General features: G+C 61.9%; 39 protein-coding genes (1 of these 39 running past the window's edge). 34 read left to right on the top strand and 5 right to left on the bottom strand.

Translation table 11 applies throughout. The features are described 5' to 3' along the window. From rpsM to eccB, 7 genes are all read left to right on the top strand, one after another. Positions 1-77 carry the end of a 30S ribosomal protein S13 gene (gene rpsM, locus MHK09_RS06965; protein ID WP_005322765.1) on the top strand. 292 nt of this gene lie to the left of the window's left edge, so only the last 77 of its 369 coding nucleotides appear in the window; the start codon falls outside the window, past its left edge; its stop codon occupies positions 75-77. Positions 78-80: 3 nt separating this feature from the next. Then, positions 81-485 (top strand): 30S ribosomal protein S11, encoded by a 405-nt coding sequence (rpsK, locus tag MHK09_RS06970; protein ID WP_005322764.1) that lies wholly within the window; start codon positions 81-83, stop codon positions 483-485. Positions 486-506: 21 nt separating this feature from the next. Next, complete coding sequence (gene rpsD / locus MHK09_RS06975) at positions 507-1,112, top strand: 30S ribosomal protein S4 (RefSeq protein ID WP_005322762.1); 606 nt, start codon at positions 507-509, stop codon at positions 1,110-1,112. A 114-nt stretch (positions 1,113-1,226) separates the two neighbouring features. Next, complete coding sequence (locus MHK09_RS06980; RefSeq protein ID WP_005322760.1) at positions 1,227-2,237, top strand: DNA-directed RNA polymerase subunit alpha; 1,011 nt, start codon at positions 1,227-1,229, stop codon at positions 2,235-2,237. A gap of 72 nt (positions 2,238-2,309) precedes the next feature. After that, positions 2,310-2,807: a 50S ribosomal protein L17 gene (rplQ, locus tag MHK09_RS06985; protein WP_005322759.1), complete on the top strand. Its 498-nt coding sequence runs from the start codon at positions 2,310-2,312 to the stop codon at positions 2,805-2,807. Positions 2,808-2,943: 136 nt separating this feature from the next. Continuing rightward, on the top strand, positions 2,944-3,837 hold the full coding sequence (gene truA, locus MHK09_RS06990; RefSeq protein ID WP_436232105.1) for a tRNA pseudouridine(38-40) synthase TruA: 894 nt from the start codon (positions 2,944-2,946) through the stop codon (positions 3,835-3,837). Between the two features lie 74 nt (positions 3,838-3,911). Continuing rightward, positions 3,912-5,198, top strand: a complete 1,287-nt coding sequence (gene eccB / locus MHK09_RS06995; protein ID WP_150851298.1) for a type VII secretion protein EccB — start codon at positions 3,912-3,914, stop codon at positions 5,196-5,198. On the opposite strand, the gene MHK09_RS07000 is transcribed toward eccB, so the two are convergent. Continuing rightward, entirely contained in the window at positions 5,188-6,336 is a 1,149-nt protein-coding gene (locus MHK09_RS07000) for a S8 family serine peptidase (RefSeq protein ID WP_250413076.1), read from the bottom strand. The two genes, eccB and MHK09_RS07000, sit on opposite strands and share 11 nt — an antisense overlap. After that, on the bottom strand, positions 6,336-7,763 hold the full coding sequence (gene eccD / locus MHK09_RS07005; protein ID WP_250413077.1) for a type VII secretion integral membrane protein EccD: 1,428 nt from the start codon (positions 7,761-7,763) through the stop codon (positions 6,336-6,338). The genes MHK09_RS07000 and eccD overlap by 1 nt, the downstream gene beginning before the upstream one ends. 154 nt (positions 7,764-7,917) lie before the next feature. Here eccD and eccCa point away from each other — a divergent pair, with 154 nt between their 5' ends. From eccCa to MHK09_RS07060, 11 genes are all read left to right on the top strand, one after another. Then, positions 7,918-11,637: a type VII secretion protein EccCa gene (gene eccCa / locus MHK09_RS07010; protein WP_250413078.1), complete on the top strand. Its 3,720-nt coding sequence runs from the start codon at positions 7,918-7,920 to the stop codon at positions 11,635-11,637. Further along, positions 11,638-12,762, top strand: a complete 1,125-nt coding sequence (locus MHK09_RS07015; protein WP_179387395.1) for a type VII secretion-associated protein — start codon at positions 11,638-11,640, stop codon at positions 12,760-12,762. It abuts the gene before it with no gap. 142 nt (positions 12,763-12,904) lie between these two features. Then, positions 12,905-13,219, top strand: coding sequence for a WXG100 family type VII secretion target (locus MHK09_RS07020; RefSeq protein ID WP_250413079.1), 315 nt, complete (start codon positions 12,905-12,907; stop codon positions 13,217-13,219). A gap of 69 nt (positions 13,220-13,288) precedes the next feature. Then, on the top strand, positions 13,289-13,576 hold the full coding sequence (locus MHK09_RS07025; protein WP_005322746.1) for a WXG100 family type VII secretion target: 288 nt from the start codon (positions 13,289-13,291) through the stop codon (positions 13,574-13,576). A 405-nt stretch (positions 13,577-13,981) separates the two neighbouring features. Then, positions 13,982-14,425 (top strand): 50S ribosomal protein L13, encoded by a 444-nt coding sequence (gene rplM, locus MHK09_RS07030; protein ID WP_034668278.1) that lies wholly within the window; start codon positions 13,982-13,984, stop codon positions 14,423-14,425. Continuing rightward, positions 14,425-14,958, top strand: coding sequence for a 30S ribosomal protein S9 (gene rpsI, locus MHK09_RS07035; RefSeq protein ID WP_250413080.1), 534 nt, complete (start codon positions 14,425-14,427; stop codon positions 14,956-14,958). The genes rplM and rpsI overlap by 1 nt, the downstream gene beginning before the upstream one ends. Positions 14,959-15,039: 81 nt before the next feature. After that, a complete protein-coding gene (locus MHK09_RS07040) occupies positions 15,040-15,330 on the top strand; it encodes a type II toxin-antitoxin system HicB family antitoxin (protein ID WP_250413081.1) in 291 nt (96 codons plus the stop codon). A 48-nt stretch (positions 15,331-15,378) separates the two neighbouring features. After that, complete coding sequence (gene glmM, locus MHK09_RS07045; protein ID WP_005328038.1) at positions 15,379-16,722, top strand: phosphoglucosamine mutase; 1,344 nt, start codon at positions 15,379-15,381, stop codon at positions 16,720-16,722. 145 nt (positions 16,723-16,867) lie between these two features. Further along, positions 16,868-17,149 (top strand): hypothetical protein, encoded by a 282-nt coding sequence (locus MHK09_RS07050; protein WP_239193036.1) that lies wholly within the window; start codon positions 16,868-16,870, stop codon positions 17,147-17,149. Continuing rightward, positions 17,146-18,927, top strand: coding sequence for a hypothetical protein (locus MHK09_RS07055; protein ID WP_250413082.1), 1,782 nt, complete (start codon positions 17,146-17,148; stop codon positions 18,925-18,927). The genes MHK09_RS07050 and MHK09_RS07055 overlap by 4 nt, the downstream gene beginning before the upstream one ends. Beyond that, a complete protein-coding gene (locus MHK09_RS07060; protein WP_250408740.1) occupies positions 18,927-19,187 on the top strand; it encodes a hypothetical protein in 261 nt (86 codons plus the stop codon). The genes MHK09_RS07055 and MHK09_RS07060 overlap by 1 nt, the downstream gene beginning before the upstream one ends. A gap of 4 nt (positions 19,188-19,191) precedes the next feature. Here MHK09_RS07060 and MHK09_RS07065 read toward each other — a convergent pair whose 3' ends face one another. Further along, positions 19,192-20,025, bottom strand: a complete 834-nt coding sequence (locus MHK09_RS07065; RefSeq protein WP_250413083.1) for a dienelactone hydrolase family protein — start codon at positions 20,023-20,025, stop codon at positions 19,192-19,194. Between the two features lie 204 nt (positions 20,026-20,229). Here MHK09_RS07065 and MHK09_RS07070 point away from each other — a divergent pair, with 204 nt between their 5' ends. From MHK09_RS07070 to MHK09_RS07125, 12 genes are all read left to right on the top strand, one after another. Then, entirely contained in the window at positions 20,230-23,034 is a 2,805-nt protein-coding gene (locus tag MHK09_RS07070; protein ID WP_250413084.1) for an FAD-binding and (Fe-S)-binding domain-containing protein, read from the top strand. A 96-nt stretch (positions 23,035-23,130) separates the two neighbouring features. After that, positions 23,131-25,002 carry a glutamine--fructose-6-phosphate transaminase (isomerizing) gene (gene glmS / locus MHK09_RS07075; RefSeq protein WP_005322735.1) on the top strand — a complete coding sequence of 624 codons (1,872 nt, stop codon included), beginning with the start codon at positions 23,131-23,133 and terminating at the stop codon, positions 25,000-25,002. A 192-nt stretch (positions 25,003-25,194) separates the two neighbouring features. Continuing rightward, positions 25,195-26,718, top strand: a complete 1,524-nt coding sequence (locus tag MHK09_RS07080; protein WP_250413085.1) for an ABC-F family ATP-binding cassette domain-containing protein — start codon at positions 25,195-25,197, stop codon at positions 26,716-26,718. 82 nt (positions 26,719-26,800) lie between these two features. Then, complete coding sequence (gene alr / locus MHK09_RS07085; RefSeq protein WP_200435869.1) at positions 26,801-27,904, top strand: alanine racemase; 1,104 nt, start codon at positions 26,801-26,803, stop codon at positions 27,902-27,904. After that, positions 27,894-28,394, top strand: a complete 501-nt coding sequence (tsaE, locus tag MHK09_RS07090) for a tRNA (adenosine(37)-N6)-threonylcarbamoyltransferase complex ATPase subunit type 1 TsaE (protein WP_200435863.1) — start codon at positions 27,894-27,896, stop codon at positions 28,392-28,394. The genes alr and tsaE overlap by 11 nt, the downstream gene beginning before the upstream one ends. An 89-nt stretch (positions 28,395-28,483) precedes the next feature. Beyond that, positions 28,484-30,073, top strand: coding sequence for an aspartate:alanine exchanger family transporter (locus MHK09_RS07095; RefSeq protein ID WP_250408746.1), 1,590 nt, complete (start codon positions 28,484-28,486; stop codon positions 30,071-30,073). Positions 30,074-30,236: 163 nt separating this feature from the next. Beyond that, positions 30,237-30,746 (top strand): hypothetical protein, encoded by a 510-nt coding sequence (locus MHK09_RS07100; RefSeq protein ID WP_005326856.1) that lies wholly within the window; start codon positions 30,237-30,239, stop codon positions 30,744-30,746. Next, positions 30,746-31,453: a tRNA (adenosine(37)-N6)-threonylcarbamoyltransferase complex dimerization subunit type 1 TsaB gene (gene tsaB / locus MHK09_RS07105; protein WP_250413086.1), complete on the top strand. Its 708-nt coding sequence runs from the start codon at positions 30,746-30,748 to the stop codon at positions 31,451-31,453. Before MHK09_RS07100 ends, tsaB begins: the two co-directional genes overlap by 1 nt. Next, the gene (gene rimI / locus MHK09_RS07110) at positions 31,450-31,938 is read left to right on the top strand and encodes a ribosomal protein S18-alanine N-acetyltransferase (protein ID WP_005326852.1); all 489 of its coding nucleotides are present in this window, start codon (positions 31,450-31,452) and stop codon (positions 31,936-31,938) included. Before tsaB ends, rimI begins: the two co-directional genes overlap by 4 nt. Before the next feature lie 9 nt (positions 31,939-31,947). Next, a complete protein-coding gene (tsaD, locus tag MHK09_RS07115; protein ID WP_005326850.1) occupies positions 31,948-32,991 on the top strand; it encodes a tRNA (adenosine(37)-N6)-threonylcarbamoyltransferase complex transferase subunit TsaD in 1,044 nt (347 codons plus the stop codon). A gap of 91 nt (positions 32,992-33,082) precedes the next feature. After that, a complete protein-coding gene (locus tag MHK09_RS07120) occupies positions 33,083-33,511 on the top strand; it encodes a hypothetical protein (protein ID WP_005322709.1) in 429 nt (142 codons plus the stop codon). 122 nt (positions 33,512-33,633) lie between these two features. Beyond that, positions 33,634-35,097 (top strand): purple acid phosphatase family protein, encoded by a 1,464-nt coding sequence (locus MHK09_RS07125; RefSeq protein WP_250413087.1) that lies wholly within the window; start codon positions 33,634-33,636, stop codon positions 35,095-35,097. Positions 35,098-35,128: 31 nt separating this feature from the next. On the opposite strand, the gene MHK09_RS07130 is transcribed toward MHK09_RS07125, so the two are convergent. Together MHK09_RS07130 and MHK09_RS07135 are read right to left on the bottom strand one after the other, a co-directional pair. Next, positions 35,129-35,764 carry a response regulator gene (locus MHK09_RS07130; RefSeq protein ID WP_250413088.1) on the bottom strand — a complete coding sequence of 212 codons (636 nt, stop codon included), beginning with the start codon at positions 35,762-35,764 and terminating at the stop codon, positions 35,129-35,131. Beyond that, positions 35,761-36,903, bottom strand: a complete 1,143-nt coding sequence (locus tag MHK09_RS07135) for a sensor histidine kinase (protein ID WP_250413089.1) — start codon at positions 36,901-36,903, stop codon at positions 35,761-35,763. The genes MHK09_RS07130 and MHK09_RS07135 overlap by 4 nt, the downstream gene beginning before the upstream one ends. Before the next feature lie 112 nt (positions 36,904-37,015). Here MHK09_RS07135 and MHK09_RS07140 point away from each other — a divergent pair, with 112 nt between their 5' ends. From MHK09_RS07140 to groL, 4 genes are all read left to right on the top strand, one after another. Beyond that, entirely contained in the window at positions 37,016-37,621 is a 606-nt protein-coding gene (locus MHK09_RS07140) for an ABC transporter ATP-binding protein (RefSeq protein ID WP_005326841.1), read from the top strand. Continuing rightward, on the top strand, positions 37,605-38,846 hold the full coding sequence (locus MHK09_RS07145) for an FtsX-like permease family protein (protein WP_250413090.1): 1,242 nt from the start codon (positions 37,605-37,607) through the stop codon (positions 38,844-38,846). Before MHK09_RS07140 ends, MHK09_RS07145 begins: the two co-directional genes overlap by 17 nt. 186 nt (positions 38,847-39,032) lie before the next feature. Beyond that, a complete protein-coding gene (gene groES / locus MHK09_RS07150) occupies positions 39,033-39,326 on the top strand; it encodes a co-chaperone GroES (protein WP_005322702.1) in 294 nt (97 codons plus the stop codon). An 8-nt stretch (positions 39,327-39,334) separates the two neighbouring features. Continuing rightward, positions 39,335-40,951, top strand: coding sequence for a chaperonin GroEL (groL, locus tag MHK09_RS07155; RefSeq protein ID WP_250411586.1), 1,617 nt, complete (start codon positions 39,335-39,337; stop codon positions 40,949-40,951). Positions 40,952-41,135: the final 184 nt, after the last annotated feature.

A 41,135-nucleotide genomic window follows, 5' to 3' on the forward strand; every position in this document is an offset into this window, starting at 1 on the left:
TACGTGGCCAGCGCACCAAGACCAATGCGCGCACTCGTAAGGGTCCGAAGAAGACGATCGCAGGAAAGAAGAAGTAATTCATGCCTCCAAAGACTCGTTCCGGCGCGCGCCGTTCCGGCCGTCGCGTCGTAAAGAAGAATGTGGCCCTCGGCCACGCATACATCAAGTCCACCTTCAATAACACCATCGTCTCGATCACCGATCAGACCGGTGCTGTTATCTCTTGGGCATCCTCCGGCCACGTTGGCTTCAAGGGTTCCCGTAAGTCCACTCCGTTCGCCGCTCAGATGGCAGCCGAGAACGCTGCACGCAAGGCAATGGATCACGGCATGAAGAAGGTTGACGTATTCGTCAAGGGTCCGGGCTCCGGCCGCGAGACCGCCATCCGTTCCCTGCAGGCTGCAGGCCTCGAGGTTTCCTCGATCACGGATGCAACCCCACAGCCGCACAACGGCTGCCGTCCGACCAAGCGCCGCAAGGTTTAAGGGAAAGGAAGAGGTAAGAAAATGGCTCGTTACACTGGCCCCGCTACCCGCGTATCCCGCCGTCTTCGCGTCGACTTGGTCGGCGGCGATATGGCATTCGAGCGCCGCCCGTACCCACCGGGACAGGCTGGCCGCAACCGCATCAAGGAATCTGAGTACCTGCTGCAGCTCCAGGAGAAGCAGAAGGCAAAGTACACCTACGGTGTGCTGGAGCGTCAGTTCCGTCGCTACTACGCAGAGGCTAACCGCCTCCCGGGCAAGACCGGCGATAACCTGGTTATCCTGCTCGAGTCCCGCCTGGACAACGTAGTTTACCGTGCAGGTCTGGCACGCACCCGCCGCCAGGCTCGCCAGCTTGTCTCCCACGGTCACTTCACCGTGAACGGCAAGAACATCAACGTTCCTTCCTACAAGGTCACCCAGTACGACATCATCGATGTCCGTGACCGCTCCAAGAAGATGGAATGGTTCGAAGATGCTCAGGACGCCCTCATCGATGCCAACGTACCGGCATGGCTGCAGGTTGTTCCTGATACCCTGCGCATCCTCGTGCACCAGCTGCCCGAGCGCGCTCAGATCGACATTCCGCTGCAGGAGCAGCTCATCGTCGAGCTTTACTCGAAGTAAACTGTTATACCGCACGGCCTGTATTGGCCTGGCGGATAACCAGGAATCTTCAATCCCGAAGATTTTTACCCCTCTACCGGCGTCAAATAGCGGTCGCCGAAAAGGAGAATTTCAATGCTCATTTCCCAGCGTCCTCAGCTCACCGAGGAATTCATCGACTCGTCTCGTTCCAAGTTCGTCATCGAACCGCTCGAGCCGGGCTTTGGCTACACCCTCGGTAACTCGCTGCGTCGTACCCTGCTGTCCTCCATTCCGGGTGCAGCGGTAACCTCCATCAAGATTGATGGTGTTCTCCACGAGTTCACCACCATCAACGGTGTGAAGGAAGACGTTTCCGAGATCATCTTGAACATCAAGAGCATGGTGCTTTCTTCCGACTCCGATGAGCCGGTTGTTATGTACCTGAGCAAGGAAGGCCCGGGCGATGTCACCGCGGGCGATATCCAGCCTCCGGCTGGTGTGGAGATCCACAACCCGGATCTGCACATCGCTTCCCTGAATGACACCGCCAAGCTGGACATTGAGCTCGTCGTCGAGCGCGGCCGTGGCTATGTCCCAGCCGCTCCTACCTCCGGTGAGATCGGCCGTATCCCGGTCGACCAGATTTACTCCCCGGTTCTCAAGGTCTCCTACAAGGTCGAGGCAACTCGTGTTGAGCAGCGCACCGACTTTGACAAGCTGACCATCGACGTCGAAACCAAGAACTCGATTTCTGCACGCGACGCCCTGGCTTCCGCCGGCGGCACCCTGGTCGAGCTTTTCGGCTTGGCTCGCGAGCTGAACAACGCTGCCGAAGGCATCGAGATCGGACCCTCCCCGCAGGAGACCGAGTACATCGCTGCTTATGGCATGCCGATCGAGGACCTGAACTTCTCCGTCCGCTCTTATAACTGCCTGAAGCGTCAGGAGATCCACACCGTGGGCGAGCTCGCTGAATGCACCGAGTCCGACCTGCTGGATATCCGCAACTTCGGCCAGAAGTCGATCAATGAGGTAAAGATCAAGCTGGCTAACCTGGGCCTGGCTCTCAAGGACACCCCTGAGGACTTCGACCCGACCCAGCTCGAGGGCTACGACGCAGAAACCGGTGACTTCAAGGATCCGGCTGCCGAGGATTCCGAGTAAAGAACCCCGCTGACTTGCGGCAATAACCTAATTGCCGCGCGCTCAACTTTTACCGCATACGAGGAGTACACAATGCCAACCCCTAAGAAGGGTGCCCGTCTCGGCGGCTCCGCCAAGCAGCAGGCTCACATGCTGAGCAACTTGGCAGCCAGCCTGATCGAGCACGGCGCTATCAAGACCACCGATGCCAAGGCGAAGGTTCTTCGCCCGTACATCGAAAAGATCATCACCAAGGCTAAGTCCGGCACGATTGCTGACCGCCGCGCAGTCCTGAAGCTCATCCCGCGCAAGGATGTTGTTTCTTACCTGTTCGACGAGGTTGCCCCGAAGTTTGAGAACCGTGAGGGTGGCTACACCCGCACCATCAAGCTGGACAACCGCGCCGGTGACAACGCCCCGATGTCCCAGATCTCCCTCGTTCTCGAGGAGACCGTGACCTCCGAGGCTAACCGCGCTACCCGCGCTGCTGCATCCAAGGCCGCTGAGGCCGAGGAAGCTAAGGCAGACGAGGCTGCTGAGACCGAGGCACCTGCCGAGGAGACCGCAGCTGAGGAGTCCGAGGAGAAGTAATTTCCCTTCGGCCCTAGCGCTTCGCCGCCGCCTTTCCCCATCTGTGGGAGGGCGGCGGCTTTTTCATGTCCGCATCCCAGCAAGGGGGCGTTGCACGGCCGACCCAGCGCCGGTGGGGAGAAGATGCTCCGGTAGCATGAAGCCCACTATGACAGATGCAGCATCGACTTCCCCCGAAGGGCCGGCGGACGGGTTCGTTCGCCTGCGCTTGGACTTGGCTTATGACGGCACGGACTTTCATGGCTGGGCCAAGCAGAAGGGCGGTCTGCGCACGGTGCAAGGCGTATTGGAAGAGAAGCTGGCGATGATTGCGCGCACGGAGGTGCCGCTCACGGTCGCTGGCCGCACAGATGCCGGCGTCCATGCCCGTGGCCAGGTGGCGCACGTGGACGTTCCCACTGAGATGCTGGCGCAGCGCTCGGTGGCGGGGGAGCCGGGGAAGCTGGTGCGTCGGCTAGCAAAGCTTCTGCCAGAAGACGTTCGGGTACACGGGTGCGAGTTTGCCCCCGCGGGCTTTGACGCGCGATTTTCGGCGCTGCGGCGACACTACGTCTACCGGATTACCACCAACCCGCGCGGCGCTCTGCCGACGCGTGCGCGGGATACGGCCGAGTGGATTAAACCGGTGGATATCGATGCCATGCAAGAAGCCGCGACCGCCCTGGTGGGCCTGCATGATTTTGCGGCCTTTTGTAAGGCCAAGCCGAACGCCACGACCATCCGTGAATTGCAGGAATTTTCTTGGCTCGACGTTTCTACGCCCGAAGAACCAGAGCTTTTTGAGGCCCGCGTGAGTGCCGATGCTTTTTGCTGGTCGATGGTGCGCTCGTTGGTGGGTTGTTGCCTGCGCGTGGGCGAGGGGCGGCGCGATACCGACTTCGCCGCGGCACTGCTGCAGGAGACGAAGCGCTCTTCCAGCATCCCCGTGGCCCCGGCAAAGGGACTCTCGCTCGTCGCCGTTGATTACCCAGCGGCGGACAAGCTAGCCGCGCGCGCCGAGGTCACCCGCGAAAGGCGCAGCGCTGACTAACGCCCAAGTGGCAGCGGTCGCCTACCTGGGATAGCCTGTGTGCTGGGTGTACACAGACTTTTCGGGGGAAAATCATGGCACGTCCGCTGCCTACTACCAAGGCCCAGGTATCGGGTCATAAATTCTTGCGCCGCCGCGTCGAGCATGGGCTCGTCTTAGGCGATATCCGCATGATTCACGATCCTTTGGCTAGGCGCCGCAAAGCGCTCCTTTTCGGCGGGGTCGGCGTCGCCTTCCTTGCGGTGGGCTCTGGCATGTTGGCCTGGCTGCAGCCGAGCCCGCAGCCGGGTGATGCGCCGATTGTGCGCTCGGAGCAGGGCCAGCTCTTTGTGGATGTCAATGACACCTACCACCCGGTTTTCAACCTGGCTTCGGCGCGCATTATCGCCGGGCAGGCGGCCGAGGCGCAGACCATTGGGGATGAGCACCTGCAAGAAGCGCTACTGGGCTCACCGGTGGGTATCTCGGATGCCCCTGGGTACCTCGCGGCGGCAGGCGAGAATCCCCAAGAGCGATGGGCAGCGTGTTTGGCCGGCAAGGATGAGGCGCCGTCTACAGATAACCCGACCAGCATTGGCGGTCACCAGGTAGCGTCGCAGGAGGTTATTGTCCTTGCCGAGCCCGAGCAGAAAAGCCTCGGTGAGGAGCGCGCCGCACTGGTGGAATCCGAGGGCACGCAGTGGCTTGTCACCCAGGAAGGCCGCGTGGCGCTGCCAGATCCCTCCAGCACCGAAGGGCGTGTCGTGCGTCGGGCGGTGGGCGTGGACGATAGTACCCACACTTGGCCCGTGCCACCCGAGCTGCTCAATGCCTTTGCGGAGCTGCCACCGCTGAACTTTCCGGCCGAACCACCCGAGGTCGTCGATACCGGCCAAGGTTTGTGGGCGCGTACGTCCGAGGGCGTAGCTGAGCTCACGCCTACGCAGGCGGAGATACTCACAGGCGTGGGTGCCAAGGAGACAACAGCCACGCCGCAGGAGATTGCTGCGCTTGCCGACGCCCCCTTAAACCTCAACCTTCCCTCCACGTCCTTCCGCTTCCTAAGCCCGGACGATGGCTGGATGTGTGCTGCTAACGAGGGCGGCGGGGTAGTGGTACCTGCCCAAGCGGGCACTGTCGCCTTGGCAGGTGAGTCGGTGGCCCATCGCTTTGGTGGGCTCAACGCTGGTGGCGTAGGCGTAGACAGCGGCCATGGCTATCACGTGGTCTCACCCACGGGGCAGCGGCACGAGGTCAAGGACAAAGAGACTTTGGAAGCCCTTGGCACCGGAGTGGGCGCGCAGGTGCCGTGGGAGATCCTGCGGTTGCTGCCGGAAGGCTCCGCGCTCAACCGTGAGCAGGCGCTGCAGGTTAGTTCTTAGGCCGCAGCCCGCGCCACGCCGCCCACGCAGCAAGCGCCAGCGCTAACCCACCCAGCACCCAGGCACTGCGTGTGGGGGCGCGCGAGTCGACTTCGTCGGCGGGGTGGATGGTCATAGCTCGGGTATCGACGCCCGGGCCCGCTTCCACGTGGGTGAGCACGGTGAGCGGGTCGATGAAGCCGTGTCCTGGCTCCGCGGCGTCCTCCAAGCGTTTGCGGAGGGCGGCCGGGCTATCGTCTGGAAAGCGCTGTGCCAAGAGGGCAGCGGTGCCGCTGACCACCGGCGCGGCAAAGGAGGTGCCATGGAACTGCGCCGTTCCGTCCGTGCCTTCCTTACCATCGGCCCATCCACCCGCGGGGTTGAGCGCTAGCGGAATGAATCCTTGCGCAGCAAGCTGGGGGCCATCGGCCGAATTCAGAGAGTAGTCAGCGAGTTCGTGCGAATCCGCTTGGGCGCTCACCGAGAGCACCGTGGGCGAATCCGCCGGAAAGACGCGGTCACCCATCTCACAGCTGCCAGAGGACGCATTGCCGGATGCTGCAATCACCACGGCGCCGGAGTCTTCCGCATGCGCCAAAGCACGGTCCAATCGGGAAGTATCGACCTGCGCGGCCACATCCGGCGGGACACAGGAGACGACGGAGATGTTGATGACGCGGGCACCGGCAGCGGCGGCGTCATCGATGGCGCGGGCCAGGGTGTCCAGCGATCCGGTGGTACTGTCCTCCGCTTCCTGGCGATAGTGCGCGCTGGTCTGACGCACAGCGTAAATCTCTGCTCGCGGGGCGATACCGATATCGTGTCCGGCGATGACACCGGCCACGACGGTGCCGTGCAGGTCGCAATCGCGATGCGGCTCTGGTTCCTCCGGCGCGACAAGATCCGCGCCATTGCTGAGATGCCGCAGTTGGTCGTGACGGGCAACGCCAGTATCGATAACGGCTACTTTGACGCCTTCCCCGGTAGCAAAGGAATGTAAACGGGCCCGGTAGTCTAGCTGCTCCTCGCTTGGTTGGGGCGAAAGCGGTGAGGAATGTGCGGCGGCGCATTCGCGGTCCGGTTCGCGCGCGGCCGCGTAGGGAGCAGCAGTCAGTCCTGCAGCGAATGCAACTACTAAAGCGGTCGGTAGCACGCGCATTATCCAAGCCCTCTAATGAGCACGAAGACACCGGCTAGGTGCGCGGCCAGCGGCAAACTAGCGGCAATGGCGAGGGATTCTATGCGTTCAAACCACGCGATGGTGGTGGGCTCGAGCCCGGTCACCTTGGGTGCCCACAGCGGGGCGCTCAGCATGGCGAGGAGAACCAGGCAGGCAACAAGGAGCGGCGCCCAGGCATCGGCAATCCCGGAATTCGCCACCGCGTGGGTAGCGCACAAGCATGTAGCGAGACAGGCGGTCATCGCCAGCAGCATCAGGGCCCAACTAGCCAGCGCACGACCGTGCCGGGCGGCATGCAGGACGACGGCACCCGCGGTGGTCACGCAGAGTGCTTGGACGAAGCCCGCGCCGGTGTGCTCAGCACCAAAGAGCACCGCAACGTACTCGGCGAGAGAATCGGGCGCGCCGCTAGTCGGCGCCAAGGCCGGGCCACTGCCCGTCAGCGAGAGGGCGATCAGGGCCGGAATGAGACAGAGTGCCAGCCCACAGCACATTCCCTCATAGGCGCTGCCGGCGCGCCGGGCACGGATATCGACATCCGGCTGGACGGCATCCGAAACCGCGAGGTCTTGGCCGGCCGTGGGCAGCTGCGGGACTTTGAGCCCAGCGGTGGCAACGGTCAGCGCAGGAGCTGCGGCCAACAGGATAATGCCGGCGATCACCACGCAGGCGGCAGCCGCCGTACCGTGGCTGCCCTGGAGACCCGTCTCTGGTCCGGGCAGCAGGTAGCCCAAAGCCGCGACCAACAACAGCACCGAGACGGTGAGTGCCACGGCGGTAGTGCGAACCGTGCTCAACCCGGTGACGTGGCAGGCAAGCAGCACGATGAGGAGGGCGACGCAGGCGGTGAGTGCGGCAAAGGGGGCTTCGCCAAGCGAGGGCGAAATCACCACCCAGCCACACGCCATGCCGGCCACCAGGCTAAGGTGCACCAGCGATAGGGCCCGGGTCCACAAGGCGAGCAACAGGGCACCAGTGGTCAACGCCGCCCACGCCGCGAGGGGAAGGGAGCTAACCCACACGAGGGCGAAGGCGGCAAGCAGCCCCGCCCACGCCCAGATGGTGGGAAGGGCGGCGGTAGTATCCTCCTCAGCCGCGGCGGCGAGCGATTCCGCCGCATCCCGAATCACCGGTGCAGGCCGGCGCTCGCGCGGACTAATAACCAGGATGGAGCCTTCCGTGAGCGCAGTGGCAGCCAATGGGGCGGTGAGATCGATGGCGCGGCCGGAGGCTGTACTGGCGCGCCAGGGTTCAGAAATGGTGGGCGCATCCACCAAGTCAGTGATTTCCGCCAAAAGCTCTCCCACGCTGGAGCTTAGCGGTAGCGCCACGTCCGCCTCCTTGTGGAAGGCGCCGGCATGAATGCGAACGGTAAGGCGCAAATGATGCGCCGTTGCAGTAGTCATGATGTCCCCCGAAAAATGTATGGATTGTGGGCGTCCCCCTTGCCCAATGCCACATATTGTGGCTTACTAGTGGCGACGTGTCCACCGCAGCGCGGGGAATCTTGGCAGGGGGCCAAGGGCGCTTGGCGCGTGGCTCGGGGGAGGTTATTTAGGCATGCTTGGGATCGGGGATACCCGCGTCATTGAGCCGTTGACCATGCCACTACGGGATGCTGCGCCGCCGCTGCCCACCGGCAGCATCGAGGCCGAGGAAGTCCCGGAGGCGGTGCGTCCACAACCGGTGCCGCTGGTGCGGCTGCTGCTGCCGGTGGTGATGATTGCGGCGATGCTCGGCATGGTCGCCCTCATGGTGTTAGGCGCTGGGGAATCCCGGCAGATTAGCCCGATGGCCTTGATGTTTCCATTGATGATGCTGGCGAGCATGGCCATGATGTTTGGGCCCAATAATAGCGGGCAGGACCCAGATGAAACCCGGCGCACCTACCTGCGCCACATCAAAGCCTTGCGGGAAAAGGCGCTGCGCAATGCTTCGGCGCAGCGTGCGCATGAGAACTATCGCCACCCTGCACCGGTGGAGCTGAGCGCTCTAGTCGGCTCGCGCCGCATGTGGGAGCGTGGCCCGGATGACTCGGACGCCCTCGAAGTACGCGTGGGAACTGGACCAACGACGTTGTGCACCCCCATCAACGTGCCGGACTCCGGCGCCACCGAAGACCTGGACCCGGTGTGTGCGGTAAGCATGCGCCAGACCATAAAGGCGGTGGGCACTGTGCCCGATATGCCGGTGGTTATCCAACTGCAGGCCTTTCGCTTCTTGTCCGTGTCCGGGACGGCGTCTTCCCGAGGCGGAGAGCGCGCAGATCCCGCCCGCGATATGGTGCGTGCAATGGTGCTGCAGATGGCGTTGGCGCATGGCCCGGAAACCTGCGGGATCGAGGCTATCGGTGGCCAGTGGGAGTGGCTGAAATGGCTGCCCCATGCGCGCACACCGGAAAAGGCGCGCTTTCGCATCCTCATTGTCGATGGCGTGCTGACCACGGGAACCGAAGACTTCTTCCACGATGATTCCTATACCACCATCATTGAGGTTGGTGGGGCGCCGTCTTCGGCGCTGGGGGTACGCGCCGAGCACGAAGGGCTAAGCCTCGTGGCAGGGGAGCAGCTGCAGGTGGTCACCGCGGCAGGGGTGGAAGACCTTGGTTTTCCCGATGGAATGAGTGCGGCCGGCGCGACATTGCTCGCGCGCAGTATGGCCTCCTTTCGCCGCCCCGATAGCACTTCTGGCCGGCGTGGCAGTGACCTTATGGGCCTTCTGGGCTATCGCGATGTGGAAGAGCTAGCGGCCAGCGGCATGTGGCATGGCCGGGAGGGCTCGGCACGTCTTATGGTGCCTATCGGCATCGATACGGTGGGCCAGCCCGTCACGGTAGATCTCAAGGAATCTGCCCACGGCGGTATGGGCCCGCATGGCTTGTGCATCGGTGCGACTGGCAGCGGAAAGTCGGAGCTGCTGCGCACCCTTGTCACCGCGTTGGCGGCTACCCATAGTCCGGACGAGCTTAACCTCGTGCTCGTGGATTTCAAGGGCGGCGCGACATTCTTAGGATGCGACCGCCTGCCGCATACCTCCGCGGTGATTACCAACCTGGAAGAGGAATCTACGCTGGTAGAGCGCATGTACGATGCCATCTCCGGCGAGATGAATCGCCGCCAGGAGCTGCTGCGCACCGCCGGAAACTTTGCCAATGTCAGTGAATACAACGCTTCTGCCACCGCCGTGCGTGAGCACGGGCCCTTGCCGGCTTTGGTCATTGTGGTCGATGAGTTCTCGGAGCTTTTGGGCCAGCACCCCGATTTCGCGGAACTCTTTGTCGCCGTCGGCCGCTTGGGGCGCAGTCTCCACGTGCACCTGCTTTTGGCCTCCCAAAGGCTCGAAGAAGGCCGCTTGCGGGGGCTAGATTCCCACTTGTCCTACCGAATCGGCCTGAAAACCTTCTCCTCAGCGGAATCCCGCCAGGTATTGGGCGTGACCGATGCCTACCACCTGCCCGGCCAGCCCGGCGCGGGTTACCTCAAATCCGATGCCGAGGCCTTGACCCGCTTCCAAGCTTCTTATGTGTCTGGGCCCCTGCCGCGCCGGGCGCTTGCCGACGCCTCCGTGGACCACCCCGCAGCTTCCCGCGGCCGCGTGCAGCTCTTTCATGGCTGGTCCCAGGAAGAGGACAATACTAGCGCTGCGGTGGTTCTTGATGACTCCACCACTGTGCTTACCGAGGTCGTGCGCGCCGCGGCGGAAGAGGCCCACCTGCGCGATCAATCGGCGCACCGCATCTGGCTGCCGCCGCTACCGCCGGTCATTGAGCTATCCGCGTTGCCGGGGCTTTCCGGTGCAGATGACGCGGGTGCAGTCTCGCCCGCAGTGGACCAAAGGGAGCTGCGCGCGCCCATCGGCATTATCGATAGGCCATATTACCAACGCCAGGACGAGCTGATTATTGATTTCACCCAACACGGCGGACACATGGCCCTGTGTGGTGGCCCGCAGTCCGGTAAATCGAGTGCGCTGCGCACGATCGTCTCTGCGCTAGCTCTACGGCATGACCCGCAGGCGGCACGCTTCTACGTCATCGATCTTGGCGGCGGTCAGCTAGCATCCCTGGAGCGTTTGCCCCACGTCGCCGGAGTCGCAGGACGCGAGGAGGCCGAAAAAGTACGGCGCATCGTCGACGAAGTAGCTGGGTTTATCCGCCGCCCAGAACAGTCCGCAACCTTCCTTGTCATTGATGGCTGGCACCACATTGGTACCTCCAACGCCGAGTTTGAAGACATAGCGGAGAAGGTCACCGAGATCGTCGCCGATGGCGCCTCCGCCCACGTGCATGTCGTCATTGCCACCTCGCGGTGGACGACGATGCGCCCCGCTATCCGCGACCTTATTGCCAACCGCCTCGAGCTACGCCTGGGTGAGGCCTTGGATTCGCTCATCGACCGCAAACTACAGCAAAAGCTTCCTAGCCAGCCGGGCCGCGGGCTCACCTTGGCGGGTGAGAATATGCTCTTAGCTCGCACCTCCAACCAGGACATCGCCCACGTCTGCCGCGTGCATGCTGCGGCTGACCCAGTTCCACAGCTCAAGATGCTGCCCGCCGTGCTTACCCCGGCCGCACTCGCAGCTCAAGGGGATGTCCCCGCCGGCGAGATCGCCTGGGGCATCGGCGGACGCGACCTCGATACGCTGACCTGGAATCCGTCTCGTGAGCCGCACCTGGTGGCAATCGGGGCGCAGGGTTGTGGCAAGTCCACCTTCCTGGCGCAGATCATGCGCGGCATTAGCGCCTTTGCGCGGGAAGACGCCCGGCTCGTGGTCATCGACCAGCGCCGAGCCCACCTGGGAACCTTGGACCAGGACATGGTTGCTGCCTACGCCGCGACGCAGTCGAGTGCGCAAGAGGCCATTGTCGATACAGTCCGGACCCTGGAATCTCGCCTGCCTGGCCCGGACATTACCCCGGCGCAGCTCGCCGCACGAGATTGGTGGCAGGGCCCAGATATTTACCTAGTCATCGATGATGCGGACCTGCTGAGCGATATTGCCCTCTCGCCACTGCTGGAATTGCTCCCACATGACCGCGACATTGGATTGCACCTTGTTATCGCTCGCAAATCCGGCGGCATCGGCCGTGCCCTCTTTGGCCAATTCTTTTCCGCGGTGCGCGATCTGCAGCCGGCGCTGCTGCTTTTCGACGCCGACCGCGACGAAGGAACCATCTTCGGACTCAAGCCCAGCCACCAACCACCCGGCCGCGGTCAGTGGAGCATCCGCGGTGAAAACCTCGGCGTCGCCCAAGCGGTGTACCTAGAAGGAGAAAAGTAAATGACCACCAATCTCAGCGCGCATACGCCAACCGACACCCCTATCCCTACTGGTGGGGAGACCACCGCCGGCCCCATTACCGTCACCATCCTGGATGCGGCCACAATCTTTGAAGGGCCCGAAACGGTCTATCGCTATGACCTGCCGGGAACCGGCATTGTGGAAGGCTGGGCCTTAGGCCAAGTCATGGATCAGATATCCAAGATGGCGGGACCGTCCTGGCCCGACGTGGAAGCCTGCGTGGTGGCAGACTCTTCCGGCACGGGAATTGCGCAGGAAGCCACCTCTATTATCTGCCGGCAATTGGAAGTCACCGGGGTGCACCTCATCGACCCAGAACCAACCATCTCCCCGCTAGCCGCCCCGGACCCACTCGATCCGCCTCCTCACCCGGTTCCTGAAGCCACTGATTCGGCACCTCCCACTACGGTGATGGAGGCACCTGCTTATGACGAACCGGTAACGCCACGCTGGACCGACCGCCTGCGCGGTTGGCTCGGAGCCATCGATATCTTTCATGTGGCAATTGCCGTGGTCATCATCGCCGTGGCTGGGGCTTCTTGGTGGGCCATCGGTGCCCAAGCTTCAGGTGAAGGCGACGCCGCTCCGGATGCATCGCACCCGCAACCCCGCGCTGCCGAGCCAAGCGGCGATGGTGCGGCGGAGTTCGCGCCGGCCTCGCCGCAACCGGGAATGCCAGGCGCGTCAGATTCCGGCAGCGAGGAATTGAACCCAGGCGAAAAGCGCTTAGACGTGGAAGGAATGTCAGTAGTAGTCCCCAGTGGGTTCCACACCAAGGTAGAAGATGGTCTGGTCACCGCCACCGGGAAAGACCCGAACCTACGCATCCTGCTGGCGGCGGATGAGATGTTTAACGTGCCGGCGGATGCCCTGTTCAAAGAAATTCACGCGCAGGTCGACGAAGATCCGACGCTTCGCGATGCCACCGATGAGGCAGGGCGCCTGACCTATACCGAAGACCCCGGGGACGGCTCCTTGGTGGAATGGACCACCTGGGAAGACCGTGGGCACCAGATGTCCGTGGGATGCCATACCCGGCATAACTCCAACGCCGTTCAAAAGGCAGCCTGCCGTATGGCCACGGAAAGCCTGGTCAAAAAATAGTCTCAAAAACTTTCCCTCAGCCGGGAACCGTTTGGCGGAAAGTTCAGTCCAATAAAAGTGAGAAAGCACAGATGCGAAGCACAGCTGCTTTTTCGGGGGAAATACACACAATCTCATCCGCCCTAAGGAGGGGCGCACTCTTATGTCTCAGACTTTCAAGACACAAGCCGATGTCATGATCGCCACCGCCGGCAAAGTCGATAACACCAATGATGAAGTCCAAGGCGAGCTCACCCGCCTGCAGGGCGTCGTCGACTCCGTCCGTGGCAGCTGGGTTGGCCAGGCCCAGGTCTCTTTTGATGACCTGATGCAGCGCTACAACACCTCTGCGCAGCAGCTGCGTGAGGCCTTGGCCTCTATCTCTGACAATATCCGCAGCAACGCCCACAACTTCGACAGCGTGGAAGCAGAAAACACCCAGGCCTTCTCCAACGTGGGCGGCGGCCTCGCCCTCTAAACCGCACCGCACAGTTCACTACTCCGCAGCCCAAAAGCTATAGATTCACAGAAGGGAATCAACCACCACATGTCCGAGATCAAGTACGAATTCGGTGCCATTTCTTCCGCCGCAGCCGACATCAACGCCACCTCTGGTCGCATCAACAGCACCTTGGCAGACCTGAAGGCGCGCCTACAGCCGATGGTGAGCACCTGGGAGGGCGAGTCCGCCGTGGCTTATAACCAAGCGCAGGCCAAGTGGGATAAGGCGTCCCAAGAACTCAACACCGTGCTCGCCACCATCTCCAAGACCGTTTCGCAAGGCAACGATGCAATGAGCGACGTCAACCGTCGCGCCGCCGCAAGCTGGGGTTAAATCCACACCCTGTTTGCACGGTCCCACGCTGTCCCCGTCGGGGCTGCGGTGCCACTGACCACACCCGCGTGGCAGGAGGCGGACGCAGCCGCAGCCTTGGCCAAGAAACCAGCGTGAGTACTCCTTTTCTAGTTCTTTTCTCTTGCTATCTCTTCCACTCTTTGAAGTCGTACCTTTCTAGTCCGTACCCACGAGCCGGCACCTCCCGTTTGAGCCGCGGAAGGTGCCGGTTTCGGTGTTTTGGTCTTTGGGCAGGTGAGCAAGTAGGGTAGGAGACCTATGTGTTCGCTCGTCGGCAAGCAGCTGGCGAAGCGCTCCCTGCAGGTCTCCACCGGCCGCTGTACGGGAGTGAATGGATGCTTAGCGCTGGCCGGCAGTTCCGAGACAGACTTTCAAGGAGTCAAATTGTCTACTTTCCACCCAAAGAGCGGTGACATCACCCGCAAGTGGTACGTCATCGACGCTACTGATGTGGTGCTGGGCAAGCTCGCTTCCACCGTTGCAGACCTGCTGCGCGGCAAGCACAAGCCACAGTTCGCACCGAACGTTGACGCTGGTGACCACGTCATCATCATCAACGCTGACAAGATCCACGTTTCTTCCACCAAGCGCGGCCGCGAGATGCGCTACCGCCACTCCGGTTACCCGGGTGGCCTGAAGTCCATGACCCTGGGTCAGTCTTTGGACGCCAACCCGGTTCGCGTTATCGAAGAATCCGTTGCCGGCATGATGCCGCACAACAAGCTCTCCCGCGCTTCCATCAAGAAGCTGCACGTCTTCGCAGGCGAAGAGCACCCGTACGCCGGCCAGAAGCCGGAAACCTTCGAGTTTAAGCAGGTGGCACAGTAATGGCTGAGCAGAACATCGACAACAACGTAGCCGACGCTGCTGACATCGCTGCAGCAAGCGCCGCTACCGAAGAGTTCACCAACACCATCGGTGATTCCATCGCACCGGCCGAGACCGAAGAGGTCGAGGCTGCCGCTCCGGTACACGAGGGCCCGATCCAGACCGTCGGTCGCCGTAAGCGCGCCGTCGCACGTGTTCGCCTCGTTGCTGGCTCCGGCCAGATTGAGGTTAACGGCCGCGAGTTCGGCGAGTACTTCCCGAACAAGCTGCACCAGCAGGACATCCTGCTGCCGCTGACCCTCCTGGAGCGCGAGAACCAGTTCGACCTCAAGGTCACCGTTAACGGCGGTGGCCCAACCGGTCAGGCTGGCGCCCTGCGTCTGGCTATCGCTCGTGCACTGAACATCTACAACCCGGCTGACCGCACCGCCCTCAAGAAGGCTGGTCTGCTCACCCGAGATGCTCGTGCAGTTGAGCGTAAGAAGGCTGGTCTGCACAAGGCACGTCGCGCACCGCAGTACTCCAAGCGTTAATCTCGCTTCTACTGCGCGCGCAAGCGCCACGCAAAGCCGCTGCTTCCTTTGGGAGGCGGCGGCTTTCGTCGTTTTTGAGCTTTGGCAGAGAATATTGAGTTCGTGGCGACGGTTGCCGAGTTTCCTTCACTATCGTGGATGGATTCTGACCGTAGCTGTGCAGAGCAGGAACTGCTGAAGTTGGTTGCGGAAGTAGTAGAAGATATGCAGGTGTCAGGAGAAACCATCCCTCAGCCGTTGGGGGCTCGTTCATATTCGGGAAAATTCAACGTTCGAACCTCTCCGTCGCTGCATCGCAAGCTAGTGATGGAAGCAAGGACGGAAGGAATTTCACTCAATGCCTTGATAAACCAGAAGCTTGCCTCCGCCTAGACCGCCCCAACATGCAATCGATGGGCACAGGAGTGCATAATTGATTGCATGACTCGACTTTTTGGAACCGATGGCGTTCGCGGCCTCGCGAACAAGAAGCTGACCCCAATTCTGGCCTTGCAACTAGGCCAGGCCGCTGCGGAGGTATTTACCGCCAAGCGTGAATCCTACGAGCGCCAGCCGCTGGCCATTATTGGCCGCGACCCGCGTGTTTCTGGCGAGATGCTGGATGCAGCGATTGCGTCCGGTCTGGCTTCCCGCGGCGTGGACGTGGTGCGCGTGGGCGTGCTGCCAACCCCAGCAATTGCCTTCCTGACGGATGATTATGGCGCGGATTTGGGCGTGATGATTTCCGCTTCCCACAACCCGATGCCAGACAACGGCATCAAGTTCTTCTCCGCAGGTGGCAAGAAGCTGCCGGACGAGGTAGAAGATCAGATTCAGGCCACCATGGAAAACCTCACCGAGGATGGCCCGACCGGCACCAAGCTCGGCCGCATCATCTCGGAGGCCCCGGACGGACGCGAGCGCTACCTCAACCACCTGAAGGAAGTGGTCTCCACCGACCTCAGCGGCATCAAGGTGGTCGTAGACACCGCCAATGGTGCAGCTTCCAAGGTCGCTCCGATCGCCTACGAGGCGGCTGGCGCAGAGGTTATTGCTATCCACAACAAGCCGAATGCCTTCAATATCAATGAGGACTGCGGTTCGACGCACATTGAAAAGGCACAGGCGGCCGTCGTCGAGCATGGCGCCGATCTGGGCCTGGCCCATGATGGCGACGCCGACCGTTGCCTGGCTGTGGATGCCGAGGGCAATGTTGTCGACGGTGACCAAATTATGGCGCTGCTGGCCGTAGGCATGAAGGAGGATAATGACCTGCGCTACAACACTCTTGTAGCAACCGTCATGTCTAACCTGGGCCTGAAGCTAGCCATGCAGGAGCAAGGCATCGAGGTGCGCCACACCGCAGTAGGCGACCGCTACGTGCTGGAAGAGCTTAACCGCGGCGATTTCTCCTTGGGTGGCGAGCAGTCTGGCCACGTCGTGTTGCCAGATGATTGCACGACTGGCGACGGCACGCTTACTGGCCTGTCCATCATGGCGCGCATGGCCAAGTCCGGGAAGTCCCTAAAGGAATTGGCATCGGTGATGACCGTGCTGCCGCAGGTACTCATTAACGTGCCGGTTTCTGATAAGGGTGTCATCATGGACGCCCCCGAGGTACAAGAAGCCATTGCCCAGGCCGAGGAAGAACTCGGCGAAACCGGCCGCGTCCTGTTGCGCCCCTCCGGCACTGAGGAGGTTTTCCGCGTCATGGTGGAGGCCGCCGATAAGGAGCAGGCCCGCAAGGTTGCCGGCAGGCTTTCCGCCATCGTTTCCTCGGTCTAGCGCAACCGCCGGGTGCGGAAGAATTTTGGCATCCTAGGGAACCATTTGGCGCAATCCCCAGTCCAATGAAGGTGAGAACTTTTACCGCATATGGATTTGGGGGAATACACCAGTGTCTAAGGTTTTTCTTCGCCCCTTGGAGGCGATGTCCGCACTACGGCAGGTCGTAGCCGATAACGACGAACAACGCGATGCCCACCGGGCCGAGGTGCCGGATTTTCCGGTGGCCGCGGCTGGACGCAACTTTGGCGGCCACGGTGAGCGCATTCGTGATGTCTTGGCGCGCATCCATGAGCGCGGCGGGCAGAGGTTGGATAATTTATCCGCCACCGCCCACGCCGCCCATGAACAGGTGCGCGCCTTTGCCGATTTTGATGAGTCCTTCGGCAGCTCCTTTGCACGCGGCGGGGAGGCGGACAGCAAGTGAGCACGCTGACAAAATCCCTGCTGGGAGACTATTCCAACGCGATTTCCCAATTCCAATTCGCATGCTTGGGAAACTACCCGGGCCCTAGCATGCCGATGAACCTACTGGGAGAGCTAGTCGGTGCGGTGGATGGCATCGCGCCCGAAAACCTGGTGAAAAACACCGTTGCGGCCGTAGGCGGTAACCGCCCGAAGGGAGGCGGTGCTGGACTAGCGGGCTATTTGCAGCAAGATGATTCCGAGGTTGCTCAAGGCGCCATGCGCGAGCACCTGTGCGGCGTGCAGGAAGACTTCGGCATTGACCGCCAGGATGCCGCCCATCTCACCAGTTCGGCGGAGCAGTGCTCGGGCGCTATTGCCGACGTCGTCGATGTTTCCGACACCGCCCTTACCGAGCTCATCTCTGCGGTCATCCCACTGCTGAATATCTTGTCCATGGTGGCTACCAAGCACCCGCTGGCCAGGTTTATCATCCCGATTCTTTCCACCATCGGCGGGCGCGTTATCGAAGAGACGAATCACAATATCGCTAGCACCTGCCGTGACCGCGATGATGCGATTGAGTCCTGCTATAACGAGTTTGAATCGCGCTGCGAATGCGTCTGTGAGCGCCCAATGCCGGAAGAATGCCCGACGCCAGCTAAACCTACAGATGACGCCTGCCCCGCACCGGTAGAACAATGCCCGGAGACTCCTACTCCCACTAAGCCGATGCCGAAGGAAGAGTGCCCGCCCCCGCCCTCGCAGCCCACCGAGCCGGCCCAGGTGGAGTGCCCACCAGAGCCCAAGCCCATGCCGGAGCCTGACTCAAAGCGAGAATCGAGCCAGACGACTTCCGCGCCGCCACAGCCGACGCCTCCTTCGCCACCACCTGTTCCGCCAAAGGAATGCCCCGAGCCCGAGCCGGAGCAATCATCCAAGACGGAAGTGCACACGGAGACCACTGCAGAACACGGCGCGGGCTGCCACTGCAATCAGTGCACCGAGCAACCATTTACCGAGCGTCCATCACAGTCCCAGCGCGACGTAGAGATCACCAGGCCGGCGCAGGCGGAGATCATTCCGCCGCAGGAGCCGCCAGAACAGCCACAGCAAGTAGAAGAACTGTGCCCGGAACCTGAATCTCAGCCAGAGCCGAAACCTAAACCAGACATGGATACGGAACCCGCTTCTGGATCGGGCGCAGGCGAGGAAACGCTCTGCCCGGAAAATACCGCGGAAAGTACCGAAGAATGTGTGGAAACGACCCAAACCAGCTCAGAAGGCTGTGAAATTGAATCCTCCTGCAGCGGCAGCCTCGGCCTGGTAGGGGCCGGAATCGCTTTAGTAGGCGTGGGCCTCATTGTGGAAGGCGCCGCGCAGTGCCTGGAGCACATGTCCGAGGCGGATTGCCCGGTGCAAGAGCCCGAACCGGACCCCGTCCCTGAGCCTGAGCCAGAGCCAGAACCTGATCCCTGCCCGGACCCTAAGCCCGAGCCCGAACCGGAGCCGGAGCCAGCTGGTGATGATGGCGTTATGGCGCCGCCTCCTGAGCTGTCTCAGGTAGAGGAGCCAACGCCGCCACCAGAAAAGGTGGCACACCTCCAGGCGGCCGGTCCAGCAGAGGCACCGTCACCAGCCCCAGCTCCGGCTCCTGAACCAGCACCGGCACCGGAACCGGCCCCGGCACCGCAGCCGGCTCCAGAAGAAGCACCGGCACCGGCACCAGCGCCGCAGCAGGAGGCGGCACCCGCGCCAGAAGAACCAACCATTAAGGCACGAAAGGCAGGTCAGTGGTAATGAATAACGACTTCGCAGAATTTGCGCAGGGCTTTCGGGAAAGGACGGCTAAACGCCTGCTGGAATTTGAAAAAACGCTGGCGAAAGCGCAAGACGAGCTAGAAAAGTCCGCGGATAAAGCCATGCAGGAGGCGCGAAGGGAGAAGGGGCAGGTGGGGCGTCGGCAAGCGGCGACGGCGCCAAGGCCCCGATATGGCGCTGCCCCGGCGCGCTCAAGGAACGCGTCGGGGCAGGTGCAATCTGTGCTGCGGCGGGGCTAATACCTTAGGCGTCGCGGGTGACGCCGGCGCGCTCGGCCAAGTCCTCGCCTACGAGGCTTTCGACCTTCTTGGCGCTCGCCTCTGGATCCGCAAAGGCGGCATAGGTGGAGTCGCCATTGAGGGTGGCCAACAGGAAGCCGGTGACCAAGCCGCGGGCGATTTCGGTAGGGCCGGACTGGAAGGCGGCGGTGCCGATAGCGAGCTTGCGCAGGCGATCTTCGGTAAAGCCGGCGTGGCTGCCCTTGTCGATGGCGCGGAAGCAGACTGGGCCATTCCAGTTATGGGCCAGCTTGGCGGGATTGCCGGCATTGAAAATGTCTTCTTGGCCGGCGCCAATGACCAGGCCCGGGGTAGTAATGCGGCGGGCCGCCTGCACCGCAGATGGCGCGGTGATGGAAGGGTAAATCGCGGCGACGGCGGCGACCTTCTGGTTATCCAAGGCGCCCAGCACGGCCGTGCCACCGCCCATGCCGTGGCCAATCATGCCGAGCTTGCCCGGGGAGACCGTAATATTGCCAGCGCCAAGCTTTACCCCAGCGGCAATCTGCAGCGCGGATTCCATATCCGCGGCCAGGTTGCGGTGGTTGGGGAAGGGGCCGGTCTCGGAATCGGGGGCTACCACGACGATGCCCCAGCTAGCCAGGTGGCGCAGGGTGGCGTGGTAATCCTTAATCTTGTGCATCCAGTCATGGCCAAAGGCCACGGCGGGCAGGCTTTGGCCCTCCGCGGGGGTATAAACCTTGCCGGTGACTCCGGCATAGTCAAGGTCGCCAACCAAAACTCGGTTGCGACCGCGCTTCGACAACGTTGCTAGATGTTTATTCAAATTCGCAGACACGCATTCCAGGATAGATGAAGATCACCCGCCAGGCGGGAAAGGGTGCGGGTTTATCTGAGAAATGTCTGCGCAGTATGCAGCCGAGCCACGGGTGTGGTGGAAAGGCTTTCCTAAGCCCCTCCTAACTTGCGCCCCTGTGGGTAGGGGAGTGCAATGTGTGGGCAACTACATACTCTATTTTTCTGGGAAGGCGGGCTGCGGTACATGACTACCGGCGTCGTTGATGTGGAAGAACTTTCTACTCGTTATGGGATGGAGGTAAAGACCGAGGTTATTGACCGCGTGGCACATGCCTCCGATGCCTCGCACTACCTGTACACCCCTAAGGCAGTCATTGAGGCCCGCTCGGCCGAGCACGTGGCCGCCATCTTCCGCGCGGGCCGGCAGCAGAATGTTCCGGTCACCCTGCGCTCCGGTGGTACCTCCCTTGCCGGCCAGGCCTCTGGCGATGGCTACCTGGTGGACGTGCGCAAGCACTTCCGCGGCATTGAGGTGCTGGATGAGGGCAAGCGCGTGCGCGTCCAGCCCGGCGCGACGGTGCGCCAGGTCAACGCCCGCCTAGGCCTGCGCAATCGCAAGCTTGGCCCGGATCCGGCCAGTGAATCTGCCTGCACCATCGGTGGCGTGGTGGCCAATAACTCCTCCGGTATGGCCTGCGGTACCGAGCTCAATACGTATAACACTCTGGAATCGCTAACCTTCGTGCTGCCTACCGGCACCGTGATCAATACCGCCGATGCGGATGCAGACCGGCAGTTCCAAGAGCAGGAACCGGAGCTGGTGGAAACACTTACCCGCCTGCAGCGCCGCGTGCGCGATAACCAGGAGTCCGTGGATATTATCCGCCGCCACTTCCAGCTGAAAAACACGATGGGCTATGGACTCAATTCCTTCCTAGATTTTGATAGCCCGGTCAAGTTCTTTGAGCACCTGCTCATCGGCTCGGAGGGAACCCTGGCCTTCATTGCAGAAGCGGTATTCCGCACGGTGCCCATTTCCAAGCTGACCACCACCACGGTGGCTGTCTTTGATGACCTCACCGCCGCCACCAAGTCCCTGCCGGCCCTGCTAGATACCGGGGCGGCCACCCTGGAGCTGATGGACTCTGCCTCCATTCGCGTGGGCCAAGGCTTTGACAAGGTTCCGCAGGCCATCACCGGTTTCGACGTGGACAAGCAGGCCGCACTGCTCATTGAGTACCACGCTGACGCGGAAGAAGAACTGCGGGAGAAGGAGGGCAAGGGCTCGCAGCTTCTGCGCGAGCTGCCGCTGCAATCGCCAGCCGCCTTCTCGGCCGATGCCGCTTCGCGCAATACCGCATGGAGCTTCCGCAAGGGCCTGTACGCCCAGGTTGCTGAGGCGCGCCCGTCCGGTACAACCGCGCTTTTGGAAGATATCGTCGTGCCCGTGGGGGATTTGGCTGATACCTGCTCTTCCCTGCAGGAACTCTTTGCCCGCTATGGCTATGACGACGCCGTTATCTTCGGCCACGCAAAGGACGGCAATATCCACTTCCTGCTCACGGACCGCTTTGAAGGCGATGACGCTATCGGTCGGTATAACGACTTCAACGAGGGCATGGTGGACTTGGTTCTCTCGGCCGAGGGCAACCTCAAGGCCGAGCACGGCACCGGCCGCGCCATGGCGCCGTATGTACGCCGCCAGTATGGCGACGAGCTCTACGCGGTTATGCAAGAACTCAAGCGGGCCTGCGATCCCAGCAACACGATGAACCCGGGCGTCATCTTGGACGATGACCCCGATGCGCACATCAAAAACATCAAGCTCAACCCCACCGTGGAAGAGGAAGTGGACCGCTGCGTGGAGTGCGGCTACTGCGAGCCGGTTTGCCCGTCGCGCGATCTCACGCTGACCCCACGCCAACGCATTGTGGTGCGCCGCGCCCGCAAGCGCGCGGAAGAAGTCGGCGATAGCCAGCTCGTAGCCGAGCTGGATGAGGCCTATGAATACATGGGCATCGAGACCTGCGCCGTGGATTCCATGTGCCGCACCGCCTGCCCGGTAGGTATCGATACCGGCAAGTTCATCAAGCGCCTGCGCCGCGAGGAGGCCCAGCCGGCGCAGCAGAAGCTGTGGGGCGCTGCCGCCAAGAATTGGCAGGTGGTTAGCCAAGGCGCCGGGCTGGCGCTCACCGGCGCGCACCTGCTGCCCACAGAGCTGGTCAAGAAGGTCACCGATGTGGGCCGCAGCCTCATCGGCACCGATAACCTGCCGCAGTACCAGCCGGAGCTGGGCAAGGGCGGCAAGTCCCGCGGCCGCTTGGCCGGGCGCGTGGGTGACCGCTACGCGCAGACCACCGGCATTTACCTGCCAGCCTGCGTGAACACCATGTTTGGCCCGCAGGGCGGTGGCAAAGGCACTACCGATTCCTTCGTGACTCTCTTGGAGCGCGCCGGGGTAGCGCTGGAGGTTCCGGAGGGCATCGACAAGCTCTGCTGTGGCACCCCATGGGCGTCCAAGGGCATGCAGGCCGGCCACGATGCGATGGAGCAGCGCGTGCGCGATATCGTCATGGAGGCCACCGATGGTGCGCGCCTGCCGGTCATCGTGGACGCCAGCAGCTGTACCGCCGGATTTAAGGACATGCTGGAGTCGGTAGGCATTACCGTCATCGACGCCATTAGCTTTACGGCCGATACCCTCCTGCCGCAGCTTGCGGTCAAGAACCCCGCGGCCTCCGTGACCGTGCACCCCACCTGCTCTGCCTTCCAGCTGGGCATGATGGAAGACGTGGAGAAGGTAGCCCGCGCCGCAGCGGCCGAGGTACACATTCCCACTGACTGGAATTGCTGTGGCTATGCCGGCGATCGCGGCATGCTCCACCCGGAGCTAACCGACGCCGCAACGCGCGCCGAAGCAGCGCAAGTCAAGGAAATCGGGGCGCAGTATCACGCCTCGACCAACCGCACCTGCGAGCTCGGCTTGACCCGTGCTACCGGCGAGGATTATCACCACATTCTGGAACTTTTGGAGCAGGCGACGCGCTAGTTTTCCCAGCGCACTAGCGGGCGGGGCGCTATGCCCCCGCTTGCCGACGCCCCGCCCGCCTAGAGGTTTCTTCCCCGTGCTGTAAAATCAGCAACCATGTGTGGAATTGTTGGATATATTGGTCACGCTGGTGGTGACCGTGATTACTTCGCCCTCGACGTAGTCTTGGAAGGGCTGCGCCGTTTGGAATACCGCGGCTATGACTCCGCTGGCGTAGCAATGTACGCCGATGGGGACATTAGCTGGCGCAAGAAGGCCGGTAAGGTCGCTGCGCTGGATGCTGAGATTGAGGCCCGCCCGTTGCCAGACTCCGTGCTGGGCATTGGCCATACCCGCTGGGCTACCCATGGTGGCCCTACCGACCTGAATGCGCACCCGCACGTGGTCGATGGCGGCAAGCTGGCCGTGGTGCACAACGGCATCATTGAGAACTTTGCCGAGCTCAAGTCCGAGCTTTTGAACAAGGGCTACAACTTCGTTTCCGAGACCGACACTGAGGTTGCCGCTACGTTGCTGGGCGATGTCTTCCACAACGAGGCCGCTGGTGACCTCACCAAGGCAATGCAGCTGACCTGCTCCCGCCTCGAGGGCGCATTCACCCTGCTGGCCATCCACGCCGAGCAGGCCGATCGCATCGTTGCCGCTCGCCGCGACTCGCCGCTGGTTATCGGCCTGGGCGAGGGCGAGAACTTCCTCGGCTCCGACGTATCTGGCTTCATCGATTACACCAAGTCCGCCGTGGAGATGGACAACGACCAGGTCGTGACCATCACCGCCGACGAGGTAGAAATCACCGATTATGCGGGCAACCCTGCACAGGGCAAGCCTTTTGAAATCAAGTGGGATGCCGCCGCTGCCGAAAAGGGTGGCTTCGATTCCTTCATGGAAAAGGAAATCCACGACCAGCCCGCCGCTGTGCGCGATACCCTGCTCGGCCGCTTCGATGAACAGGGCCAGCTGGCTCTCGATGATCTGCGCATCGATGAGACCGTGTTGAAGTCCATCGACAAGATCATCGTCATCGCTTGCGGTACCGCCGCCTACGCCGGCCACGTGGCACGCTATGCCATCGAGCACTGGTGCCGCATTCCTACCGAGGTCGAGCTCGCCCACGAGTTCCGCTACCGCGATCCGATCGTGAACGAAAAGACCTTGGTTGTCGCCCTGTCTCAGTCCGGTGAGACCATGGATACCCTGATGGCCGTGCGTCACGCCCGCCAGCAGGGCGCCAAGGTTATTGCCATCTGTAATACCCAGGGCTCGTCCATCCCGCGCGAATCCGATGCCGCGCTCTACACCCACGCCGGTCCGGAAATCGCCGTAGCCTCCACCAAGGCCTTCCTGGCGCAGATTACCGCCACCTACCTGCTTGGCCTCTACCTGGCCCAGCTGCGCGGCAACATGTTCGCCGATGAAATCCAGAGCGTTCTCGCTGAGCTGCGCCACATGCCGGACAAGGTCCAAAACGTCATCGATGAAGAGGACCAGGTGGCCAACCTGGCCAACTCCATGAAGGATGCGGAATCCGTGCTCTTCCTGGGCCGCCACGTCGGCTTCCCTGTAGCTCTTGAAGGCGCGCTCAAGCTCAAGGAGATCGCCTACCTGCACGCCGAGGGCTTTGCCGCCGGCGAGCTCAAGCACGGCCCGATTGCACTGATTGAGGAAGGCCAGCCGGTCTTCGTTATCGTGCCGTCCCCGCGCGGCCGCGACTCCCTGCACTCCAAGGTCGTTTCCAATATTCAGGAGATCCGCGCCCGCGGTGCCATCACCATCGTGATTGCGGAAGAAGGCGATACCGCCGTGGAGGATTACGCTAACCACGTCATCCGCATCCCGAAGGCGCCGACCCTCATGCAGCCGCTGCTGGCCACCGTGCCGCTGCAGATCTTTGCCGCCCATGTAGCAAAGTCCAAGGGCTACGACGTGGATCAGCCGCGTAACCTGGCCAAGTCCGTGACCGTGGAGTAATCCACGCCGAACGGTACTAGCTAAGCCTCCTTGCCTGCTGCGTTTCTTGCGTGGAAGGGAAGGGGGCTTTGGCATTTCTTTGAAGCTTGAATCTGTTATGCTATTGGGAGCAATTGTTGTCGGTGAAAGGAGTAGGCAGTGCTCATCCGTCGTGTTTTTGCGTAAAACACTAAAGGAAGAACGGATTTAAGCATGCCTATTTTATTGAATGACCTTTCCCTAGTATGGCCCGATGGCACAACCTGCTTCAGTGGCCTAAACGGTGCCTTTTCTGGCCCTTTAACTGCGCTGATTGGGGATAATGGTGCAGGAAAGACAACTCTGTTAAACGTCATCCTTGGCAAAATCTCGCCTACTGCTGGAACGGTGGAAAAGCCGGAATCGATAGCGTACCTGCCACAAGACCTTGCTTGGAATGAAAATGATGTAGTAGCAGACATCTTCGGTGTCACCCAAGTGCTCACGGCGATTTCCGCAGTCGAAGCCGGTGAGTATGAACCAGAACTCTATGAGTTAATTGGGGAGCAATGGGACGTCGGTGAGCGCATTGCCGCTGCCCTTTCCGCCGCCGGATTGGATATCCCGTTGGACCGCCCTATCAAAAGCCTCTCTGGAGGTGAAGCGGTCCGCGTCGCTTTGGTGGCGGTGTTCTTGTCCGAGCCGGATTTCATTATCCTCGATGAACCGACCAATAACCTCGACCGATCTGCAAAGAAGCATCTGAAAGATATGTTGGTAAATGCCGCGGCGCCGGTGCTAGTGGTAAGCCATGACAAAGACCTGTTGGATGTAGTTTCCGAGGTAGCGGAATTAAGGGATGGGAACCTACGCTTCTTCCACGGCAACTATTCCGACTACCTAGCCACGATTAATGCAGAACAGGAAGTAGCTCAGAAAGCAGTATCTACCGCCAAGGCGACTTATAAGCAGCAACTCCGCGAACAACAAGCAATGCAAACACGAATTGCGCGTGATGCGCGCCGTGGAAAGAAGTTCGCGGAGTCGAAGCGCAAACCAGGCATGACGATGAAGCTTGATAAGCAGCGATCCGAAAAGACGGCATCACGCAGAGCGCAAATCCATTCAGGCGCAGTTGAAGCGGCCCAACGCTCTTTAGCTCGAGCTGAGCGAAACATACGAGATGATGATTCGGTCTATATCGAGCTGCCACAAACTGAGCTGCCGGAAGGAAAGCGGGTTATTTCGATTCCTGGGCTGACGATTGTCGGCCCAGAACGGGTGCGCTTGTCAGGACCAAATGGAAGTGGCAAGACCACGCTCTTAAACCGAATTAACTCCGGTGAGGCGGGCTACGTGATCGGCAACTCGGGGTATTTGCGTCAACGAATTGGATTAGATCCTTCTCTAAGCGTATGGGACGTGGTTACCAACGCGAATCCACGAGAGGATCCGCAGTTCATCCGTGATCAGCTAGCTCAGTTGTTGTTTCAATCTGACTCGGTTCATGCGTTGACAGGGACCCTCTCGGGAGGCGAAAGATTTAGGGCGGAATTCGCCAGAGTGCTCTTAGCGGATCCGGCGCCGCAATTGCTAATGCTCGATGAGCCGACTAACAACATTGATATTTCAACTGTTGATTGGTTGGTCTCAGTTTTGAAAAACTATCGGGGCGCATTGCTAGTGGTTAGCCATGATGAAGATTTCTGCTCGCGGATCAAACTTACGAGGCAAGTTTCTATAGAGGACATTGGATGAGCCGACTCCAAGGTGGAGGTATCGCGAGTCAGTGCGGCACACCTTGCCCGAATTCAGCCCAAGGGTGAGCAGTGGCACAATGGTGGGCATGCTGAAAACCACGATTGATCTCTCCGCCATTGCGCACAACGTCCGCCTCATCAAGGAAAAGGTGGGTCCGGAGGTCAAGCTGATGTGCGTGGTCAAGGCCGATGCTTATGGGCACGGCGCGGCCAAGGTTGTGCCGGTGATGGCGCGCGCCGGCGCGGATTGCTTTGGCGTGGCCACCCTGCGGGAAGCCGTGAACCTGCGCCGCGCGGGCGTGGATGCGCCCATCGTGGCGTGGATTTGGCAAACAGATGAAATCCTCGAAGAAGCCTTGGCCAATGGAATCGAGGTAGCGGTCAACTCCCTTGAGCAGGCGCATAAGCTGGTCAAGGCCGATTTTCCTGCCGAGGTATACGTCAAGGTGGAAACCGGCATGCACCGCTCCGGTGTGGACGAAGGGGATTGGGCAGAGACCTTTAAGGTGCTGCGCGATGCCCCACACATCAAGGTGCTTGGGCTCATGTCCCACTTTGCGTGCGCCGATGAGCCGGATAATCCGCACAATGACGCCCAAGAGGAAGCGTTCCGCACGGCCCTGCAGCTCGCGCGTGAGATTGGCTTGGAGTGTCCAGTCAATCACCTGGCCAATTCGCCCGCAGTGCTGACACGTCCGTCCTCTTATTTCGAGCAGGTGCGCGTCGGCGCCGCTTGCTATGGCTTGGAGCCCATCGAGGGGCGCGAGCATGGCCTGCGCCCGGCCATGACCTGGTCCGGTCAGATTTTTAACGTCAAGCCCATTCAAGCGGGTGAGGGCACGTGCTATGGACTCACATGGAAGGCGGATAAGCCGGGATTTTTGGCCACGGTGGACTGTGGCTATGCCGATGGCCTGCCGCGCGGCTATCAGGGCGACTTGCACGTGGGCATTGGTGGGCACCTCTACCCGCAAGTAGGAAGAATCTGCATGGATCAGATCGTGGTGGACTTAGGTGAGAACCCGCATGGCGTGGACACGGGGCAAGATGCCGTGATCTTTGGCAACGGGGGAGTATCGGCCACGGATCTCGCCGCAGCAGCAGGCACCATCAACTATGAGGTGGTGTGCCTGCCCGATGGCCGCACCGAACGCGAATATATAGGAGAAGAAGATGCGCAGTAGCTTTCCCGAATCCGGCAGCCGCGACCTATCCACGGTGGAAGAAACCCATGCCTTTGGTGAAGAGCTGGGTGCGGCGCTTGAAGCCGGCGATGTAGTGATCTTGGATGGGCCGTTGGGGGCTGGAAAGACGACGCTGACGCAGGGCGTCGCCAAGGGCATGCAAGTTAAAGGTCGCGTTACCTCGCCAACCTTCGTTATCGCCCGCGTGCACCGCTCTACTGTGGGCGGGCCGGACCTTGTGCACGTGGATGCCTACCGCCTGCTCGATGAAGGCGGTGCTAATTCCGGGGACCCGCTAGGGGAGCTCGACGCGCTGGATCTGGACACGGAGCTAGAGGACGCCGTGGTTATTGCCGAATGGGGCGGGGGACTCGTGGAACAGATTGCGGAGCGCTACCTATTTATCAGCATTGACCGCGAGCCGGTGGACTATGCCGGCGCAGAAGAGGATGTTCGCCGCTTCACATGGTCTTGGCAAGGTGTTGTATAGCACATATCTTGACCTTAAGGGGGATTAAGTGATGAATATCCCAGAAAGCAAACTTGATCCGGGTATAACCACTACGTAATTCTATTAAGGTGTTGAATTTTCTCGCCTCAAGTCCTTTGCTATCTCTCTTCGTCATCATGGCGGTGGGTCTAGCGATTGGCAAGATCAAGATCTTCGGCATCTCTCTCGGTGCCGCGGCCGCGATGTTTGTGGCACTTGGTCTGTCTACTGCCAATCCGGAAATCCAAATTCCGCCGCTGGTCTATCAATTTGGCCTGGCGATCTTCGTTTATGCCATTGGCCTCAACTTCGGGCCTTCCTTTGTCCGTGAGTTTAAAACCCGCGGCTGGAAGCTCACCGTCTTCATGCTGGGCATGTTGGTTGTTTTGGTCGCCGTTGGCTATGGCCTCATCCGTGGCTTTGGCCTGAGCGTGCCAGAAGCCGTCGGCATGTTCGCCGGTTCGCTCTCCTCCACGCCGGGCATGGCCGCCGTGGTGGAAATGGTGGGCGATTCCACCCCGGTCGTCGGTTACTCCTTGGCCTACCCAGGTGCGGTAATCGGCGCGATTCTCGTCGCCGCCATCGGCGCCAAGGTTGTCAAGGTGAACCATGAGGAAGATGCCCGCGCAGAGGGCATGATTCCCGCCGAGCTCGTGGCCAAAGGCGTGCGCCTGACCAAGAACTTCAATGACACCGCTGGGCATATCTACCGCGTTACCGGCCAGACCGTAGTGGCTACTCGTATCATCTCCGACGAGGAGCGCCACCGCCTCGCCGTCCCGGAAATGCCACTGTGCGAGGGGGAGGCCTACCTGCTCAACGGCTCCGAAGAGGCCGTCGATAAGGCCATTGAGGTCTTGGGTGAGGAACACCCGGTGGAGCTGACCGAGGACGCTGGGCTTAAATACACCCGCGTTACCGTGTCCAACCCGGAAATTGCCGGTAAGTCCATCCGCGAGATCAAGGCCCTCGACCACGGCTTTATCATCGCTCGTATCCGCAAGGGTGATAAGGACCTCGTGCCGCACCCGGACACTGTGCTCAACTACTCGGATCGCGTTCGCGTGGTCACCAGCCCGAGCCGCCTGCCGTATGTGCGCAAGTACCTCGGTGACTCTGAGGCCGCATTGGGCAACGCTGACCTGCTGTCCCTGGCCATCGGACTGACCTTGGGTATGCTGCTTGGCCTCATTCCGATTCCGATGCCGGGCGGTTCTACTCTGCAGCTGGGCTTCGGTGGCGGCCCCGTCGTTGTCGGCCTGCTCTTGGGCTACCTCAACCGTACCGGCCCGTTGAACTGGCAGATGCCATTCCACACCCGTGAGACCTTGTCCAATATGGGCCTTACCTTGTTCCTGGCCGGCGTGGGTACCTCGGCCGGCGCCTCCTTCCGCGATGCCCTGACGGATCCATCCTCCCTGACCATCATGGGCGTGGGCCTTATCATCACGCTGGTCTCCGCCATCTTGATCGGCGTCATCGGCATGCTGGTGCTCAAGCTGAAGTGGGACGAGGCCATGGGTTGTGCGGCCGGCATGACCACCAACCCCGCAGTCTTTGCCTACATTCGTGATCAAACCGGCACCGAGTTGGCCGGCCGCGGATGGGCCACGGTCTATCCCACCACAATTATCGGCAAGATTATTGCCTCGCAGGTATTGCTCTTGCTGTTGCTATAGCGGCAATATCTCGCGTTAATTACTCACCCACAGGGTCGCCCGCCTACACTGGCAGGCACTACCCTGTGGGTTTTGTGTTGCGGTGAACCAGGTAGCATCGGTTGCCAGAATTACCGCCGCCCGCCTGAAACTTAAACATTTTTCAAGGAGCCATACTCACCCCATGACTAAATTCGCTCGCAACCTCACTGCCGTCATCATCGCCATCTTTATCGTTGTCATGATGGTTCTTCTTGCCTCCTCCACGCTGCGCGAGGAAAACCACCTGGAGGGCAACCTCTCCTCCACGCTGGCCAAGGCGCCAAATAACTTGGAGGTCATGACCGTCATGCCTACCGATGTCTATGGCGAGGAGTACCCCGCCATTGGTTTCATCTGCCCGGGCATGCGCGAAGACAAGGTCAAAGAGGCACAGATCGATACCGAGAACATCACCTTTGAAGATGGTGCGGTGCCGGAAGGCAAGAGCTACGCGGTAGCCATTTCCCAGAGCGCTAAGCCCTTCATCGAAGAGCTGGATCCGAAAAAGGTGGAGGTGTGCGAGATGATTGACATGCAGGTCAAGGCCATGGAGCAGCAGGGCCAGAGCCTTGATGGCGGCGTTCCCATGATCCAGGGCACCCAGCCGCTGGGCTTCCAGCGCGAGGATGGCACCTGGAAGATGGTTGCCTAATGCGCGTCCTCGCGATCGACACGGCCACCACCGCCCTGGTTACCGGGGTGGTGGATACCGTCACCGGGCAGACCACCGGGCGCGTGTTGGAGGATACCCGCGCGCATAATGAGCTGCTCATTCCTACCATCACCGAGGTCCTCGCAGAGGCGGGCATGGAATATTCCGACCTCAATGCGGTGGTCACCGGCGTGGGCCCGGGACCATTTACCGGGTTGCGCGTGGGTATGGCGACGGCCTCCGCGCTTGCCGACGCCCTTTCTATCCCCCTCCACGGCATCTGTACCCACGATGCCATCGCGGCCGCCGCCGACCTCCACGTAGAACCTGCCGCCGCGGCCGACGAGGCGACCGCCTTGGTGGCTACCGACGCCCGCCGCAAAGAGATCTACTGGGCCACTTACCGCGCTACCGACTCCGGCGTGCAGCGCATTTCTGGTCCTGCGGTGACGAAACCGGCCGAACTCGAGGTGGAACTTGCCTCCACCGCCGAGGTCATCATTCCTGACCGCCTTGCTGGGCAACTTCCCGAGCGATTCGCCGCCCTCCCGCACCGCGCGGCCCATCCGACCGCGTCGGCCCTCGTTGCCGCGGCCGACCTCGAGGCAGAACCGGCTCCCGTCGTGCCGCTGTACCTGCGCCGCCCAGATGCGGTCCCGCCAAAGCAGCAACAGCTTTCTGCCGCCATCCCGAAGGTCGAGCTGTGAGGCTGCGCGAGCTAACCCCGGCCGATGCACCCCGGTGCGCCGAGCTGGAAGAGGTCCTTTTTCCAGGCGAAACTCCGTGGTCCAGCCGGATCTTCCGGGAAGAAATGGCCCAGCCCTTCAACTTCTATCTCGGGGTGGAAGGCGCGATCGAGGAACCAACGCCCGTAAAGCTGTTGGGCTATGCGGGCATCGGCATGATGGGCCCGGCCGCGGACCCGGAGTTTGAAATCCACACCATTGGCGTCGACCCCGCCGCGCAGCGCCGCGGCATCGCGCGGATGATGATGGACAATATCTGCCATATCGCGGATCTCAAGGACGCCCCGGTCTTCCTCGAGGTTCGCGTGGGCAATGATCCCGCTATTGGCCTGTATGAGCGCTACGGCTTTGCCAAGCAGGGGATCCGCAAGAACTATTACCAACCTTCCGGGGCGGATGCGCACGTGATGGTGCGCCCGCGTCAGTCCGATCGCCCAGAAGATTAAGGAGCAGTCATGAAGATCATGGGTATCGAGTCCTCCTGCGATGAAACCGGCGTGGGCATCGTCGAGCTGCGCGAGGACGGCCACATGGAGATCATCGCTAACGCCGTTGCTTCCTCCATGGAGCAGCATGCGCGTTTCGGCGGCGTCGTCCCGGAAATCGCCTCCCGTGCCCACCTTGAGGCCATGCCGCAGGTCATGCAAGCGGCGCTGAATGAGGCGGGCATCGAAAAGCCGGATGCCATCGCCGCCACCGTGGGACCTGGCCTGGCCGGTGCCTTGCTGGTGGGAGCCTCAGCCGCCAAGGCCTATGCCGCGGCTTGGGGCGTGCCTTTCTACGGCGTTAACCACCTGGGCGGCCACGTTGCGGTGGCCAACCTGGAAGGCGAAGAGCTGCCGCACTCGGTGGCCCTCTTGGTCTCGGGCGGGCATACGCAGCTGTTGGAGGTAGAGGCCGTCGGCAAGCCCATGCGCGAGTTGGGCTCTACGCTTGACGACGCCGCCGGTGAAGCCTACGACAAGGTCTCCCGCCTCCTCGGTTTGGGCTACCCGGGCGGCCCGGTGATCGATAAGCTCGCCGCCCGCGGCGAAGCCACCATCGATTTCCCGCGCGGCATGTCCCGCGCCGAGGATCTGCGCGGCCCGCACCGCCACGACTTCTCCTTCTCTGGGCTCAAGACCTCCGTGGCCCGCTACGTGGAGCGCGCCGAAAAGGCAGGGGAGACCATCAGCGTGGAAGATGTCTGCGCCAGTTTTCAAGAAGCCGTGGCCGATGTCCTGACCGCCAAGGCCGTGCGTGCCTGCGAGGACACCGGCGCCCGGGTGCTGCTATTGGGAGGCGGCGTGGCCGCGAATTCTCGACTGCGCGAGTTGGCCGCTGAGCGCTGCGCCGCCGCCGGGGTGGAGCTGCGCGTGCCGCGCTTTTCGCTGTGCACCGATAACGGCGTGATGATCGCGGCTATCGGCGCGCAACTCATCCACGAAGGCGCCCAGCCCTCTGGCCTCGGCGTAGGCACCGATACCCAGCTGGATGTGGAAGAGCCGCAGTTAACCTAAAGTTCTTCTCGCTCGCGCTGCAGGCAGGGCAGGGGGCCGGTACTCTAAAGAGCGTTCATGCCCTCTTGGCTTTATGAAGGAGCTTTCTCTCATGACCGTCGGTTTCCTTGTCAACCCTGATCTCACCCGCCGCAAGCTCGAGTTCGAGCTGGAGCACGCCAACCAGTTCCTAGGCGGCACCACCGAGGACCGCGTCTCCGTTGTCTTCCAGGAAGACGGCACCACCTATGCCGCGCTCTACAACCCCGAAGCCAAGGCCGAAGGCGCCGAGCCGAACCCGGTAGCCTCCCTGGCGCGCAACGCGGCTGCCACTGGCAACGCCGCTTTCCTGCAGGATCCCATCCGCTCCATCTGCGGCCCGGTCATTTTCGTTGACGCCGAGGGCGAAGACACCACCATCGATGCCGTTATCGAGTCTGTGGAGCAGGGTATTCGCGCAGTGAAGAACTACCGCGAAGACAACCCGGAGGAATACACCCTCTGGCGCGCGGCCGTTATCAACTCCGATAAGAGCCTCTAACCCCCAGCCCCTCACAGGTAGGGTTCAAGCGCTTTTCGCGCGCCCGTAATACGGTGTTCACATTCTTATGGTGTTCTAGGGAGCCGTACCGCTTCTTCTAAGACTCCAAAGGTGAAAACTGTATGCTCCGTTCATCGCGCTTCGTCGCCTCCTTCGCCACCGCCCTCGCAGTAGGTGGCGCCACCGCCATCGTGCCCGCCACCCCGGCGCTGGCCGCTGACTCGCCCATCTACCGCACCATTCTGCAGCCGGGCGAGGATGAATCCCAGGTCATGGTCACCTGGCGCACCAAGTCCAAGGCAGACGAGGTCCTCGAGGTCACCGGCCCAGAAGGCACCACGACCTTCCGCGCCGACGAGCGCGACTTTGGCGCCTTGCTGTACAAGTCCCAGTTCGCCACCGCTACCAACCTGCAGCCGGATACCGAATATTCCTACCGCGTTGGTTCCGACGAAGGCGGCTGGTCCGAGCCAGAGACTTTTAACACCGGCTCCAACGGCGATGACTGGTCCTTCCTTACCGTCGCTGACCCGCAGATCGGCGTGGACCTCAAGGTGGATGACCAAGCCGAACAGTGGCGCAAGACCATCGGTCACGCGGCTTCCCACGTGCCGAATGCCAGCATGATCTGGTCGCTGGGTGACCAGGTGGAGGGGTGGGGCGCGCAGGTACCGCAGTACGATGCGTACTTCTCCGCCCCGGAGATTCGTCACATCCCTACCAACACGGTCCCGGGCAACCACGAGACTTATAACCTCACCATGAAGCATCATGATGAGCACTTCTCCAACCCGCATCAGGCGGACGATATCCGCGACCACTACTTCGAGCGCAATAACGTGCTCTTCATCGGCCTGGACTCCAATGCTTCTTCCGACGCCGATATCGCCCGCCACGAGCAGTTCCTGCGCGAGGCCATCGAATCCCGTGGCGCGGATAATGACTGGATCGTCGTAGGCATGCACCACGGTCCGTACTCCCAGGGCTCGCATCACTTTGATAAGGACGTCACCAACCTGCGCGAGAAGCTCACCCCGGTGCTGTCTCAACTCAATGTCGATGCCGTGCTCTCCGGCCACGACCACATCTACACCCGCAGCCACCTGATGAAGAACAATAAGCCGGTCCTGCCTGAAAAGAAGCCGCAGCGCGGCGACGTTCTCGAGCCCAAGGATGGCGAGGCGCTGTACTTGACCACCACCACCGCGGGCGGTGGCAAGTACTACGACTTCACCGACGTGAATAACAAAAAGCACAAGGGCGCGCGCATGGAGACCATCGATCCAAAGCTTGCCCACGAGTCCACCGCCATGTGGCGCCAGGACTACACCGAGGACTACATGCGCGTGGACGTCTCCGATGACAAGCTCACCTTCACCACCTTCAACGAAGGCGATAACACGCTGGTGGACAAGGTTTCCCTCAAGAAGAAGGATCGCGGCGCTGCGCCTGCCGACGACGCCACCGACCCCGCCGACTCCACCGAGTCCACCGACCCAGACACCCCAGAGGTGCCCAAGGATCCGGAGGGCGGCAGCTCCCTGAGCTCCAGCGATATTTTCGGCGGGCTCAGCTCGAAAAAGTAACTAGCATCGCGCCTGGGTGTGGCGGGTGTGGCTAGCGCTCTGTATGGCGCAGCCACGCCAATACGGCCTTGACCCGTCGGTTGGCGTCTTCGGGCCGAAACCCGAGCTTCATAAACACATTGGAGACATGCTTGCTTACCGCTCCTGCGGTAAGAACGAGCGTGTCTTCAATTTCTTTATTGCTCAATCCTTGGGCCATAAGCCCCAGTACCTCCCGCTCGCGGGCGGTGAGCTGGGCTAAACCAGTACGCCGCGCCGACAGCAGCGCAGTTACGACCTCTGGGTCCACCACGGTGCCGCCGCGGGCGACCTCGTCTAGCGTGCGCACGAATTCTTCTACATCAGAAACGCGCTCCTTGAGCAGGTAGCCAAAGCCGCCGTGCTCCAAGAGCCGGTCGAGGTAGCTTGCCGCTACGTATTGGCTCAGCACCACCACCGGCTGGGTGGGATTTGCGGCACGCAGGTCATGCACGGCGCGCAAGCCATCGTCGGTCATGGTCGGTGGCATGCGCACATCGCTGATAATCAGGTCAAAATCTTCCTGCCCGGCAATAGCGCGCAGTTCTTCGGCATCCGTGGCCGCCGTAACGCTGTGGCCCAAGGCGCTAAGTAGCTGCTTGAGCCCCGCGCGCAGCAGCGCGGAGTCTTCCGCCAGTAGTAGTTTCATTCCGCCTCCTTCAGCGGTAATTCGACCTGCAGCCGACCACCGCGTTCGCGCGCAGCCGCGTCATCTGCTGCCGAAAAGTTCACCGTTCCGCCCAGTGCGGCGGCGCGTTCGCGCAGCCCGGCGAGACCGGTGCCCGGCTCACCTGGCTTCTTGGCTGCGGGGCCGAAGTCAGCTCCGGGGCCGGGGCGGGGTCCGGAGCCATTATCAACGATGTCTAGGCGCAACGTCTGCCCGAAAGCAACTGTTACCGTCGCCTGGGTGGCCGCACCATGCTTGGAAGCATTGGTAAGCGCCTCGGCCACCGCGTGGTAAGCCAGCAGGGCAGTGGTTTCATCCACGGAGCGTTCGGCGCCTTCGACGTGTAGTTCGGTCTCCAGTCCGGAGTGGGCGAGTAGTTCGTCGAGGGCGGGGATAAGTCCGGCGTCGAAAAGCACCTGCGGGGCAATGCCACGCACCGTCGCCCGCAGGGAGGCCAAGGCCAATGAGGCATTATGTTCCGCATCGGCCAAGGCCGGTTGCGCCTCAGGAGGGGCCTGCAATTTCGCCGCGGCCAAGTTGAGCTTGAGCGCAGTGAGGTACTGCTGCGGGCCATCGTGCAGCTCGCGCTCGATGCGGCGGCGCTCGCCGGAGAAGGCATCGATAAGCGTGGCGCGCGAGGCCGCCAATTCCTCGGCCGAAGGGCTCAACGCCAGCCGGGTCAGCGAGGTAGAGGCCAAGACCAAGAGGCGGTTAAGTCCTACCAATAAAGCCACTAGCAGCGCCGCGGTGAGCCAGCAGGTAAAGAAAATGAGCGGCCGGTTGGAGGTAGACCACCCGCCAAAGGAGAATTCGGTATTTGGCACGAACGGCGCAATTGCCAGCACGCCCGCCGTAAAACCCACGGCAGTCCACGCGGCAAAGCAGGCAGCCGAAATCAATAGCTGCACAATAAGGTGATAAAACTGCTGCCAATCAAACCACCGTCCCGCGCGCCGGGGTGGGATCTCCACGCCCATCCAGTTCGCACCCAACCGGCCGACAAATTCCGCGGCGCGTCCCACCAGCGGAATCCACGGCAGCATCAGCACCGAAACCACCAACGCCGGGATAAATAGCGCGCCGAGGACGAGGCTCCACGCGCAGGCTTTGAGGGTTCGCATAACCCATGAGCCTAGCCGCCCTGCCGCGGTGGGGGCAGTAGAGCTAGCTCTACCATTTTCTGGGCGGCCCACTCCATGTCTTTCTTCTGCGCGGCCGAGTGGAATCAAAGGCATGTTAAAAGCAGATAACCTCAGCAAGCGCTACGGCCGCCGCACTGTGCTCAATCGCGTCACTGTGTCCATCGCCCCGAGCGAATTCGTCGCCATCATGGGACCTTCCGGCAGCGGAAAAACCACGCTGTTGAACCTGCTATCCGGGCTCGATAAGCCCACCTCCGGCCGAGTCAATGCGCCGGGGCGCAAGCAGCGAGCCTTTGTTTTCCAGGACTATAACCTGCTGGAATCCCTCAACGCCCAGCGCAATGCCACCTTGACCGCGCGCTTTTCCGGCCGGCGCCCTACACGCGGCAAGGTGGCGGAGGTCTTTGACTCGCTCGGCCTTAGCGGGTTGGAGCGCCGCCTGCCCGCGCAGCTTTCCGGCGGGCAGCAGCAACGTGTGGCCGTCGCCCGGGCACTGCTGGCCCAGGCGCCCTATATCTTCGCCGACGAGCCTACGGGCGCGCTTGACGACGCCACCGCATCCACCGTCCTTTCCCACCTGCGCGCCGCCGCCCGCGATGGCGCCAGCGTGGTCATGGTGACCCACTCGCACCTCGCCGCTGAGGCGGCCGACAGGATCATCTCCTTAGAGGAGGTGGCCCATGCTGGTGTGGCTTAAGGACTTACAGTCCAATTGGCTATCGTGGCTGGCCGTGGCGCTGACCCTGGTGGTGTCTTCCACCTCGTGCACCCTGGCGCTGGCCATGCTGGTTGCCTCCTCCGGGGCCGAAGAAAATCCCGCCGGCCCGCTGGGTGGCACGGTGCTGGGCATGGCCCTGTGCGTGGTGGTGTTGGTGACACTATCGCAGATGCGCCTTATCATCGCCGAGCGCGAGCCGGTCTACCGTTCTTGGCGCATGGTGGGCATGCCCGGGTGGATGATTGTTGCCTTCATTCTGGGCCAAGTCGCAGCGGTCAGCGCGGCTGCCGGATTTCTCGGCGTGCTGCCGGCCCGACCTCTGCTTGACCCGTGCGTGCGCGCCCTGCGCAGCGACGGCATCCCCATGCCGGATATCGCCGTTACCGGCCAGGTCACCGCCATTGCGGTATCCGTCTGCACGTCCGCGGCCCTGGTTGGTGCGCTGCCTCCGCTGCGCCGCGTGTTCCGGCCGCGTACTCCCGCACACCCGATGTGGCTTCTGGTGAAATTCCTGCTTGCGGCCGCGGCTATCGGCGGCACGGTCTACGGGTGCCTGCACATCGATGACCCGGGTGACCTCTTGTCGGCCGAGATGGGGCTTGTCATCCTCGTCGCCTTCTTCTTACCTTGGCTCATGCCCGGCATCGACCAATGGACCCGCATGGCCGGCATTGCTGGGGCCAACGTGCGGGTGCGCCGGCACTTTTCCACCCCACACATCGTGCCGTGGGTGCTCCTCGGCGGCTTTATCGTCGCCGTCGGCTCGGGCCTGCGCTTTGGAAACGATGCAGGCGTCGGCGGCACCTTGTCCTCGTGGCAGGTCTTTGTCGCCCTTTTAGGGCCGGTCTTTGCCCCCAGCATCGTGGGCGCCGTGCTTACCTCACTGCTCATGCGCGGGCGCATCGCCTCCGATATCCGCGGCCTCACGCTGGCTGGCGCCACTCCCTCGGCCTGGGCGCGCGTGCAAGTAGGGGAGGCGGCGTGCCTCACCCTGACTGCGGCCGGCGTGGTCTGGGCGCTGTGCTTGGCGACGCTCCTCCCACTCCACCACCTGCTCACCCCACAGGTTTCCTTCGGCCGAACGCTGGTAGACGAGCTGTGGTGGCCGGCCTTCGCCGTGATTTTTGGTGCCATGTTTATCGCCGTGGGCGTCGTCAAGCTGGCGCTGGCCGGCTTTGTCCGCGCCGGGCAACGAGAGCGCTGAAGGGATCGCTGAGGGCGTCGGAATGTGGGCCGGGTCATTGTTGAGGGTTAGCAGTCACGAGGGTAGAGTGCTAATCAGGTTGTTTGACCCACAGTTGTTCACCCGCGACGACGGCTGTGCTGGACATCCACAACCGGCACGCGCGCGCCATACCGGCGCGCATACGAACACTACGGAGGAAACATCATGGCAAACATTAAGCCTCTCGAGGACCGCGTCCTCGTACAGATCGTAGAAGCTGAAACCACCACCGCTTCCGGCCTGGTTATCCCGGATTCCGCCAAGGAAAAGCCGCAGGAAGCTACCGTCGTTGCCGTAGGCCCAGGCCGCACCAACGACAAGGGTGAGGTCACCCCGGTAGGCGTCAACGAGGGCGATACTGTGGTCTTTTCCAAGTACGGCGGCACCGAGCTGAAGTACAACGGTGAGGAGTACCTGCTGCTGTCCTCCCGTGACCTGCTCGCCGTCATCGAGAAGTAGGCCCACTTATGGCAAAGCTCATTGCATTCGACCAAGAAGCCCGCGAGGGAATCCAGCGCGGCGTCGATACGCTGGCTGATGCCGTCAAGGTCACCCTCGGCCCGCGCGGCCGCAACGTCGTGCTTTCCAAGGCTTTCGGTGGCCCCACCGTCACCAATGACGGCGTGACCATCGCCCGCGATATCGACATCGAGGAGCCCTTCGAGAACCTTGGCGCGCAGCTGGTCAAGTCCGTTGCGGTCAAGACCAATGACACCGCAGGCGACGGCACCACCACCGCTACCTTGCTGGCCCAGGCGCTCATCTTCGAGGGCCTGCGCAACGTGGCGGCCGGCGCCAACCCGATCGAGCTCAACCGCGGCATCGCGGCGGCGGCCGAAAAGGCCGTCGAGGAGCTCAAGGCCCGCGCCACCGCGGTCAACTCCTCCTCTGAAATCGCCCAGGTAGCCACCGTCTCCTCCCGCGACCCGGAGGTCGGCGAGATGGTTGCCGGCGCCATGGACAAGGTGGGCAAGGACGGTGTGGTCACCGTCGAGGAATCCCAGACCATCGACTCCGCCGTCGATGTCACCGAGGGTATTTCCTTTGACAAGGGCTACCTTTCCCCGTACTTCGCTACGGAGGAAGAGACCTACCACGCCGTGCTGGATGACGCCGCAGTATTGCTCGTCCGCAACAAGATCTCCTCCCTGCCGGACTTCCTGCCGCTGCTGGAGAAGATCGCCGAGACCAACCGCCCGACCCTCATCATCGCGGAGGACATCGAGGGTGAGCCGCTGCAGGCGCTCGTCGTCAACTCCATCCGCAAGGTGCTCAAGGTCGCGGCCGTGAAGGCTCCGTACTTTGGCGAGCGTCGCAAGGGATTCATGGATGACCTGGCCGTCGTTACCGGCGCTACCGTCATCGACCCAGAGGTGGGCGTCAACCTCAACGAGGCTGGCCTCGACGTGCTCGGTTCCGCTCGCCGCGTGACCATCACCAAGGATGACACCGTCATCGTCGATGGCGGCGGCACCGCTGAAGCAGTAGAGGAGCGCCGCGAGCACATTCGCCGCGACATCGAGCGCACCGATTCCACCTGGGATAAGGAAAAGCTCGAGGAGCGCCTGGCTAAGCTCTCCGGCGGCGTGGCCGTCATCCGCGTCGGTGCGGCTACCGAGACCGAGGTCAACGAGCGCAAGCTGCGCGTCGAAGACGCCATCAACGCGGCCCGCGCGGCCGTGGAAGAGGGCGTCATCGCCGGCGGCGGCTCCGTGCTGGTCCAGATTTCCAAGGAACTCGAGTCCTTCGCCGAGGGCTTCGAGGGCGAGGCCAAGGTCGGCGTTCTCGCCGTCGCCCGCGCCCTGACCCGCCCGGCCTACTGGATCGCCGAAAACGCTGGCCTCGACGGCGCCGTCGTCGTCTCCCGCGTTGCCGAGATGTCCAACGGTGAGGGCTTCAACGCCAATACTCTCGAGTACGGCAACCTCATCGATAACGGCATTATCGACCCGGTGAAGGTCACCCACTCCGCCGTGGTCAACGCCACCTCCGTGGCCCGCATGGTTCTTACCACCGAGGCCTCCGTGGTGGAAAAGCCACAGGAAGAGCAGCCTGCTGACGCTGGTCACGGCCACCAGCACTAAACGGCTACCAACAAAACCCGCCCCGCTTCCCGCGTGGCGGGTTTTGTTGTACCTAGCTAGGGCGGCGGATTCTAGTGGTCGTGGAAACACGTCTTATGTTTCGGTTGAGTTTATCAGTGCGGCCATTTTCTCGGCTGGTGTTTGAAAGCCCAGGGTTTTGCGGGGGCGGCGGTTGAGTTGCATG

This window comes from Corynebacterium tuberculostearicum (genome assembly GCF_022347235.1).
GTDB classification, from domain to species: Bacteria; Actinomycetota; Actinomycetes; order Mycobacteriales; family Mycobacteriaceae; genus Corynebacterium; species Corynebacterium tuberculostearicum_F.

Coding starts and splice junctions, on each gene's coding strand:
- MHK09_RS07100 (WP_005326856.1), top strand. CDS start 30,237: ATGACTAAATTCGCTCGCAACCTCACTGCCGTCATCATCGCCATCTTT.
- MHK09_RS07125 (WP_250413087.1), top strand. CDS start 33,634: ATGCTCCGTTCATCGCGCTTCGTCGCCTCCTTCGCCACCGCCCTCGCA.
- MHK09_RS07025 (WP_005322746.1), top strand. CDS start 13,289: ATGTCCGAGATCAAGTACGAATTCGGTGCCATTTCTTCCGCCGCAGCC.
- eccB (WP_150851298.1), top strand. CDS start 3,912: ATGGCACGTCCGCTGCCTACTACCAAGGCCCAGGTATCGGGTCATAAA.
- MHK09_RS07060 (WP_250408740.1), top strand. CDS start 18,927: ATGAATAACGACTTCGCAGAATTTGCGCAGGGCTTTCGGGAAAGGACG.
- rplQ (WP_005322759.1), top strand. CDS start 2,310: ATGCCAACCCCTAAGAAGGGTGCCCGTCTCGGCGGCTCCGCCAAGCAG.
- truA (WP_436232105.1), top strand. CDS start 2,944: ATGAAGCCCACTATGACAGATGCAGCATCGACTTCCCCCGAAGGGCCG.
- glmS (WP_005322735.1), top strand. CDS start 23,131: ATGTGTGGAATTGTTGGATATATTGGTCACGCTGGTGGTGACCGTGAT.
- glmM (WP_005328038.1), top strand. CDS start 15,379: ATGACTCGACTTTTTGGAACCGATGGCGTTCGCGGCCTCGCGAACAAG.
- MHK09_RS07130 (WP_250413088.1), bottom strand. CDS start 35,764: ATGAAACTACTACTGGCGGAAGACTCCGCGCTGCTGCGCGCGGGGCTC.
- rpsI (WP_250413080.1), top strand. CDS start 14,425: ATGGCTGAGCAGAACATCGACAACAACGTAGCCGACGCTGCTGACATC.
- tsaD (WP_005326850.1), top strand. CDS start 31,948: ATGAAGATCATGGGTATCGAGTCCTCCTGCGATGAAACCGGCGTGGGC.
- groES (WP_005322702.1), top strand. CDS start 39,033: ATGGCAAACATTAAGCCTCTCGAGGACCGCGTCCTCGTACAGATCGTA.
- tsaE (WP_200435863.1), top strand. CDS start 27,894: ATGCGCAGTAGCTTTCCCGAATCCGGCAGCCGCGACCTATCCACGGTG.
- eccD (WP_250413077.1), bottom strand. CDS start 7,763: ATGACTACTGCAACGGCGCATCATTTGCGCCTTACCGTTCGCATTCAT.
- eccCa (WP_250413078.1), top strand. CDS start 7,918: ATGCTTGGGATCGGGGATACCCGCGTCATTGAGCCGTTGACCATGCCA.
- MHK09_RS07050 (WP_239193036.1), top strand. CDS start 16,868: ATGTCCGCACTACGGCAGGTCGTAGCCGATAACGACGAACAACGCGAT.
- MHK09_RS07015 (WP_179387395.1), top strand. CDS start 11,638: ATGACCACCAATCTCAGCGCGCATACGCCAACCGACACCCCTATCCCT.
- rpsD (WP_005322762.1), top strand. CDS start 507: ATGGCTCGTTACACTGGCCCCGCTACCCGCGTATCCCGCCGTCTTCGC.
- MHK09_RS06980 (WP_005322760.1), top strand. CDS start 1,227: ATGCTCATTTCCCAGCGTCCTCAGCTCACCGAGGAATTCATCGACTCG.
- MHK09_RS07020 (WP_250413079.1), top strand. CDS start 12,905: ATGTCTCAGACTTTCAAGACACAAGCCGATGTCATGATCGCCACCGCC.
- MHK09_RS07120 (WP_005322709.1), top strand. CDS start 33,083: ATGACCGTCGGTTTCCTTGTCAACCCTGATCTCACCCGCCGCAAGCTC.
- MHK09_RS07135 (WP_250413089.1), bottom strand. CDS start 36,903: ATGCGAACCCTCAAAGCCTGCGCGTGGAGCCTCGTCCTCGGCGCGCTA.
- groL (WP_250411586.1), top strand. CDS start 39,335: ATGGCAAAGCTCATTGCATTCGACCAAGAAGCCCGCGAGGGAATCCAG.
- MHK09_RS07145 (WP_250413090.1), top strand. CDS start 37,605: ATGCTGGTGTGGCTTAAGGACTTACAGTCCAATTGGCTATCGTGGCTG.
- MHK09_RS07080 (WP_250413085.1), top strand. CDS start 25,195: ATGCCTATTTTATTGAATGACCTTTCCCTAGTATGGCCCGATGGCACA.
- MHK09_RS07000 (WP_250413076.1), bottom strand. CDS start 6,336: ATGCGCGTGCTACCGACCGCTTTAGTAGTTGCATTCGCTGCAGGACTG.
- rpsK (WP_005322764.1), top strand. CDS start 81: ATGCCTCCAAAGACTCGTTCCGGCGCGCGCCGTTCCGGCCGTCGCGTC.
- tsaB (WP_250413086.1), top strand. CDS start 30,746: ATGCGCGTCCTCGCGATCGACACGGCCACCACCGCCCTGGTTACCGGG.
- MHK09_RS07140 (WP_005326841.1), top strand. CDS start 37,016: ATGTTAAAAGCAGATAACCTCAGCAAGCGCTACGGCCGCCGCACTGTG.
- MHK09_RS07070 (WP_250413084.1), top strand. CDS start 20,230: ATGACTACCGGCGTCGTTGATGTGGAAGAACTTTCTACTCGTTATGGG.